This window comes from Geodermatophilus normandii (assembly GCF_003182485.1).
Taxonomy (GTDB): Bacteria; Actinomycetota; Actinomycetes; order Mycobacteriales; family Geodermatophilaceae; genus Geodermatophilus; species Geodermatophilus normandii.
The window spans coordinates 3,590,953-3,647,935 of record NZ_QGTX01000001.1; the positions used below are offsets into that span (position 1 = coordinate 3,590,953).

Annotated in this window: 58 protein-coding genes (1 of these 58 cut by a window edge); 15 read left to right on the forward strand and 43 right to left on the reverse strand. The window is 76.1% G+C overall.

The window, feature by feature from the left end:
• The first annotated feature begins 182 nt into the window (after positions 1–182).
• The gene (locus JD79_RS17345; protein ID WP_110006544.1) at positions 183–386 is read left to right on the forward strand and encodes a DUF5999 family protein; all 204 of its coding nucleotides are present in this window, start codon (positions 183–185) and stop codon (positions 384–386) included.
• Positions 387–449: 63 nt separating this feature from the next.
• Here JD79_RS17345 and JD79_RS17350 read toward each other — a convergent pair whose 3' ends face one another.
• Positions 450–1,352, reverse strand: coding sequence for a hypothetical protein (locus JD79_RS17350; protein ID WP_146220478.1), 903 nt, complete (start codon positions 1,350–1,352; stop codon positions 450–452).
• Positions 1,353–1,467: 115 nt separating this feature from the next.
• On the opposite strand from JD79_RS17350, the gene JD79_RS17355 reads away from it, so the two are divergent.
• Entirely contained in the window at positions 1,468–2,106 is a 639-nt protein-coding gene (locus tag JD79_RS17355) for a DUF5701 family protein (protein ID WP_245900177.1), read from the forward strand.
• A gap of 65 nt (positions 2,107–2,171) precedes the next feature.
• Here the strand turns inward: JD79_RS17355 and gcvP are convergent, their stop codons facing one another.
• The 14 genes from gcvP to JD79_RS17425 form a co-directional block, all read right to left on the reverse strand.
• Positions 2,172–5,192, reverse strand: a complete 3,021-nt coding sequence (gene gcvP, locus JD79_RS17360) for an aminomethyl-transferring glycine dehydrogenase (protein ID WP_342767665.1) — start codon at positions 5,190–5,192, stop codon at positions 2,172–2,174.
• Between the two features lie 115 nt (positions 5,193–5,307).
• Positions 5,308–5,883: a MerR family transcriptional regulator gene (locus JD79_RS17365; protein ID WP_093578877.1), complete on the reverse strand. Its 576-nt coding sequence runs from the start codon at positions 5,881–5,883 to the stop codon at positions 5,308–5,310.
• A gap of 246 nt (positions 5,884–6,129) precedes the next feature.
• Complete coding sequence (locus JD79_RS17370; RefSeq protein WP_110006547.1) at positions 6,130–6,615, reverse strand: bifunctional nuclease family protein; 486 nt, start codon at positions 6,613–6,615, stop codon at positions 6,130–6,132.
• Positions 6,616–6,719: 104 nt separating this feature from the next.
• A complete protein-coding gene (gene ftsR / locus JD79_RS17375) occupies positions 6,720–7,487 on the reverse strand; it encodes a transcriptional regulator FtsR (RefSeq protein WP_110006548.1) in 768 nt (255 codons plus the stop codon).
• A 17-nt stretch (positions 7,488–7,504) separates the two neighbouring features.
• Positions 7,505–8,050, reverse strand: a complete 546-nt coding sequence (gene odhI, locus JD79_RS17380) for an oxoglutarate dehydrogenase inhibitor Odhl (protein WP_110007811.1) — start codon at positions 8,048–8,050, stop codon at positions 7,505–7,507.
• A 249-nt stretch (positions 8,051–8,299) separates the two neighbouring features.
• Complete coding sequence (gene gcvH / locus JD79_RS17385; protein ID WP_110006549.1) at positions 8,300–8,704, reverse strand: glycine cleavage system protein GcvH; 405 nt, start codon at positions 8,702–8,704, stop codon at positions 8,300–8,302.
• A 48-nt stretch (positions 8,705–8,752) separates the two neighbouring features.
• The gene (locus JD79_RS17390) at positions 8,753–9,574 is read right to left on the reverse strand and encodes a DUF881 domain-containing protein (protein WP_110006550.1); all 822 of its coding nucleotides are present in this window, start codon (positions 9,572–9,574) and stop codon (positions 8,753–8,755) included.
• Complete coding sequence (locus JD79_RS17395) at positions 9,571–9,903, reverse strand: small basic family protein (protein ID WP_110006551.1); 333 nt, start codon at positions 9,901–9,903, stop codon at positions 9,571–9,573. The genes JD79_RS17390 and JD79_RS17395 overlap by 4 nt, the downstream gene beginning before the upstream one ends.
• A 3-nt stretch (positions 9,904–9,906) precedes the next feature.
• Positions 9,907–10,785: a DUF881 domain-containing protein gene (locus tag JD79_RS17400; protein ID WP_110006552.1), complete on the reverse strand. Its 879-nt coding sequence runs from the start codon at positions 10,783–10,785 to the stop codon at positions 9,907–9,909.
• A 46-nt stretch (positions 10,786–10,831) separates the two neighbouring features.
• Positions 10,832–11,533, reverse strand: coding sequence for a cardiolipin synthase ClsA (gene clsA, locus JD79_RS17405; RefSeq protein ID WP_245900179.1), 702 nt, complete (start codon positions 11,531–11,533; stop codon positions 10,832–10,834).
• A gap of 100 nt (positions 11,534–11,633) precedes the next feature.
• Positions 11,634–13,703, reverse strand: coding sequence for an elongation factor G-like protein EF-G2 (locus JD79_RS17410; RefSeq protein WP_110006553.1), 2,070 nt, complete (start codon positions 13,701–13,703; stop codon positions 11,634–11,636).
• A gap of 124 nt (positions 13,704–13,827) precedes the next feature.
• On the reverse strand, positions 13,828–14,712 hold the full coding sequence (locus JD79_RS17415; RefSeq protein WP_170149251.1) for a PP2C family protein-serine/threonine phosphatase: 885 nt from the start codon (positions 14,710–14,712) through the stop codon (positions 13,828–13,830).
• Positions 14,713–14,809: 97 nt separating this feature from the next.
• On the reverse strand, positions 14,810–15,769 hold the full coding sequence (locus JD79_RS17420) for a zinc metalloprotease (RefSeq protein WP_211308030.1): 960 nt from the start codon (positions 15,767–15,769) through the stop codon (positions 14,810–14,812).
• 116 nt (positions 15,770–15,885) lie between these two features.
• Positions 15,886–16,182 (reverse strand): hypothetical protein, encoded by a 297-nt coding sequence (locus JD79_RS17425; RefSeq protein ID WP_110006555.1) that lies wholly within the window; start codon positions 16,180–16,182, stop codon positions 15,886–15,888.
• Positions 16,183–16,264: 82 nt separating this feature from the next.
• On the opposite strand from JD79_RS17425, the gene JD79_RS17430 reads away from it, so the two are divergent.
• Positions 16,265–16,474, forward strand: a complete 210-nt coding sequence (locus JD79_RS17430) for a hypothetical protein (protein WP_110006556.1) — start codon at positions 16,265–16,267, stop codon at positions 16,472–16,474.
• A gap of 75 nt (positions 16,475–16,549) precedes the next feature.
• Here the strand turns inward: JD79_RS17430 and JD79_RS17435 are convergent, their stop codons facing one another.
• On the reverse strand, positions 16,550–18,127 hold the full coding sequence (locus JD79_RS17435; protein ID WP_110007814.1) for a sensor histidine kinase: 1,578 nt from the start codon (positions 18,125–18,127) through the stop codon (positions 16,550–16,552).
• Between the two features lie 112 nt (positions 18,128–18,239).
• Here JD79_RS17435 and JD79_RS17440 point away from each other — a divergent pair, with 112 nt between their 5' ends.
• Positions 18,240–20,801 (forward strand): HAD-IC family P-type ATPase, encoded by a 2,562-nt coding sequence (locus JD79_RS17440; RefSeq protein ID WP_211308031.1) that lies wholly within the window; start codon positions 18,240–18,242, stop codon positions 20,799–20,801.
• Here JD79_RS17440 and JD79_RS17445 read toward each other — a convergent pair.
• Together JD79_RS17445 and JD79_RS17450 are read right to left on the reverse strand one after the other, a co-directional pair.
• Positions 20,749–21,333: an AAA family ATPase gene (locus JD79_RS17445; RefSeq protein WP_110006558.1), complete on the reverse strand. Its 585-nt coding sequence runs from the start codon at positions 21,331–21,333 to the stop codon at positions 20,749–20,751. The two genes, JD79_RS17440 and JD79_RS17445, sit on opposite strands and share 53 nt — an antisense overlap.
• A 129-nt stretch (positions 21,334–21,462) precedes the next feature.
• Positions 21,463–22,089 carry a hypothetical protein gene (locus JD79_RS17450; RefSeq protein ID WP_170149252.1) on the reverse strand — a complete coding sequence of 209 codons (627 nt, stop codon included), beginning with the start codon at positions 22,087–22,089 and terminating at the stop codon, positions 21,463–21,465.
• A gap of 217 nt (positions 22,090–22,306) precedes the next feature.
• On the opposite strand from JD79_RS17450, the gene JD79_RS17455 reads away from it, so the two are divergent.
• The 3 genes from JD79_RS17455 (at position 22,307) to JD79_RS17465 (ending at position 24,695) form a co-directional block, all read left to right on the forward strand.
• On the forward strand, positions 22,307–23,287 hold the full coding sequence (locus tag JD79_RS17455) for a serine hydrolase (RefSeq protein WP_170149253.1): 981 nt from the start codon (positions 22,307–22,309) through the stop codon (positions 23,285–23,287).
• 64 nt (positions 23,288–23,351) lie between these two features.
• The gene (locus JD79_RS17460) at positions 23,352–23,822 is read left to right on the forward strand and encodes a hypothetical protein (RefSeq protein WP_110006561.1); all 471 of its coding nucleotides are present in this window, start codon (positions 23,352–23,354) and stop codon (positions 23,820–23,822) included.
• A 42-nt stretch (positions 23,823–23,864) separates the two neighbouring features.
• Positions 23,865–24,695 carry a PadR family transcriptional regulator gene (locus JD79_RS17465; RefSeq protein WP_110006562.1) on the forward strand — a complete coding sequence of 277 codons (831 nt, stop codon included), beginning with the start codon at positions 23,865–23,867 and terminating at the stop codon, positions 24,693–24,695.
• A gap of 724 nt (positions 24,696–25,419) precedes the next feature.
• Here the strand turns inward: JD79_RS17465 and JD79_RS17475 are convergent.
• Positions 25,420–25,617, reverse strand: a complete 198-nt coding sequence (locus tag JD79_RS17475; RefSeq protein WP_110006564.1) for a DUF1918 domain-containing protein — start codon at positions 25,615–25,617, stop codon at positions 25,420–25,422.
• An 82-nt stretch (positions 25,618–25,699) separates the two neighbouring features.
• Positions 25,700–26,578 carry an alpha/beta fold hydrolase gene (locus JD79_RS17480; RefSeq protein ID WP_110006565.1) on the reverse strand — a complete coding sequence of 293 codons (879 nt, stop codon included), beginning with the start codon at positions 26,576–26,578 and terminating at the stop codon, positions 25,700–25,702.
• Positions 26,579–26,697: 119 nt separating this feature from the next.
• On the opposite strand from JD79_RS17480, the gene JD79_RS17485 reads away from it, so the two are divergent.
• From JD79_RS17485 to JD79_RS17500, 4 genes are all read left to right on the forward strand, one after another.
• Entirely contained in the window at positions 26,698–27,288 is a 591-nt protein-coding gene (locus JD79_RS17485) for a sugar O-acetyltransferase (RefSeq protein ID WP_110006566.1), read from the forward strand.
• A 244-nt stretch (positions 27,289–27,532) separates the two neighbouring features.
• Positions 27,533–27,847 carry a TetR family transcriptional regulator C-terminal domain-containing protein gene (locus JD79_RS23150; RefSeq protein WP_211308032.1) on the forward strand — a complete coding sequence of 105 codons (315 nt, stop codon included), beginning with the start codon at positions 27,533–27,535 and terminating at the stop codon, positions 27,845–27,847.
• 32 nt (positions 27,848–27,879) lie between these two features.
• Entirely contained in the window at positions 27,880–29,079 is a 1,200-nt protein-coding gene (locus JD79_RS17495; RefSeq protein ID WP_110006567.1) for an MFS transporter, read from the forward strand.
• A gap of 243 nt (positions 29,080–29,322) precedes the next feature.
• On the forward strand, positions 29,323–29,706 hold the full coding sequence (locus JD79_RS17500) for a hypothetical protein (RefSeq protein ID WP_110006568.1): 384 nt from the start codon (positions 29,323–29,325) through the stop codon (positions 29,704–29,706).
• Between the two features lie 41 nt (positions 29,707–29,747).
• Here JD79_RS17500 and JD79_RS17505 read toward each other — a convergent pair whose 3' ends face one another.
• Together JD79_RS17505 and JD79_RS17510 are read right to left on the reverse strand one after the other, a co-directional pair.
• On the reverse strand, positions 29,748–30,704 hold the full coding sequence (locus JD79_RS17505) for an anti-sigma factor RsbA family regulatory protein (RefSeq protein ID WP_110006569.1): 957 nt from the start codon (positions 30,702–30,704) through the stop codon (positions 29,748–29,750).
• On the reverse strand, positions 30,701–31,615 hold the full coding sequence (locus JD79_RS17510) for an MEDS domain-containing protein (RefSeq protein ID WP_110007815.1): 915 nt from the start codon (positions 31,613–31,615) through the stop codon (positions 30,701–30,703). Before JD79_RS17510 ends, JD79_RS17505 begins: the two co-directional genes overlap by 4 nt.
• A 378-nt stretch (positions 31,616–31,993) precedes the next feature.
• Between JD79_RS17510 and JD79_RS17515 the strand changes: the two genes are divergently transcribed.
• Entirely contained in the window at positions 31,994–33,652 is a 1,659-nt protein-coding gene (locus tag JD79_RS17515; RefSeq protein ID WP_211308033.1) for a CocE/NonD family hydrolase, read from the forward strand.
• Positions 33,653–33,731: 79 nt separating this feature from the next.
• Here the strand turns inward: JD79_RS17515 and JD79_RS17520 are convergent, their stop codons facing one another.
• From JD79_RS17520 to JD79_RS17555, 8 genes are all read right to left on the reverse strand, one after another.
• Positions 33,732–34,979 carry an ABC transporter substrate-binding protein gene (locus tag JD79_RS17520; protein ID WP_110006570.1) on the reverse strand — a complete coding sequence of 416 codons (1,248 nt, stop codon included), beginning with the start codon at positions 34,977–34,979 and terminating at the stop codon, positions 33,732–33,734.
• Positions 34,976–36,214: a branched-chain amino acid ABC transporter permease gene (locus JD79_RS17525; RefSeq protein ID WP_110006571.1), complete on the reverse strand. Its 1,239-nt coding sequence runs from the start codon at positions 36,212–36,214 to the stop codon at positions 34,976–34,978. Before JD79_RS17525 ends, JD79_RS17520 begins: the two co-directional genes overlap by 4 nt.
• The gene (locus JD79_RS17530) at positions 36,207–37,097 is read right to left on the reverse strand and encodes a branched-chain amino acid ABC transporter permease (protein WP_110006572.1); all 891 of its coding nucleotides are present in this window, start codon (positions 37,095–37,097) and stop codon (positions 36,207–36,209) included. The genes JD79_RS17525 and JD79_RS17530 overlap by 8 nt, the downstream gene beginning before the upstream one ends.
• Positions 37,094–37,999, reverse strand: coding sequence for an ABC transporter ATP-binding protein (locus JD79_RS17535; protein ID WP_245900181.1), 906 nt, complete (start codon positions 37,997–37,999; stop codon positions 37,094–37,096). Before JD79_RS17535 ends, JD79_RS17530 begins: the two co-directional genes overlap by 4 nt.
• Positions 37,987–38,811, reverse strand: a complete 825-nt coding sequence (locus JD79_RS17540; RefSeq protein WP_245900182.1) for an ABC transporter ATP-binding protein — start codon at positions 38,809–38,811, stop codon at positions 37,987–37,989. Before JD79_RS17540 ends, JD79_RS17535 begins: the two co-directional genes overlap by 13 nt.
• 235 nt (positions 38,812–39,046) lie before the next feature.
• Complete coding sequence (locus tag JD79_RS17545) at positions 39,047–40,015, reverse strand: NADPH:quinone oxidoreductase family protein (RefSeq protein WP_110006573.1); 969 nt, start codon at positions 40,013–40,015, stop codon at positions 39,047–39,049.
• Between the two features lie 81 nt (positions 40,016–40,096).
• Entirely contained in the window at positions 40,097–41,992 is a 1,896-nt protein-coding gene (locus JD79_RS17550; RefSeq protein WP_211308034.1) for a potassium transporter Kup, read from the reverse strand.
• Positions 41,993–42,315: 323 nt separating this feature from the next.
• Complete coding sequence (locus JD79_RS17555) at positions 42,316–42,567, reverse strand: hypothetical protein (RefSeq protein WP_110006574.1); 252 nt, start codon at positions 42,565–42,567, stop codon at positions 42,316–42,318.
• Positions 42,568–42,670: 103 nt separating this feature from the next.
• Between JD79_RS17555 and JD79_RS17560 the strand changes: the two genes are divergently transcribed.
• The 3 genes from JD79_RS17560 to JD79_RS17570 all read left to right on the forward strand — a co-directional run bounded on the left by JD79_RS17560 (position 42,671) and on the right by JD79_RS17570 (position 44,807).
• Complete coding sequence (locus JD79_RS17560; protein WP_170149255.1) at positions 42,671–43,243, forward strand: GNAT family N-acetyltransferase; 573 nt, start codon at positions 42,671–42,673, stop codon at positions 43,241–43,243.
• A 136-nt stretch (positions 43,244–43,379) separates the two neighbouring features.
• Positions 43,380–44,006, forward strand: a complete 627-nt coding sequence (locus tag JD79_RS17565) for an antibiotic biosynthesis monooxygenase (RefSeq protein WP_110006576.1) — start codon at positions 43,380–43,382, stop codon at positions 44,004–44,006.
• Between the two features lie 81 nt (positions 44,007–44,087).
• Positions 44,088–44,807, forward strand: coding sequence for an alpha/beta fold hydrolase (locus tag JD79_RS17570; RefSeq protein WP_110006577.1), 720 nt, complete (start codon positions 44,088–44,090; stop codon positions 44,805–44,807).
• Between the two features lie 40 nt (positions 44,808–44,847).
• On the opposite strand, the gene JD79_RS17575 is transcribed toward JD79_RS17570, so the two are convergent.
• The 13 genes from JD79_RS17575 to JD79_RS17630 all read right to left on the reverse strand — a co-directional run.
• The gene (locus JD79_RS17575; protein ID WP_110006578.1) at positions 44,848–45,258 is read right to left on the reverse strand and encodes a nuclear transport factor 2 family protein; all 411 of its coding nucleotides are present in this window, start codon (positions 45,256–45,258) and stop codon (positions 44,848–44,850) included.
• Positions 45,255–46,466 (reverse strand): MFS transporter, encoded by a 1,212-nt coding sequence (locus JD79_RS17580; RefSeq protein ID WP_170149256.1) that lies wholly within the window; start codon positions 46,464–46,466, stop codon positions 45,255–45,257. Before JD79_RS17580 ends, JD79_RS17575 begins: the two co-directional genes overlap by 4 nt.
• 102 nt (positions 46,467–46,568) lie before the next feature.
• The gene (locus tag JD79_RS17585) at positions 46,569–47,693 is read right to left on the reverse strand and encodes an FAD-dependent monooxygenase (protein WP_170149257.1); all 1,125 of its coding nucleotides are present in this window, start codon (positions 47,691–47,693) and stop codon (positions 46,569–46,571) included.
• On the reverse strand, positions 47,690–48,955 hold the full coding sequence (locus JD79_RS22290; protein WP_211308035.1) for an ROK family protein: 1,266 nt from the start codon (positions 48,953–48,955) through the stop codon (positions 47,690–47,692). The genes JD79_RS17585 and JD79_RS22290 overlap by 4 nt, the downstream gene beginning before the upstream one ends.
• A gap of 53 nt (positions 48,956–49,008) precedes the next feature.
• On the reverse strand, positions 49,009–49,926 hold the full coding sequence (locus JD79_RS17590; protein WP_110006581.1) for a ThuA domain-containing protein: 918 nt from the start codon (positions 49,924–49,926) through the stop codon (positions 49,009–49,011).
• Positions 49,923–50,699, reverse strand: coding sequence for a TIM barrel protein (locus JD79_RS17595; RefSeq protein WP_110006582.1), 777 nt, complete (start codon positions 50,697–50,699; stop codon positions 49,923–49,925). Before JD79_RS17595 ends, JD79_RS17590 begins: the two co-directional genes overlap by 4 nt.
• A gap of 14 nt (positions 50,700–50,713) precedes the next feature.
• A complete protein-coding gene (locus JD79_RS17600) occupies positions 50,714–51,772 on the reverse strand; it encodes a sugar phosphate isomerase/epimerase family protein (RefSeq protein WP_110006583.1) in 1,059 nt (352 codons plus the stop codon).
• A complete protein-coding gene (locus JD79_RS17605; RefSeq protein ID WP_110006584.1) occupies positions 51,769–52,179 on the reverse strand; it encodes a C-glycoside deglycosidase beta subunit domain-containing protein in 411 nt (136 codons plus the stop codon). The genes JD79_RS17600 and JD79_RS17605 overlap by 4 nt, the downstream gene beginning before the upstream one ends.
• Positions 52,179–53,156 carry a sugar phosphate isomerase/epimerase family protein gene (locus JD79_RS17610; RefSeq protein WP_110006585.1) on the reverse strand — a complete coding sequence of 326 codons (978 nt, stop codon included), beginning with the start codon at positions 53,154–53,156 and terminating at the stop codon, positions 52,179–52,181. Before JD79_RS17610 ends, JD79_RS17605 begins: the two co-directional genes overlap by 1 nt.
• Positions 53,153–54,106, reverse strand: coding sequence for a sugar phosphate isomerase/epimerase family protein (locus JD79_RS17615; RefSeq protein WP_110006586.1), 954 nt, complete (start codon positions 54,104–54,106; stop codon positions 53,153–53,155). Before JD79_RS17615 ends, JD79_RS17610 begins: the two co-directional genes overlap by 4 nt.
• The gene (locus JD79_RS17620) at positions 54,103–55,077 is read right to left on the reverse strand and encodes a sugar phosphate isomerase/epimerase family protein (RefSeq protein ID WP_110006587.1); all 975 of its coding nucleotides are present in this window, start codon (positions 55,075–55,077) and stop codon (positions 54,103–54,105) included. Before JD79_RS17620 ends, JD79_RS17615 begins: the two co-directional genes overlap by 4 nt.
• Positions 55,074–56,039, reverse strand: a complete 966-nt coding sequence (locus JD79_RS17625) for a sugar phosphate isomerase/epimerase family protein (RefSeq protein WP_110006588.1) — start codon at positions 56,037–56,039, stop codon at positions 55,074–55,076. Before JD79_RS17625 ends, JD79_RS17620 begins: the two co-directional genes overlap by 4 nt.
• Before the next feature lie 98 nt (positions 56,040–56,137).
• Positions 56,138–56,983, reverse strand: the 3' portion of a protein-coding gene (locus JD79_RS17630; RefSeq protein ID WP_110006589.1) for an MFS transporter. Its footprint extends 561 nt past the window's final position; 846 of the gene's 1,407 nt are visible here — the last part of the coding sequence; its start codon lies beyond the right edge, outside the window; its stop codon occupies positions 56,138–56,140.

A 56,983-nucleotide genomic window follows, 5' to 3' on the forward strand; every position in this document is an offset into this window, starting at 1 on the left:
TGGTCCGCCCGCCGCGACACCGGCCGCCATGGCGAGGACTGACGACCCGAAGGGGTCAGCTGGTGAGTTTCGTCACCTGACAGGTCCCGGTCGTGCGCGCACACTCGCAGACGTCCGGTCACCGGACGTTCACCGCCAGTGACATCTCGGCGTCCCCGCCGACTCGATCGGGAGTCCTCCTGATGTGCGTACACACCACCCCCTGCCCCGACGCCACCAGCGACGCGCGTGACCTCGCGGCCGTCGTGAGCAGCCACCCCGAGCAGGGCTGGAACCTGCTGTGCAACGGCGTCGTCCTGTTCGACGACGACGGCGAGCTGCTCCCCGACGGCAGCGCCGTCGCCGACCACCACGAGTGGCGCGCTCCCGGCCTCGTCCCGGCCTGAGCGCCGACACGGCGCGGCGCCCGTCCCCCGCTGAGGGGACGGGCGCCGCGCCGTGTCCGGGCCTCACCCGAAGGCGGCCGCCCCGGCCTGCTCGAAGAGGCCGGCGAACGCCGCGGCGTCGGGCGCCGGGTCGCCGGGTGCGGCGGTCTGGCTCAGCATCATCGCGCGCGGCCCGTCGACGGCGATCCCGACCAGCGCGGTCATCTCCCCGCCCCCGGCCTCGACCGTCACCTGCAGCGCGCCGCTGTCGGCCCCGACGGCCGGCACCTGCACCTGTGCGAGGGTGACGGTGGCGTCCCACCCGCCCGGGCCGTCCACGGTGACCGAGGAGCACGCGGCGACGAGCTCCTCGACCGGGAGCGCCAGCCCCTCGAGCTCGGGTGCCTCGGCGACCACCTGGTAGCTGTGCACGGCGTCGGTGTGCGCGGCCTGCGCGGCGACCGCCGGATCGGCGGCGTCCTCCGAGGGCACGGGCAGCGACTGCACGTAGTCCAGGCACGTCGAGGGCGTCACGGTGACCTCGTCGAGCCAGCCGTCGTGGACGCCGTCCCCGTCGTCGTCGTGGTCGTGCCAGCCACCCCAGCCCCAACCCCAGCCGCCGCTCCAACCCCAGCCGCCGTGCCAGCCGTCGTGCCAGCCGTCGTGCCAGCCGTCGTGCCAGCCGTCGTGGTCGCCGTCGAGACGGACGACCTCGGCGTCGGCGCCGAACGCCTCGGCGGGCAGCAGCCGGCCGGCCAGGTCGCCGGACGCGGCGGTGCCGCCCGGCTCCTCGGTCGGGGTCGGCGCCGGGGTGGGCTCGGGGGCCTCCTCGGTCGCGGCCGCGGGGCTCACCGCACCCGGCCCGGCCGCCTGGTCGTCCCCGCTCCCGCTCGTGCCGCCGCACGCGGCGAGCAGCACCGCGCCGCTCGCCAGCACCGCCGCGCACGCGCCCCGCCGCACCCGATCCCGCGTTCCCCTCAGCGCCATGGCGTGATCGTCCTCCCCCCGCCGCGGCGCCGTCGACGGGCCAGAGGTCGGAACCGGACCACGACCCCGGGCGTTGGTCCCCGGTCCGCCCGCCGCCGTCGCCGGAGGTCTCGACGTGCCCACCGCCCTGCTCACCCTGCCCTCTCCCACCGCCCAGGCCGAGCGGCTCGTCGCCGCCGGCGCCGCCGAGCGGGCGGGGCTGTCCGCCGCCGACCTGCGCGGTCTGGCGGCCGGCGCGCCCGACGACGGTCTGCTGGTCCTGGCGCCCTCGCTGCTGCCGGCCTCGGCGCTCGCGGGCCTGCTGACCTGGCGGGACCGGCCGGTGTTCGTCGTCGTGGACCTGACCGACCTCGACGACTTCGCGCCGCTCGCCGACGCCGTGCCGCCCGCGCCGGTCTACGCCCTGTCCGCCCCCGAGCGCGGCGACGAGTACCGCAACTGCACGCCCGACGAGTCGCTGCCGCGGATCCGCGCGGCCGGCCGGACGCCGCTGACGGTCACCGAGGGCCTGACCTGGCTGCTGCAGTGCCCGGACGTGCTCGAGCGCAACGCCTGCACGATGACCGTCGGCTCGCGGCTGCGGCGGGCCGACGGCTCCCTGGACGCGCGGACGCCGGCGCTGTGGATCAGCAACGGCACCGGCCGGGACGGCCGCGAGCGCCGGGGCACGGCGAAGGTCGGCTGGTGCTGGGCGGGCAACCGGCACACCTGGCTGGGCATGGCCTCCGCGGCCGGGCGCACCCCGGTGACGTGAGGGAACGGCCCCGCTGCAGGGTCCCGCGCCGAGCGTGCGAGGCGTGGGGGCAGCGGGGCCCTTCCTCAGGCGGAGGCGCCCACCACGTCGGCGGCGGTGCCGAGGTCGTCGGGTGCGCCCTCGCCCCGGTCGGGCACGTGCGTCTGCGGCGCGTGCGCGGGCTCCGGCTCGGCGAAGGCCTCCGGCGGCGGGCAGGAGCAGACCAGGTTGCGGTCGCCGAAGGCCTGGTCGATGCGGCGCACCGGGGACAGGTAGCCCCGGGTGGTCAGCCGGGACACCGGGAAGACGGCGGTCGACCGCGGATAGGGCCGCTCCCACTCCCCGGCGAGCATCTTCAGCGTGTGGGGGGCGTTGCGCAGCGGGTTGTCCTCGCGCCCGTACTCGCCGTTCGCCACCTTCTCGATCTCGCCGCGGATGCTCACCATGGCCTCGACGAACCGGTCGAGCTCGGCCCGGTCCTCGCTCTCGGTGGGCTCGACCATCAGCGTGCCGGCCACCGGGAAGCTCATCGTCGGGGCGTGGAAGCCGAAGTCGACCAGCCGCTTGGCGACGTCGTCGTTGGTGATGCCGGTGGCCTTCGTCAGCGGCCGGAGGTCGAGGATGCACTCGTGGGCGACCAGGCCGCCCGCGCCGGTGTAGAGCACCGGGAAGTGCTCGCGCAGCCGCGCGGCGAGGTAGTTGGCGCCCAGCACCGCGTGCTCGGTGGCGCGGGTCAGCCCGTCGGGCCCCATGAGCCGCAGGTAGGCCCACGAGATCGGCAGGATCCCGGCCGAGCCGAACGGGGCCCCCGACACCGCCGGCCCCTGCCCCCCGGTCTCGACCAGCGGGTGACCGGGCAGGAAGGGCACCAGGTGCTCGCGGACGCCGATCGGGCCGACGCCGGGGCCGCCGCCGCCGTGCGGGATGCAGAACGTCTTGTGCAGGTTGAGGTGGCTGACGTCGGAGCCGAACCGGCCCGGGCGGGCCAGGCCGACCATCGCGTTGAGGTTGGCGCCGTCGACGTAGACCTGCCCGCCGGCGTCGTGCACCGCGGCGCAGATGTCGCGGATGTCGGTCTCGAACACCCCGTGCGTCGACGGGTAGGTGATCATGATCGCGGCCAGCCGCTCGGCGTGCTGGTCGACCTTGGCGCGCAGGTCGGCGAGGTCGACGTTGCCGGCCTCGTCGCAGGCCACCACGACCACGCGCATGCCGGCCATGACCGCGCTGGCGGCGTTGGTGCCGTGCGCCGAGCTCGGGATGAGGCAGACGTCGCGGTGGGTCTCGCCGCGGGAGGCGTGGTAGCCGCGGATGGCCAGCAGCCCGGCGAACTCGCCCTGCGAGCCGGCGTTGGGCTGCACGCTCACCGCCGCGTAGCCGGTGATCTCGGCCAGCCACGTGCACAGCTCGTCGATCAGCTGCCGGTAGCCGCGGGCCCGCTCCGCCGGGGCGAAGGGGTGCAGCCCGGCGAACTCCGGCCAGGTGATCGCGGCCATCTCCACGGCGGAGTTGAGCTTCATCGTGCACGAGCCCAGCGGGATCATCGTGCGGTCCAGCGCCAGGTCCTTGTCCGACAGCGCGCGCAGGTACCGCATCATCGCCGTCTCCGAGCGGTGCGCGGAGAAGACCGGGTGGGTCAGGTACGGCGTGCGCCGGCGCAGGTCCGCCGGCAGCGCGTCGGGGCCGTCGTCGTCGAGGGCCGACGCGTCGGCGGCCACCCCGAACGCCTCGGCCACCCGCGTGAGGACCTCGGGCGTCGTCGTCTCGTCGCAGGCGACCGCGACGGTGTCGGCGTCCACCCGGCGCAGGTCGATCCGCCGCTGCGCGGCCGCGGCGACCACCTCGTCGGCCCGCCCGGGCACGCGCGCGGTCACCGTGTCGAAGAACGACCCGTGGACGACGTCGACCCCGCCGGCGCGCAGCCACCCGGCCAGCGCCAGGGCGCTGCGGTGCACGCGGGCGGCGATCGCGGCCAGGCCCTCCGGCCCGTGGTAGACGGCGTAGGCGCCGGCCATGACGGCGAGCAGCACCTGGGCGGTGCAGATGTTGCTGGTCGCCTTCTCCCGGCGGATGTGCTGCTCGCGGGTCTGCAGCGCCAGCCGGTAGGCGACGTCGCCGTCGGCGTCGACCGACACCCCCACCAGCCGGCCGGGCAGCTGCCGGGCGAGGCCCTCGCGCACCGACAGGTAGCCGGCGTGCGGCCCGCCGTAGCCCAGGGGGACGCCGAAGCGCTGGGTGCTGCCGCAGGCGACGTCGGCGCCCCACTCCCCCGGCGCCTCGAGCAGCGTCAGCGCGAGGACGTCGGCGGCGACGACCACCGACGCGCCGGCGGCGTGCGCGGCCTCGGCCAGCGCCCGGTGGTCGCGCACCGCGCCGCTGGCCCCCGGGTAGGACACCAGGACGCCGAACGCGCCGGCCGCGGGCAGGTCGGTCGGCCAGCCGCCGGACAGGTCGGTGACGTGCAGGCGGATGCCCAGCGGCTCGGCGCGGGTCTCGAGCACCGCGAGGGTCTGCGGCAGCGTGTCGGCGTCGACGACGAAGACGGCGTCGGGCTTGGCCCGGCCGGCACGGCGGACCAGGGTCATGGCCTCGGCGGCGGCGGTGGCCTCGTCGAGCATCGAGGCGCCGGCGACGGGCAGGCCGGTGAGGTCGGCGACCATCGTCTGGAAGTTGATCAGCGCCTCGAGCCGGCCCTGGCTGATCTCGGGCTGGTAGGGCGTGTAGGCGGTGTACCAGGCGGGGTTCTCCAGGATGTTCCGCTGGATGACCGCCGGGGTGACCGTGCCGGAGTAGCCCAGCCCGATCATCGGGACGCTCACCTCGTTGGCGGCGGCCCGCTCGCGCAGCTCGGCGAGCACGGTGGCCTCGTCGGCGGCCGGGGGCAGCGAGAGCCCGTCGCGGTCACGCACCGCCTCGGGCACGGTCGCGTCGACCAGTGACTGCAGCGAGTCGTACCCGACGACCTCGAGCATCGCGGCGACCTCGTCGCCGCGTGGGCCGATGTGACGGCCCGCGAAGGAGCCTGCGGGGCTCAGGGAGCGCAACGACGGGAGGGGGCCAGCAGCGTCCGGCATTGCTGCGACGCTACCAGCGGCGGAGCGGGCCATCCCGCACGGTGGGACGACACCGGCGGCGTGGGAGTGCTCAGCGGTGCCGGCCCCGCACGCGCCGAGGGGGCGCCCCGCGGTGCGGGACGCCCCCTCGGGACGGGTCCGGTACGCGTCAGGCGGGCTGGGCGCGGCGCCGCCGGCGCATGGCCAGCTCGTCGTCGGCGGTGTGCAGCGGTGCGCCGTCCAGCCGCTCGGCGGGCAGCTCGGCCAGCTCACCGGACAGCTCCCGCAGCGCGCCCGACACGGCGATCCCGAAGACGCCCTGGCCGCCGGCCAGCAGGTCGACGACCTCCTCGGCCGAGGTGCACTCGTAGACCGTCGCCCCGTCACTGAACAGCGTGACGTTGGCGAGGTCCTTGATCCCGCGGTTGCGCAGGTGGTCGACGGCCTTGCGGATGTTCTGCAGCGACACCCCGGTGTCGAGCAGCCGCTTGACCACCTTCAGCACCAGGATGTCGCGGAACGAGTACAGCCGCTGTGTCCCCGAGCCGGTGGCGCTGCGCACCGAGGGGGCCACCAGTCCGGTACGGGCCCAGTAGTCCAACTGCCGGTAGGTGATCCCGGCGGCGGCACACGCCGTCGGGCCGCGGTACCCGACGAGGTCGCTGTCGACCTCGTCGTAGTCCGTCACCCCCACGGCGGCGTCGCTGAAGAGCTGACCCTGGGAGCCCTCGCTCTGGTCGCTCACGTCAGCGTCCTCCTTCGAGTCCCGCCACGGGCGCGGCGGAGCGTCCCGGAGTGCTCCCGCTTCCCCACGGGTCACACCGGTGTTGTCCGCGACCGTAAGCCGGGCCCTCAGGGCGGTCAACTGACGCGGGCGGCGTGTCGCCCCATCCACCCCGAGAGGGTGGTATCGGCACGTCCGCGACCGATCTCGCCGATCCGGGACGCGTGTGACGACTGTGACGCCAGTGGTCCCACGCGCCCCGCGCGTTCAGGCGCCGCCGGAGCCCGAGCCGGCGCCGAAGTCCTCCGGTGAGATCTGGTCGAGGAACTCGCGGAACTTCTCGACCTCGTCCTCCTGCTCGTCGGGGATCTCGATCCCCACCTCGTCGAGCAGTTCCTCGGCGCCGTAGATCGGCGCGCCGGTGCGCACGGCCAGGGCGACGGCGTCGGAGGGACGGGCGCTGACGACGCGGTCGTCGCCGAACACGAGCTCGGCGATGTAGATGCCGTCGCGCATCTCGGTGATGTTGACCGCCTCGAGGGTGGCGCCCAGGGCGCGCACGACCTCGCGCAGCAGGTCGTGGGTCATCGGGCGCGCCGGGCGGACGCCCTGCTGCTCGAAGGCGATGGCCGCGGCCTCGACCGCCCCGATCCAGATCGGCAGGTACCGCTCCCCCTGCGTCTCCTTGAGCAGCAGGATCGGCTGGTTGCCGGGCAGCTCGACCCGGACCCCGACGACTCTGAGTTCCTGCACGGTGTTGCTCCCTCAGCTGCGGCGGTACGGGTGGGCGCCGGTGCGCGGCGGTGTGTTCCTCGGCTGTGGACCGGTCCGGCGGCAGGGTCCACCGTACGCCGGAGTCACGGGCGCAACAGGTCCCGGAGGCGTGCCTCGAGCAGTGCCCGGTGCAGTCGTGCCGACAGCGCGGCGAGCTCGGCCAGCTGCTCACCGGCCCGGGTGCGGGCGTCCTCCGAGCGCGACCGCAGGACCGGCGCCAGCAGGGACTCGACCAGGGCGGCCTCGCGCTCGGCGCCGTTGCGGAACACCCGCAGGTGCCGCGGCTCGATGCCGTGGCGCGCCAGTCCGGCGGCCGCCTGGGCGATCGGCAGGTCACCCGCGGGGTGCCGGCCCTCGCCGTCGGGGGCGAGCAGCCCGAACTGGACGCAGTCGGCGAGCTGGGCCGGCGTCAGCCCCGCCGCGCGGGCGAACTCCCCGGCCTCGACCGGCCGCGCCGCGGCCGCCGCCGCCTCCTCCGGGGCGGTGCCGCCCGGAGCCGTGTCCTCCTGCGCCGTGTCGAGCAGGCCCGGGACCACCGGACCGCCGGGCACCGGCTGCCCGCGGTCGAGGGCGTCCAGGTGCTCCTTGATGACCCGCAGCGGCAGGTAGTGGTCCCGCTGGGCGGTGAGCACGTAGCGCAGCCGGTCGACGTCGGCCCGGGAGAACTTCCGGTACCCCGACGGCGTCCGCTGCGGAGCGACCAGGCCCTCGCCCTCGAGGAACCGGATCTTGCTGATGGTCACGTCCGGGAAGTCGCCGCGCAGCGCCGCCAGCACCGCCCCGATCGTCAGCCGGGGGGTGCGGGCGTCGGCGGCGCCGTCCCCGGGCGCGCCGGCGGGCGCAGCACGCACGGGACCAGCGCCCCCGGTCAGCGGGCGGCGGGCTCGCCGGTGCGCGGGCCGGTGAGGTAGACGAGGCGGAACTTGCCGATCTGCACCTCGTCACCCCCGGCCAGGGTCGCGACGTCGACCGGCTCGCGGTTGACGTAGGTGCCGTTGAGGCTGCCGACGTCGTGCACGGAGAACCCGCCGCCCTCGCGGTGGAACTCCACGTGCCGGCGGCTGACGGTCACGTCGTCGAGGAAGATGTCGCTGTCGGGGTGCCGGCCGGCGGTGGTGACGTCCTGGTCGAGCAGGAACCGGCTGCCGGCGTTCGGGCCGCGCTTGACCACGAGGAGGGCCGACCCGGCGGGCAGGGACTCCACCGCGCCGGCGTGCGCGTCGGCGGAGGGCTCGGCCGCCTCGGGGACGTCACCGGTGTCCTCGCCGCCGACCTTCGGGATGACGCTGGTCGACTCACCCACGCGCTCCTGGGAGAGGGCGGCGCCGCACTGCGCGCAGAAGCGACTGCCCTCGGGGTTGTCGTGGCCACAACGAGTGCAGTGCACGTCTGTCTCCTCCGGTGCAGGGGGCACCGCCGCGGGCGAGGGGGTCTGCCGCGGGCGGCCGGCGGACGACGGAACCGGACGGTGCCGTCGCGGGTCGGCCGCCGTGCCGGGCACGGCGGGCCGTTGGTCATGGAACCAGCGGTGGTCCCGAGGGTCAACCGGACGCCCGGGTGGCGTCCCAGCAGTCCCACGGGGCCGCTCGGGGGCCGGTCGGTGCCGGTCCCGAGGCGAGCATAGTGATCGCCCCGGGGTCCCCGACCGGCCCGGGGGCCGCGGTCAGGACGCGTCGACGAGCGCCTCGTACGCGGCGGCGTCGAGCAGGTCGGCGGTGGGGTCGCCGCCGTCGCCGGCCACGGTGATCTCCACCAGCCAGCCCTCGCCGTAGGGGTCGGCGTTGATGGTCTCGGGGGCGTCGGAGAGCGCCTCGTTCACCGCCGAGACGGTGCCGGCCACGGGCGAGTAGACGTCGGACACCGACTTGGTCGACTCGACCTCGCCGATCGGGTTGCCGGGGCCGACCTCCTCGCCGACCGCGGGCAGCTGCACGAACACGATGTCGCCGAGCGCGTCCTGCGCGTGGTCGGTGATGCCGACCCGCACGACCGTGCCCGACCCCCCGCTCCCCTGCACGAGCGCCCACTCGTGCTGGTCGGTGTAGCGGCGGTCGTCCGGGGTGGTCATGCGGTGTCGTCTCCAGGGGCTCGGGTGGTCCGGCGCCGCCCTGCGCGGTCAGTCGCCGGTGTCGGGTCGAGCGTATTGAGGCTCGTCGAGCGGCCGCAACGCGTCCACCACGACGCGGTCGCGCTGCTCGATGTCGACGGTGCCGCCCTGGCGCCCCACCCGGTCGACGACGCCGCCGGGGATGCTCATCGCCGTCTGCAGGTCCTGCGGGGAGCCGATGACGACGACCTCGTAGGGCGCCGACACCGCCCGGCCGTCGACCGCCAGGTCGCCCGGGGTGCCGGTCACGGCGGTGGACACGCCGATCCGCACGCCGTCGATCTGCATGGTCTCCGCGCCGGCGCCGCGCAGCTCCTGGATCGCGTCGAGCAGGTCGGCCACCCGCACCTGCCCGTCGGGGTCGCGGATGGTCATGACCAGGCCGGGGCCCTCGGCGGCGACGGTGCCGTTGAGGATGGCCAGCGCGTCGGCGCGCTCGCCGGCGTCCTCGAGGGCGGCGGCCGAGCGGCTGTCGGTGTCGGACAGCTCGCGCAGCGCGCTGCGCTGGTCGGCGATCTGGGCGCGCAGCCGCTCCTCCTCGAGGTCGAGGTCGTCGAGGATGGCGACGAGCTCCTCCTCGCGGGCGCCCTCGAGGGCCTGGCCGGTGTCGGTGCTGCGCACCTGCACCGCGATGGCGAAGCCGAGCAGCGCGGTGAGGACGGCGATCAGCGAGGCGGCCACGAGCCCCTGGCGGCGGCGCCGGGCGGGCGCCTGCGCCGGCGTCCCGGCCGCCTCCTCCGCGGGCGGGTCGGCAGGCGCCGAGGCCGGCGCCACGGCGTCGTCGGGGCGCGGCTGCTCGTCGCCGGCGGCGGGGCGCGGGGTGCCGCTCATGCCCGGAACAGGTGCCGGCGGATGGCCGCGGCGTTGCCGAAGATGCGGATGCCGAGGACGACGACGACCGCCGTGGACAGCTGCGCGCCGACGCCGAGCTGGTCGCCGAGGAACACGATCAGCGCGGCGACGACCACGTTGGACACGAACGAGATGACGAACACCTTCGCGTCGAAGATCCCGTCGAGGCGGGCGCGGGCGCCGCCGAACACCGCGTCGAGCGCGGCGACCACGGCGATCGGCAGGTAGGGCTGCAGCCACAGCGGCACGGTGGGGTCGAGGAACAGGCCGAGGGCGATGCCCACCGCCAGGCCGATGACGGGGATCACCGTTCAGCCCCCCGCGCCGCCGGCGGCGGCCTCGGCCGGCTGGCCGGTGAAGGGGGCGGCGGAACGCAGCTCGGGGACTCCCCCGGCGGGAACGGACAGCTCGTCCTCCTGGGCGAACTCGAATCGCAGGCCGTAGGACTCCGAGATGACGGCCAGGGCGTTGACCTCGGGGCTGGCCAGGAACCGCGCCCGGAGCTCCTCCGGGTCGCCGATGGCGCTGATCCGGTACGGGTTGGTGACCGGGCGGAAGTCGACGAGGACCGCCTCCCCGGCGAAGCGGATGGCGGTGGTGGGGCCCAGCCGCTGGTCGTTGATCGACACCGCCTCCGCGCCGGCGGCCCACAGCGCGTTGACCACCAGCTGCAGGTCGCCGTCGCGGACGTCGCCACTGCCGTCGTCGCCGCTGCCGCCGACCGGGTCGGCGTCGGCGTCGGGCTCGGCGTCGGCCAGGGTGACCAGCAGGCCGGGGCCGGTGACCGTGTCCAGGCCGGCGGCGAGCTCCGCGGCCCGGAGGTCGTCGATGGCCCGCTGGCCGACGGCGCTGGCGGCCAGGGCGTCGTCGCGGGCGTCGGCGACCCGCCCGCGCAGGTCCTCCAGCTCGGCGGCGAGGTCGTCGGTGGTGGCCGACTGCGCGCCGATGTCCTCGACCAGCGCGGCGCGGACCTCCTCGCGGCCGGCCTCGCCGGAGGCGGCCTGGTCGTAGGTGACGGCGGAGAGCAGCCCGGCGAGGGCCATGGTCAGCGCGACCACCAGCGCCCCCGGGCGCCGGCGGGCGCCGTCGGGCGGGTCCCCGGCGGCGCGGGCGGCCTTCGCCTCGGCGGCGCGGGCGTAGGCGGGGTCGAGGGTCTCGGCGAGCACCTGGTCGAGCAGGGAGGCACCCATGGAGCGCACCCCGCCGCCGCGCGGGGGCGGGCCGGCCGGGTCGCCGTCACGGTGCCGGGCGGGCCGCCGCGCCCGCCCCGGGCCGGGTCCCTCCCGGCGTCCCGGCCCGCTCGGCGCGCACGATCCCGGCGACCTGGACGACGTAGAAGACCCCGGACAGCACGTAGAGCGCGCCGCCCCAGATGGTGAACGCGTAGGCCGCCGGCTGCACCCACGCCAGCCAGGCACCGGTCGCGTCGTCGGCCAGGAGGAGCAGCGGGAAGGCGTAGAGCAGGTTGAACGTGGCCGCCTTGCCCAGGTAGTGCACCTGCAGCGGCTCGTAGCCGTACCGGCGCAGGACCAGCAGCATCCCGCCGAGCACGACCTCGCGGCCGACGAGCACGACCACCACCCACAGCGGCACGACGTCGCGCAGCACGAAGGCGACCAGCGTCGCGATGATGTAGAGCCGGTCGGCGGCGGGGTCCAGCAGCGCGCCGAGCCGGCTGGACTGGCCGAGGACCCGGGCGAGCTTGCCGTCGGCCCAGTCGGTGACGCCGGAGACCATGAGCACGGCGACGGCCCAGCCGTCCTCGTGCGGCCCGAGCAGCAGCCACAGGAACAGCGGCACGCCGAGCAGCCGCAGCACCGACAGCGCGTTGGGCACCGTCCAGACCCGGTCGGGCAGCTCGTTGCGGTCCGACACCCGCGGCTCCCGCGCCACCGGGGACACCGGAACCGCGGCCGACGGCCCCTGCGACGACGTCACTGCTCCTCCACCCCGCTGCACACCGTGCCCGAGGCTAGTCGACGGACCCCCGTCGCCCTCCCCGCTCGCGGGCTCGCGGCGAGCCCCCGGACGGCGGCTCCTAGGCGGGGACGGCGACCAGGGAGGCCGGGGCCGGCTCGTGGCCGAGCGGCCGCCGGCTGAACGACCCGGTGCCGTGGCTGACCGAGCGCAGCGCCCCGGCGTAGCCCAGCAGCTCGATCTCGGGGACCTCGGCGCGCACGGTGGTGCGGTCGGAGTCGGCCGCGGCGTCGCTGCCGGTGACCCGGGCGCGGCGGGAGGACAGGTCGCTCATGACCGCCCCCACGTGCTCGGCGGGGACGACCACCTCCACCTCGCACCAGGGCTCGAGCACGCGGGTGCCGGCGGCCGACGCCAGCTCGCGGACCGCCAGCGCCCCGGCGGACTGGAAGGCGGCGTCGGAGGAGTCCACCGAGTGCGCCTTGCCGTCGACGAGGACGAAGGCGACGTCGACCAGCGGCCGGTCGTCGTGCACGCCCTTGGCGCACTGCGCGCGGATGCCCTTCTCCACGCTGCCGTGGTAGTTCGACGGCACCGCTCCGCCCACGACGCGCTGGGCGAAGGTGATGCCCGACCCGGGCGGCCCGGGCTCGGCCTCGACCACCACGACGGCGTACTGCCCGTGGCCGCCGGACTGCTTGACCAGCCGCCCGGTGGCGCGCGCCGGACCGGCCAGCGTCTCCACCATGGGCACCCGCACCGGCACCGTCGTCACCGCGACGCCGTGCCGGGTGCGCAGCCGCTCGAGCAGCACCTCGCCGTGGGCCTCCCCCACGCACCACAGCAGCAGCTGCCCGGTGTCGCGGGAGCGCTCGACGCGGACCGTCGGGTCCTCGGCGGCCAGCCGGGCCAGCGCCGGGCCGAGCCGGTCCTCGTCCGCGCGGGAGGCGGCCTCGACCGCGACCGGGTGCTGCGGCACCGGCAGGTCCCAGGGCGGCACCAGCCGGGGGTCGCCGGGCGAGGAGAGCGTGTCGCCGGTCTCGGCGGTGGTCAGCCGGGCCACCGCGCAGACGTCGCCGGCCGGGCAGGCGGCGACCGGGCGCAGCGCCGACCCCAGCGGGGAGGAGACCGCGCCGATGCGCTCGTCGGCGTCGTGGTCGGGATGGCCGCGGTCGGCGCCGCCGTGGCCGGAGACGTGCACCGGCGTGTCCGGGCGCAGGGTGCCGGAGAACACCCGCAGCAGGGAGACCCGCCCCAGGTAGGGGTCGGTCGTCGTCTTGACCACCTCGGCGACCAGCGGGCCGCCGGGGTCGCACGACAGCGGCGGCGCCGGGGTGCCGTCGGGCCGGGTGACCGGCGGGCAGCCGTGCTCCTGCGGGGACGGGAAGCCGTGGACGAGGAGGTAGAGCAGCGACTCCAGGCCGACGCCCTGCAGCGGGGCGGCGCAGAGGACGGGGTGGAAGTGCCCGCGGGCGACGGCGGTCCCGAGGTCGCTCATGAGGTCGCCCTGCACGAGCTCGTCGCCGGCGAGGTAGCGCTCCATCAGCGCCTCGTCCTCGCTCTCGCCGATGATCCCCTCGATCAGCTCGCTGCGGAGGCGGTCGGCGTCCTCGGCCGCCGCTCCCGGCTCCAGGAGGTTGACCACGCCCCGCACGGTGCCGTCGGGAGCGCGGTCGACGAGGTGCACCGGGTAGACGCCCGCGCCCAGCGCCGTCCGGCACAGCCGGACGGTCTCCTCGACGTCGGCCCGGGCCCGGTCGAGCTGGGTGACGACGACGGCGCGCGGCATGCCGACCGCGGCGCACTCCTCCCACAGCTGCACGGTGGACGCGTCGACGCCGCCGACGGCGGACACGACGAACAGCGCGGCGTCGGCGGCGCGCAGCCCGGCACGCAGCTCGCCCACGAAGTCGGGGCTGCCGGGGGTGTCCAGCAGCGTGATCCGGGTGCCCTCGTGCTCGACGGTGGCCACGCCGAGGGTCACCGACCGCTGCTGGCGCGCCTCGACGTCGTCGCTGTCCAGGCACGTGGTGCCGTCCTCGACCCGCCCGGCGCGCGGGAGGGCGCCGGTGGCCACCAGCAGCGCCTCGGCGAGGGTCGTCTTGCCGGCGCCGGCGTGGCCCACCAGCGCCACGTTGCGGACCCTCGCCGGCTCCCGCGGCTCCGGTGCCGGGACGACGTCCCTACCCACGGCGGCCGCCGGGCCGGTCGCTGTCCTGGCTGGGGATGCGCACGGGGACCTCCCGGGCCGAACGGGATGTGGTGTGCCTCACACCCTGCCCCCGGACGCGCGCGGCGGGCAAGCCCCTCGGGACTCAGTCGTCCGGGACGTCGGCGGCCGCTCCCACGAGGACCTCCGCCGGGCTGCCGGACCACCCCGCCGGGGCGACGTCGGCGACGACCGCGGTGACGTCGTCGCGGGTGCCGGCGGCCAGCGCGGCCATGACCAGCCGGGAGGCCGCGGCCCCGGGACGGCGCTCGGCACCCAGGACCCGCAGCAGCGTCGCGGCCGGCACCACCCCGGACAGTCCGTCGGAGCACAGCAGCAGGCGGTCGCCCGGCTCGGCGGCCACGGCGATCAGGTCGGCCGGGCCGGGGTCCGCCGAGCCGCCGAGGGCCCGCAGCAGCACCGAGCGCATGGGCGAGACGGCGGCCTCCTCGGGGGTGAGGTCCCCGGAGGCGACGAGGGCCTGCACCAGCGAGTGGTCGGTGGTCAGCCGCGTGAGGACGCCGGCGCGCAGCAGCAGCGCGCGGCTGTCCCCGACGTGGGCGACGACGACCCGCCCGTCGCGGGCCAGCACGGCGGCGGTGCAGGTGGTGGCCATGCCGGCCAGCGCCGGGTCCGCGGCGGCCGCGCGCACGGCGGCGTCGGCGGCGGCGAGCGCCGCGGCGAGACCGGCGTCGGGTGCGGCCTCGGTGCCGTCGGCGCGGGCCGCGGCCGCGTGGCGGACGACCTCGGCGACGGCGAGGCGGGCCGCGGTGGCCCCGCCCCGGTTGCCGCCGACGCCGTCGGCGACGACCAGCAGCCCGGGGCCGGCGTACCCCGCGTCCTGGTCGTGCCCGCGCGGGCCGGCGAGGGAGACCGCGGCGGGGTCGAGGACCAGCCGGTCGAGCCCGCCCCCGGCGCGTGCCCGCACGGGCCTCCCGCCGGGCGCCTCGGCCGCGGGGAACCACGGCAGCGGCGTCGACGGGGCGGTCACGGCCGCCATCCTGGCCCGCGCCGGCCCGGTCGGGAACGCGACGGCGCGCCCCTGGGGACGGGAAGCTCCGCAGGGGCGCGGTCGTGCGGGGACCGGCTCAGACGACCGGTGCCCGGAAGGCCTCCCACGCGTTGCTCATCCGGGCCACCTGACCGGCGGAGAAGCGGTCCATGCAGAAGTCCTCGGCGTAGTCCATGAAGTTGTGGACCGGGTCGAGGCCGGGGTCGCGCGGGCAGCTGTCGCGGCCCTCGTCGGTGCAGGAGAAGGCCGGCAGCGCCTCGGCCGGGGTGTCGGTCACGTAGTCACCGGGGCCGTTGCAGCCGCCCTGGAAGGTGTGGAACAGGCCCAGCCAGTGGCCGACCTCGTGGGTGGCGGTGTCACCCTCGCCGTAGACGCCGTCGCCGGCGGTGCCGCCGGGCATCGACTCGTCGAGGATGACGACGCCGTCCCGGTAGAGCTGACCGCCCTTGGCCGACTGCGGGAAGATCGCCCAGCCGAGCAGGCCCGCACCGATGTCGGCGACGTAGACGTTCAGCGTCTCGGCACCGCCGACGTGCAGGGCGCTCTTGGCCGCCCGCTCCTCCTTGCTGCCGGGGACCATCGTCGCCCAGGCCGGATCGACGGTCCACGTCGTCTCGGCGGGGTCGTAGGCAAAGCGGAACGGCGTGTCCGGCGAGATCCCCGCCTGACCGTCGAAGGCGTCGTTGAGCACGTCGATCTGGTCGGCGATCTGCTGCTCCCGACGCGCCCGCTCGGCGTCGGTCAGCTCGGTCGCGGTGATGACGTGGAAGACCGTCCAGATCGTCACCGAGCCGGCCGCCAGGACCGGGCGGCTCTGGGGGTTGCCCAGCGCGGCGGCGTGGTAGGCGGAGAGGGCGTTCGGCTCGCTGCGGGTGGCGCCGGGGCGCACCCGGGCGGCGACGTCCCCGCTGCCGGCGGGATCCGCGCACGCGGCGGCACCGACGGGCTCGGCCGGGGCGCCGGCGGCCGGCGCGGTGGTCAGGGTCAGCGCCATGGCGGCGCCGAGGGTGCAGACGGTCCGGCGCAGTCGGGTCACGGGGGCCTCCGGAGCTCGGGGCGGATCGGCTCCCCACCTCCGCCGGGACGGGCTGTGGGGTGCGCGGGAGCCAACCACATCCCGGATCCGTGTGGTCCGTCGGGCTGTGCCACAGGTCACACTCCCAGCGACCTCAGCCGACGGCGTCCCGCGTCCGCAGCGCCCGTCGAGCACCGCGACGGCGTCGGCGGCGAGGTCGCGGACCGCGTACGGCACGCGGTCGGACACGGCGCTGCTGCGGCCGGTGTCGGGTGGTCGTGGCGGACCACCCGGTGCTGGGCGGCGAGCAGGTCGGCGAGCTCCCCGGGCCGGCCCAGCCCGCCGGCGTCGGCGCCGATGGCCAGCAGCAGCGGCGGTGCGGCGGGGTCGCCGTGCTCCTCCGCCCACAGGTCGATCCCCTCGGCACTGCTCACCCGGTGCTCCGTCGTCCTCACGCGGCGCAGCCTGCCCGCCTCCGCCGCGGGCCGTCGAGCGAGATGCGGGGAGACTGGCGCGGTGACGAGCACAGGGGGCGGGCACGCGGCCGGCCGCGACCAGGAGAGCAGCCGGGCGCACGCCGTCCCCCGCGAGGCCGCCGACGGGCCGCCGCCGTGGGTGGCGGCCTGCGGCACGCCGGTCGCCGTCGTCCAGGGGGCCTGGAACGGCCGCCGCGGGCTCGGCGCCGACGACGTCTGCCCCGAGTGCCGCCGGCTCGTGCCGGCGTGAGACCGCCCCGTCCTGGCTCACCCCGGTGCGTCCTGGCTCGCCGTCGGCACCGAGCCAGGACGCGGCACGACCAGGTCAGCTGATCGTGCTGGGGACCACCGCGGGGTCCTCGGCGTCGTCCTCGAGCTCGGCCACCGTCGCGCCGGGCAGCCGCACGGTGAGGACCGTCCGCCCGGGCCGGCTGTCCACGCCCACGGTCCCGCCGTGCCCCTCGACGACGGCGGCCACGATGGCCAGGCCCAGGCCGGTGCTGCCGCTGGCCCGCGAGCGGGAGGCGTCGCCGCGGGCGAACCGCTCGAACACCCCGGGCTGCAGGTCGGCGGGGATGCCCGGGCCGTCGTCGGCGACCTCGAGGACCGCGGTGCCGTCCTCGGCGCGCAGCCGGGTGGTCGCGGTGGTGCCCGGCGGGGTGTGCGTGCGGACGTTGGCCAGCAGGTTGGCCAGCACCTGGTGCAGCCGGGCGGCGTCGCCGGGGGCCAGGACGGCGGCGGCGGGCAGGTCCACCCGCCAGTGGTGGGCCGGCCCGGCGGCGTGGGCGTCGCTGACGGCGTCCATGACCAGGCCGGTGAGGTCCACGGTGCCCACCGCCAGCTCCCGGCCGGCGTCGAGGCGGGCGAGCAGCAGCAGGTCGTCGACCAGGCCGGACATGCGCACCGCCTCGGCCTCCACCCGGCGCAGCGAGGCGTCGGCGTCCTCGGGCAGCCCGCCGCGCCGGCGCACCAGCTCGGTGTAGCCGCGGATGGAGGTGACCGGGGTGCGCAGCTCGTGGCTGGCGTCGGCGACGAAGCGGCGGAGCCGGGTCTCCGAGGCCTGGCGGGCGGCGATGCCGGACTCCACCGAGTCCAGCAGCCGGTTGAGCGCCGCGCCGACCCGGCCGACCTCGGTCCGCGGGTCGGTGTGCGCGGCCGGCACCCGCTCGGCCAGGCGCACCTCGCCGCTGGAGAGCGGCAGCTCGGCGACCCGCCCGGCCGTGGCCGCCACCCGGTGCAGCGGCCGCAGCGTGCGGCCCACGACCACCGCCCCGACGGCGCCGGCGGCCAGCAGCCCGAGCAGGCCCGCGACCACCTCGACGGCGACCAGCCGCGCGAGGGCGGCCTCGGCGGAGGCCAGCGGCAGGCCGGTGACGATCGTCCCGCCGCCGGTCGCGGTCGCGACCACCCGGTAGTCGCCGAGCGACCCGAGGTCGACGGTCCGTGCGGCGCCGTCGGGGGGGACGCCGGCCAGGACCGCGACCCGCTGCTCGGGGAGCGCCTCGCCGTCGCCCTCGGCCCCGATCACGGCGGACTCCACCACGGCGCCGTCCACGACCCGGGCGCCCAGGGTGCCGTCCCCCTGGCCGGGGACGAGCAGGAAGTCCGGGCCGTCCCCGTCGCCCGCCTCGCCGTCGCCCGCCTCGCCGTCGCCCGCCTCGCCGTCGCCCGCCTCGCCGTCGCGGGGGCCGCCGTCGGCGTGCGCCGACCGGTCCACGGCGGCGGCCAGCCGGTCGTCGACCTGGCCGAGCAGCTCCCCGCGGACGGCGGCGGTGGCGGCGGTCCCCACCACGGCGAGGACGACCGCCAGCGGCACCAGGAAGGCCCACAGCAGCCGCGCCCGCAGCGAGCGGGGCCGGGCCCGCCGCGTCAGGAGCCGCGCCGGGAGCTCACGCGGGGTCATGCCGTCACGGTGCGCGGCGAGGCTGCGGGTTGCCTGGACGCCGGGCGGGAGCCGGCTGGGGAACACGCGCCGCGCCCTGCTGGCTGCCGCCGGGCCTGTCATCGTCGTCCCGGTGAAGACGCAGTCGCCTCCTCCCGCGCCCCGCACGGCGGAGGCCGGCGGCCTGACCGCGGCCGAGGCGCGGGAGCGGCACCGGCGCGGGGAGGGCAACGTCGCGGTGAGCGCGAGCTCGCGCAGCTACGGCGTCATCCTGCGCACGAACGTCTTCTCCTTCTTCAACGTCATCCTGTTCACCATCGGCGCCGCGCTGCTGGCGCTGGGGCGCTACAGCGACGCCTTCACCAGCGTGGGCCTGGGCCTGGTCAACGCCGCGATCAGCGCCGTGCAGGAGATCCGCGCCAAGCGCAAGCTCGACCGGCTGCAGCTGCTGGCGCGGGGCACGGTGACGGTGGTCCGCGACGGCGCCGACGCCGAGGTGCCGCCCGAGCAGGTCGTGCGCGGCGACGTGCTGCGGCTGGCGCCCGGAGGGCAGGTCGTCGTCGACGGGCCGGTGCTCGACGGGCGGGTGGAGGTCGACGAGTCGCTGCTCACCGGCGAGTCCGAGGCACTGCCCAAGGCGGCCGGCGCCGAACTGCTGTCGGGCTCCTTCGTCGTGGGCGGCCGGGGCACGCAGCTGGCCCGCGACGTCGGGGCGGCGTCCTACGCGGGGCGGCTGACCGCCGAGGCGCGGCGGGTCTCCACCGACAGGACCCCGCTGCAGCGGCGGATCGACTTCGTCGTCCGGCTGGTCATGCTGCTGGTCCTGCTGATGAGCGTGACGATCCTGGCGCAGGCCGCGCTCGAGGGGTTCACGCTGGTGCGGACGGTGCAGACCACCGCGGTGCTCTCGGGCCTGGTGCCCTACGGGCTGTTCTTCCTCGTCGCCGTCGCCTACACCGTGGGCGCGGCGAAGAGCGCCGGGCGCGGGGCGCTGGTGCAGCAGGTGAACGCGGTGGAGTCGGTGAGCAACGTCGACGTCGTCTGCACCGACAAGACCGGCACCCTGACCACCGGGCGGCTGTCGCTGGCGGGGGTGCGCCCGGTCGGCGACCTGCCCGCCGGGGAGGTCGAGCGGCTGCTCGGGTCGATGGCCCGCAGCACCGCCGCGGGCAACCTGACCACGGCGGCGCTGGCGCAGGCCCTGCCCGGGGAGCCGGTGCCGGTCACCGAGGAGGTGCCGTTCTCCTCCGCGCTGCGCTGGAGCGCGCAGCGCACCCCCGACGCCGTGCTGGTCCTCGGCGCCCCCGACACCCTCGCGCCGCGGCTGACCGGCCCGCCGCTGGACGCGCCGGTGCGCGAGCTCACCGCGCGGGGCCTGCGGGTGCTCGTCCTGGCCCGCGCCGGCCGGGACGCCCCGCTGCGCGACGACGCCGGCCGCGCCCGGCTGCCGGCGCTGGAGCCGCTCGCGGTCGTCGCGCTGGCCGACGAGCTGCGCCCCGACGTCGTCGAGACCCTCGCCCGGCTCACCGCCGACGGGATCGCGGTCAAGGTCGTGTCCGGCGACGACCCGTCCACGGTGGCCGCGCTGGCCCGGCAGGCCGGTCTCGAGCCCGGGGAGCCGGTGGCCGGCCCGGCGCTGGAGGGGGCGTCGGAGCCGGAGCTGGACGCCGTCGTGGGGCGGACGACGGTGTTCGGGCGGATCGCGCCGGAGCAGAAGGAGCGCCTGGTCGACGCGCTGCGCCGGCAGGGGGCCTACGTGGCCATGGTCGGCGACGGCGTCAACGACGCCCGCGCGCTCAAGCGGGCGCACGTGGGCGTGGCGATGGCCAGCGGCAGCGCGGTCACCCGCGACGTCGCCGACATCGTGCTGACCGAGGACTCGCTGGGCGCGCTGCTGCCGGCCGCGCACGAGGGCCGCCGGATCATCACCGGCATCAGCACCTCGATGCAGGTGTTCCTGGCGCGGGTGGGCACGCAGGGGCTGGTCATCCTCGCCGTCACCATGCTGGGGCTGGGCTTCCCCTACTCGCCCGCGAACGTCGGGCTGACGCTGCTGACCGTCGGTGTCCCCACGCTGTTCCTCACGGCCTGGGCCCGCCCGCAGGCGCCCGACCCGCACCTGCTCACCACGCTGTGGCGGTTCGTCGTCCCGGCGATGCTGGTCACCGCGGCGGGGGGCGTGGCGGTCTACGCCCGGCACTACACGCAGCTGCTCGAGGGGCTGGACCCGGCCCGCACGCCGGCCTCCGTCGTCGCGGCGTTCGAGGACTACACCGGCCTGTCCTCCGACGACGTCGGGTTCGCCGAGGCCGCGGCCACCATCGGTGCCCAGACGGCGCTGTCGACGTTCGTCTCCTACGCCGCCTTCCTGCTCGTGCTGTTCCTCAAGCCGCCCAACCGGTGGTTCGCCGCGTGGACCCGGCCCGACGGCGACCGGCGGCCGGCGCTGCTCGTGGTCGCGCTGGTCGTGGTGTTCTCCGCCGGGCTGTTCTGGCCGGCGTTCACCGACTACTTCGGCCTCACCCAGGCCGCCGAGCCGGTCTTCCAGACCGTGGTGCCGGCGCTGGTGCTCTGGTTCGCGGTGCTGACGGCGGCCTACCGGCTGCGCCTGCTGGAGCGGGCGCTCGGCCTGACCGGGGTGGTCAGCCCGCTGCAGCCGCCGGGGACGCGGGACCCAGGAGCCCGGCGAGGCTGAGCCGGGCGGCTCCCGGGCGGTCGAGGACGAGCACGGCGCCGGGCGGCGGCCCGGCCGCGAGGTAGCGGGCCCAGCGGGCGTCGTGGCGGCGCATGCGGCCCTCGGGGATGCGGCGGCCGCGGATCCGCTGGCCCTCGGCGGCGTCGCCGGCGCTGACGTCGAGGAGCACGAGGCGGACGGCGCGGCCCGCCCGACGGGCGGTGGCCAGCACCACCGGGCGCCACCAGCGGCTGGTCCACGGATCGGCGAGCACGACGACCGGAGCCGGCCCGGCGGTCGCCCGCAGCACGCGGACGCGGTGCCGGGCGTGCACGAACGGGCGCACGAACCGGTAGGGCACGCGGGCGGAGGTGCGCCAGCGGGCGGCGACGTCCTCGGAGTCGACGGCGGTCACGCCCGGGACGCCGTCGCCGAGCAGCCGGCGCACCATCGTGGTCTTGCCGCTGCCGGGCAGCCCGCCGACGACGACCAGCGTGCGGGCCGCATCGGCGCCCCGCCCCTCGGGCGCGGTCGTCGGCAACGTGCTGGTCACGGGGTCCTCCTGTCCGGCGGAGCGGGGGACGCTACCGGCGACGGGCGCCGCGTGGCCGGTCCGCGGGCGCGGGTGCGGAGCGGCGCCGCCCTCCCCAACGGAGGACGGCGCCGCGGAGTGCCGGGACGGTCAGTTGCCGTCGTCGGTGCTGCCGTCGTCGGTGCTGCCGTCGTCGGGGTCGTCCTGGCCGCCGCGTCCGCCGCGGGGGCGGTCGAGGTCGACGCCGGTGCCGGTGACCAGGTCGGTCATCCGGGTCTCCAGGTCGGCGGCGCGCTCGTCGGCCTCCTCCTGGGTCAGCCGGCCGTCGGCGACGGCGTCGTCGAGGCGGTCCTGGGCGGCCTGCACCAGCGCGGCGACGAGGTCGTCGACGGCCACGCCCCGGTCCCCGGCCACCGAGGCCAGGCTGGCGTCGTCGGCCTCGAGCGCGGTGCGCAGGTCGTCCTCGGACAGGCCGAGGGTGTCGGCGGCGACGGAGAGGTCCAGGCCCCTGCCGCCGCCGTGCCCGTGGCCGCCGCCGAGGCCGTGGCCGCCGCCGAGGCCCGCGTCGCCGAGCGTGGTGGCCACCTCGTCGGCCTGGTCGGAGGTGATGGAGCCGTCGTCGACCAGCCCGGAGAGGGCGTCGCGGATGCGGTCCTCGGCCGAGGTGGCCGAGACCTCGGTGGTCGTGTCGTCGTCGGCCATGGCCGGGACGGCGGAGGCGAGGCCGCCGACGGCCAGGACGCCGGCCGTGGTGGCGAGCACGATCTTCTTGCGCACGGGGTTCTCCTCGTTCGGGCGGCCGGCGGGTCCGGCCGTCCTCCCGACCATCGGAGGGGTTCCTGGGACGGTCCTGTCAGGGGGCCGTGGCGGGACTGTGGACCTCCCCCGGCGGCGGCGTCCCCCATGTCCGCCCTGGTGGGGGCCGCGCGGCCGGGAGGCGAGCGGACACACGATCGTCACCTCCCCGCCGAGGAAGAGGTCCAAGGTGGGGGGCGTGAGCGTCGTCCGACCGCGGTCGCGGCGTCCGCGCCGGGGTCCGCTGGCCCGGGTGGTGGCCGCTGCGCTGACGGTCGTGCTCGCGTCGGTGCTCGTGGTCACCGCGACCGGCCTGCTGGCCGTCCTCGTGGTCCGGGGGGACGGGTCCGGCGGAACCCGGGGTGGGACCGCCGACGCCGTGGCGGTGACCGGGCTGCGGCCGTTCGGCACCCCCCGGGAGTCCTCGCCCGCGGTCCCCGCGCCCAGCGCTCCGGCGCCGCCGGTGGACGCCACCGCGCTGCTCGCCGCCGTGGCCGCGGCCGCGGCCGCGGCGCGCGGCACGATCGACGTCGCCGTCCTGGACGCCGCCGGGCGGCCGCTGGTGACCGGCGCCTCCGCCGGCGCGGCGCGCTACACCGCCTCGCTGGTCAAGCTCCTGGTCGTCGGCCGGCTGCTGGCCCTCGACGCCGCCGGCGCGCTCGACCTGGGCGACCGCGACCTCGCCCTCATGGAACGGGCGATCGTGCGGTCCGACGACGGCGCGACGAGCATCCTGTGGGACCGCTACGACGGGGCGACGCTGGTCGCCGGCGCCGCGGCGGAGGCCGGGCTGACCGCCACCGCCCCTCCGGCCGTCGCCGGCCGGTGGGGCGAGGCGACCACCAGCGCGTCCGACGTCGCCGTGGTGCTGGCCGGGCTGGCCGCGGCCTCCGGTGAGCCGCCGGCCGCGACGCTCCTCGGCTGGCTGCGGGCCACCACGGCCACCGCGGCCGACGGCTTCGACCAGACCTTCGGCCTGCTCCGGGGCACCGCCGGCGTGGCGGCCAAGCAGGGCTGGATGTGCTGCGTGGACGGCCGCCGGCAGGTGCACTCGGCCGGCGTGCTGCCCGACGGGCGGGTGGTCGTGCTGCTCGGGGACTTCCCCACCGCGACGTCGTGGGGACGCGCGCGCGGCGCCCTCGACGACGCCGCCGCCGCGGTGCTCGCCGTCCTGTCCTGAGGCTGCCAGGTCCCTGCCAGGTGCCGCCCAGGTCGAGGGGAGGCGGAGGAGGCAGCGTGCCGCCATGGACGGCGATCGTGCCCCGTGGTTGTTCGACCCCTCCGCCACCCGCGCCCTCGTGCTCGCGCACCGCTCCCCCGGCGGCCGGCCGGTGGAGGACGTCGTCTCCGACGTCGTCTGGGGCGACGTGGTCCGGCTCCTGCGCTGGGCGTCCGCGGCCGCCTCGGCGCCGCCGGGACTGCGCGCCGGCACCTGGTGGCGGCTGGCCGCCGGCTGCGCCGCCCTCCTGCGGCGGATGCCGGCCCTGAGCGCGGAGATCGACCAGCCCTGGTCGGTCCTGCCGCCGGAACCGGCGGCGGCCGGCGTCCACCCGGCGCAGCGCATCGAGGAGGTCGCCGCCCGCCTCACCGCCCTGCTCCGCTCGGGGCGCCCGGTCGCCCTCCGCGTCCTGGCCCCGGAGGTGGACGCGCTCGGCGAGGCTGCCGTCCAGGCGATCGCCGCGTCCTCCCTCGGCTCCTTGCATCCCGACATGTAACGACATATCGTTACTGTCATCCGATACGTCAGGAGGACGACCATGGAGTTCGATCCGCGCTTCGAGGGGTGGCGGCCCGGCCGTCGTCCCCCGTTCGGTTCCTGGGGCCAGCCGGGCCCGCACGGTCAGCACGGCGGTCACGGGCACGGCGGTCACGGGCACGGCGGTCACGGGCACGGCGGTCACGGGCACGGCGGTCACGGGCGACGCCCGCACGGCTTCGGCTTCGGGGGTCCCGGCGGGCCCGGGGACCCCGGCGTCGCGCCGTTCGGCCCCGGCTGGCGCGGCCGCGAGGGCGGTCCCGGCTTCGGCCCCGGCTTCGGCCCGGGGTTCGGCCCGGGGTTCGACCCCGCGGCCGGTCCGCGCCGGCGGGGCCGCGGGCGGGCACCGCGCGGCGACGTCCGCGCCGCCGTCCTGCTGCTGCTCGCCGAGCAGCCCATGCACGGCTACCAGCTCATGCAGGCGATCGCCGAGCGCAGCGGCGGCCGCTGGACGCCCAGCCCGGGGGCCATCTACCCGACGCTGAGCCAGCTCGAGGACGAGGGCCTGGTCACGGTCACCGCCGACGCCGGCCGCAAGCTCGCCACGCTCACCGACACCGGCCGCAGCGCCGCCGACGCCCTGCGCGGCACCGGGAGCGACCCGTTCGCCGGCGCCGCCGACGGCGCTCCGCCCGCCGACCTGCGCGGCCTGCTCGAGCAGCTGCACGGCGCGGTGCGCCAGGTGGCCCGCACCGGCACCGAGGCGCAGTTCGCCGCCGCGGTCGGGGTCCTCGCCGAGGCCCGGCGCGCGCTGTACCTGCTGCTCGCCGAGGGGCCCGAGGGCGCCCAGGGCCCGGCCGGGCAGGACGCGCCGGAGGACCCGCAGGCCTGAGCCGACACCGGCGCCCCCGCCGCGGTCCCGCGGCGGGGGCGCCGTGCCCAGGGGGGCCTCTGTAGCGCTGTCGGCTCACCCGGCCCGCGTCGGCTCGTCGGTGGCCGCGGCGTCCAGGACGACGAGTTGTTGGTGATAACGGTCGGAGGAGCCGAGGGTGACCGGCGACGTCCGCGGCCGCCACGAGCAGCGCCGTCAGGGACACGGCGATCAGCAGGCCGCCGGACATCCCGGGCCCGCGCCCGTGCCCGCCCCGCTGCTCTCGAGCGCGGCGGACTCGGCGAGCACGCCGGCGTCGGCGCCTCCGCGGCCGTCCGCGGCGGAACCGGCACCCTCGGCGCGGTGTCCGCGGTCGACGGCGACCACCACGGCTCCATCGACACCGGCACCGCGATCCGCGACGGCGTCGTCCACCGTGTCGGGGACTCGCGAGGGGCCGGCCTCCCACCGGGACGGGGCGATCGAGGTCCTCGACGAGACGCGGACGCCCGCCGACGAGCTGGGCGCCGTCGGCGTCCGGGAGACACGGTCCTTCGGCCCGGCGGTCGTCCCCGAGGACCGCCGGGAGCCGTCGGCTACGCGGCGCAGTGCCCGCCGGTGGTCCGCCGCGCCGCCGCAGGGGCGTGTGCACGCGGCGCGGCGGGAGCCGTCCGCCGCGCGGGGGTGCCCACGACGCCGTCAGCCCGCGCCGCAGGGACGGGGCCGTTCCGGAGGACGGCCCCGGTCACGTCCCGGCCGGCTCCGGCACGACCGCGCAGGTGCCCGCCGGGTAGAAGACGCCGGTGTGCCCGTCGGCGTCCCACCGGACGACGTAGGGCGGCCCGCCGGACTCCCCGCGGACCTCCATCACCCGTCCCGTGCGGTCCGGCTCCCCCTGGTGGGTCGAGCGGACGACGATCCTGTCCCCCACGCGTGCTTCCACGGCGACCTCCCGGACTCCGCTGTCCTGTTCCCGTTGTCGTGGCGGGACCAGCGTCCCGCCGCACCGGGGACCGGGCAAGGGTTCAGTCGGCGGTGCCGTCGAGCACCTCGCGCAGCCGGGCGGCGAAGGCCTCCGGCTTCCCGGCCTGGCCGAACTCGCCGCCCAGGAAGCCGCCGTGGTCACCGGGGAAGAGCACCGGCGCCGTCCCGAGCGCCGCGGCGACGCCCTCGCCGCCGCGGCGGGCCAGCTGCCCCTCCGACCCCTCGCCCACGGCGACGACGACCCGGGTGGACGCCGCCTGCAGCGCCGCGAGGTCGAACTCCGCGTGCGTGGAGAGGAGCATGTTCTGGGCGAGCAGCGGGTCGTCGCGCGAGCCGTCGTCCTCGGTGGGCAGGCCGAACACCGCCGGGTCGGGCGCGGGGCCGGCGAGGTCGGCGGTCACCGGGCCGCGGTGGCCGACCAGCCGGATGAAGGCAGCCATGCCCGGGCCACGGCCGCCCTGCCGGTAGGCCTCGGCGACGGCGTGCGTGGCGGCCGAGGCCTCCTCGGCGTCGGGCAGGTAGCGCACCGACGGGGGCTCGTGCGCGACGAGCGTGCGCACCTGCTCGGGTCGGCGGGCCACGAGCGTCAGGGCGTTGACGGCCCCACCGCTGGTGGCGAAGAGGTCCACCGGGCCGCCGACCGCGTCGATGAGGGCGGACAGGTCACCGGCGTGCTCCTCGGGTGTGTTCGTGGGCGCGCCGTCGGTGCGGCGACTGCGCCCGGCGCCGCGCACGTCGTAGGTCACCACCGTGCGGTCGGTGAAGTACCCGGCCAGCGTGCCGAAGCCCTCCGCGCCCATCGGCGAGCCGACCAGCAGCAGCACCGGCGCGCCGTCCGGTCCGGGGCGGACGTCGTAGGTCAGGACGGCGCCGGGCACCTCGAGGGTGCGGGTGTCGAGCTCGGTCGGCGTGCTGGTCATCGCGGGCCTCCGGGGATGGGTGGTCTGCCGGAGTAGACACCGCCGGCGCGCGGGACTCATCGGTCCCTGCACCGCGCCGTTGCGTACGGATGTCCGCATGCATGTGTACGCTCGTCCGCATGACCGCACCGTCCGCCGCCGACGACCCCCGCACCATGCGCGAGCGGATGCTCGCCGGTGACCCCTACATCGCCGACGACCCGGAGATCGGCGAGGCCAGCGCCGCGGCGCTCGACCTGGCGGCGGTCTACAACGCCACCTCGGCGCGCCAGCGCGCCCTGCGCCGTCAGCTCCTCGAGCAGTTGCTCGGCGCCGTCGGTGAGGACACCGAGATCCGCCCGCCGCTGTACGTGGACTACGGCAGCAACCTGCGCATCGGCGCCCGCTCCTTCGCCAACGTCGGCCTGGTCGCCCTCGACGTCGCGGCCATCACCATCGGCGACGACGTGCAGATCGGGCCGAACGTCCAGCTGCTGACGCCGACCCACCCGGTGGAGCCCGGGCCCCGGCGGCAGAAGTGGGAGGCCGCGGAGCCGATCACCATCGGCGACAACGTGTGGCTCGGCGGCGGCGTCGTCGTGCTGCCCGGCGTGACCATCGGGGCGGACACCGTCGTCGGTGCCGGGTCGGTGGTGACCCGGGACCTGCCGGCCGGCGTGGTCGCCGTCGGCAATCCCGCCCGGGTGGTCCGCACCCTGGAGCGCGGGTGAACACCCCCCTCGTGCCGGCCCGGAGGCCGCGCCGGCACGACCCCGGGCGCCGCGACCGCCTGGTGGCCACCGCCCTCGACGTCATCGCCGAGGTCGGGGTCGGCGGCGCCACCCACCGGGCGATCGCCCGCGCCGCCGACGTCCCCTGGGGTCGACGACCTACCACTTCGCCTCCCTCGACGAGCTGCACGCCGCGGCGTTCACCCTCCTCGTCGAGGACGTCGCCGGCCGCTTCGACGAGCGCATGCGCACCGCGCCGGACCGGGCGGCGGCGCTGGCGTCGCTGGTCGAGCACCTCACCGGCGACCTGCTCGTCTCCGGCCGCGACCTGGTGCTCACCGTCGAGCTCTACGCGGCCGCCGCCCGCCGGCCGGCGCTGCGCGCGGTCACCCAGGACTGGATGCAGCGCAGCCGGCGCAGCCTGGAGCGCCACCTCGACCCGGTCACCGCCGGCGAGCTGGACGCGCTGGTCACGGGCCTGGTGCTGCACAGCGCCCTGTCGACCGACCCGATGGACCCCGACCGGATCCGCGCGGCCGTCCTCCGCCTCGCCGCCTGACCCCTCCCCTCCCCAGACCCCGAAGGACCCCCGTGTCGGACACCCTCCCGGCTGCCGCCCCGCCGCGGCTGCGCGCCGCCCGCGTCTCCGTCGCCGCGTGCTTCTTCATCAACGCGGTCCTCTACGCCGACCTCGTGCCACGGCTTCCGGAGATCAAGGACCGCCTCGACCTCACCAACGCCTCCCTCGGTGCGGCACTGGCCGCCCTGCCGCTCGGCGCGCTGGTCTCCGCGCTGGCCTCCGCCGCGCTCATGCGCCGCTTCGGATCGGCGCGGGTGGCCTCCTTCGGCCTGGTGGCGCTCGCCGCGGCCGTCTGGGGCGCGGCGGTCGCGCCGTCGTGGTGGCTGCTGGCCGGCGCGCTGTTCGTGGCCGGTGCGCTCGACGCCGTCGTCGACGTCGCGCAGAACGCCCACGGCCTGCGCGTCCAGCGGGCCTACGACCGCTCGATCCTCAACGGCTTCCACGGCATCTGGAGCATCGGCGCGGTGGCGGGCGGGCTGATCGGCTCCGCCGCGGCCGGGCTGGGCGTCCCGCTGGGCGTGCACCTCGGGGTGGTCGCGGCCGTGTTCGCCGTCCTCGCCCTGGTCGCCCACCGCTCGATGCTGCCGGGCACGGACCAGGAGGAGGCCGCCGAGGACGCGGTGCCGGCGGGCGGCGGCGGCGCGCTGCGCGCCGTCCTGCCCGCGCTGGCCGCCCTCGGCGTGCTCGCCGCCTGCGGGGCGTTCGTCGAGGACGCCGGCTCGTCGTGGAGCGCCCTGTACCTGCGCACCGACGTCGGCACCGGAGCCGCGACCGCCGGCCTGGGCTTCGTGGCGCTGTCGGTGGCGATGACCGTCGGGCGGCTGACCGGCGACCGCGTCGTGGACCGGTTCGGCCAGCGCCGGGTCGCCCGCGTGGGCGGCGCCGTCATCGCCGTGGGCATGGGGCTGGCGCTGGCCGTCCCCTCGCTGGCGACGACGCTCGTCGGGTTCGCGCTCGCGGGCCTCGGCGTGGCCACCCTCGTCCCCGCCGTCTACGCCGCGGCCGACGACCTGCCGGGCCTGCGGCACGGCGTCGGGCTGACGCTGGTCAACTGGCTGCTGAGGATCGGCTTCCTCGCCTCGCCGCCGCTGGTCGGCGCGATCGCCGACGCCTCGAGCCTGCGGGTGGGCCTGCTGCTCGTCGTCGTGGCCGGGGTGGCGACACTGCTGTGCGGGCGGGTGCTGCGGGCGACGGTCAGCCGGGACGGCTGAGGTGGGCACCCCGGGCCCCCCGATGCTCGCGCGGGACCCTGCCCGGGGGCCGGGGGTACGGCATCCCGTCGTGCACGACCGGCATCTGCGGAGCCGGGCCAGGGAGCGGTGCTCGGAACCTGGCCCGGTGCGCCGGCGAGGAGTTCCCCCTCTACTCGACCGGAGCGGAGCGCGCCCCCAGGGTGCACGCCCGTGGTCCGGTCCGCATCCCGGGGTGTCGGTGGCGGAGGAGAGGATCGGCGCGTGGCTGCCTTCTTCCTCCCGCGCGCGAGCGACGACGACCAGGCCGAGCGGCTCTACGAGGCCCTGGCCGAGTTCGCCGGCTGCGAGCCCGCGCCCCCCGGCCGGCGGGTGCAGGCCATCGCCTTCCGCCAGGACGGCGCCGCGTGGGTGGCCGAGGTGGGCCGCGAGCTGCACGGGCGGCGGACGACGACCACGCTGCGCCGCGGCGAGCTCCTCGAGCACACCGAGGAGCTCACCTCGACCGCCCGCGTGCTCGCCGTCTACCCCGGCACGCCCTTCCTGGTGGTCACCGACGCCCAGCCGATCACCGGCACGCCCTCGGAGTGGGCGAACCCCCTCTCGGTCGCCGAGCCCGACCGGGTGACCCTCTTCGACGCCCGCTGAGGCCGGCCGCTCCCCCTCACCGGCGGCGGCCCGGGGCGGGCTCAGCGCAGGGCACCCGGCGGGTGACGGCGGAAGTGCAGCCGGACGGCGGTGCCCGCGGGGCCGCTGCGGACGGCGGCGTCGTCGGCCAGGCTCCACGCCAGCCACATCCCCCGCGGGCCGGTCGCGGGGTCCGGCGGCACGTAGCCGAGCGTCTCGTCCGGCAGGCCGGGACCGCCGTCGGAGACCTCGACCACGAACGTGTCCCCCTCGGTCCAGGTGGCGAGCTCGGCGAACGCCGCGACGCGCAGCGCGTTGACCAGCAGCTCGTGGGCGGCCAGGACGACGTCGCCGAGCCGGGCCCGCCGGTCGCCGGGGACCGCGGCGCTGAGGGCGCGGCGTCCCTGCACCGGTGCGGTCACCGTGCCGACGACCGCGTCCGCCGGGCGCTCGGTCCAGGCGGGCTGGACCGAGCGCAGGAAGCCCGCCGGGTCCTCGTACGCCGGCCCGGGTGCCGGTGCGGTGCCGCCCCAGGTGAGCGGGTGGGACCGGTCGACGGCCGCGAGGACCTCGGCCGGCAGCCGGCGGGCGTCGTGCAGGCACAGGCTGTAGTAGGGCATCGCGTCGTAGCAGCGGTTGGCGACCGCCTCGTACCGGCTCCACACCCGGCCGTCCTCCCGGGCGAGCCAGGTCGGCTCGGCGGCCAGCCGCCAGCTGGGGGCGGTGGCGCGGAGGGCGCGCAGGTCGCGGTCGTAGGCCTGCAGCGTGCCGTGGCCGCCGCGCCACCACGTCTCCGCCGCGGCGAAGACGGTCAGCCGCCCGAGGTCGCTCCCGAGGTTCCCGGCCAGCAGGCCGCGGACCCGTTCCCCGGCGACGACGAGCACCGGCTCGTCCCGGCGGAACCCCTCGAGCACGAAGGGCACGACCCGCTCGACGAGCTCGTCGTCGGCGGAGAAGACGAACCCCTCGTGCGCGAGGCGGGTGCCGTCCCAGTCGCCCGTCGGACGCAGCCGGGTCACGCCGGCTCCGGGCCGGAGGGGCCGGGGGCGGGGACGCCGAGGCCGAAGAGGTCGAGGCAGCGGCGCACGCCCCGGTGGGTGCCGGTCAGCCGCAGCGCGGTCCCCCGGCCGGCCAGCTCGCGCGTGGCGCCGTGCAGGGCACGCGCACCCGCGACGTCGAGGAAGGCGAGGTCGGACAGGTCGAGGACGACCTCGCGGGCGGGCCCCCCGGGGACACCGTGCCCCCCGGGGACACCGTGCTCCCCCGGGACACCGTGCACGCCCGCGACGTCGACGAGGGCGGTCGCCACGGACGCGGCCTCGCTGAGGTCCACCTCGCCGTGCAGGGACAGCACGGGTCCCCGCGCGGACAGGTGCGCCTGCGGCGGCCGGTCCCCGAGGGCCTGCACCGGGTGGAGGACGGCGACGGGCCCGAGGACGTCCGGCCCCACCGAGGCGTCGTAGAGGCACATCGCGGTCATGGGGACGGTGCCCATGAGCGCGTCGGCGAGCTGCTCGTAGGCGTGCAGCAGACGACGGCCGGACCGCCCGCCGTGCAGCAGCGCGGTGACGTCCGCGGCCACCCGCAGGCCGGTGCGCCCGGCGACGAGCGCGGCGTCCGTGGCGCCGCGGTAGCGCCGCACCTGCTCGACGGGGTCGAGCGCGGCGCCGGCCGAGTAGCAGTCGGCGGTGGCCTGGAGCTCCAGCCGGCCGTCGGCGAGCATCGCGTCGCGGTGCGGGAGTGCCGACACGGCCGCGAGGAGGGCGGGCCGCGAGGGACCGACGAGCAGCAGGTGCTCGCCGCGGCGGCGCCCCTCGTCGAGGAAGGGCACGACCGCTGCGGCGAGGTCGGCGCCACCGGTGAAGGACCGGCAGACGTGGTCCCCGGGTCGGAGGGCGGGGACCGCGTCCAGGCCCCGCGGGAGGGTCACACCCGTGAAACTACCCACCGCGGGAGCCGGCGTCAGGAACCCGGAGCGACGGATCCTCCGCACCCGCCGCGCGGGCGCGGCCTCCCGGGCCGTCGCCAGGCCCAGCCCGGCGTCCCCGACCGTGCCGGTGACCGGGCTCCCGTCCGGCCGGACCGGCCCGGCGCCGGAGAGCCACGGCAGGTCCCCCGCGGTCACGTGGTTCCCGGCTGGGCTCCTCGGCTCCGGCAGCTCGATGCCCGGGCCGGCCGGTCGCGCGTCGAGGTCCGTCCGCCGATGGTGGCCCTCCACCGCGTGCGCGGGGACTCCCGCCCCACCACGATGACCCCCGGCCGCGGGCGAGGGGCGCCGCAGCGGAGTCGGGAGGACGAGGACGTGCCGGTGCTGACCAGACTGGGCGGGCTGCTCGCGGACGCGGCGCTGGGGCTGCCGCTGCGGGCGGTGCCGTACACCGTCGAGCGGGACGTCGCCGTCCCGATGCCCGACGGCGTGACGCTGCTCGGCGACCACTACCGCCCGGCGGGCGGGGGCGGCCCGCAGCCGGTCGTGCTCATCCGCCTCCCCTACGGCCGGGCCGGGGTGTTCGCGCACGCCTTCGCCGCCCCCTACGCCCGCCGCGGCTTCCAGGTGTTCGTCCAGTCCACCCGCGGCACCTTCGGCTCCGGCGGGCACTTCCGGCCGTTCACCACCGAGCACGAGGACGGCCTGGCCACCCTCGCCTGGGTGCGCGCGCAGCCGTGGTGCGACGGCCGGGTGGCGATGAGCGGCGGCAGCTACTTCGGGCACACCCAGTGGGCGATCGCCCCCTACGCCGACCCGCCGCTGGTCGCGGTCTCGCCGCACGTCACCGGCGCCCGCATCACCACCGCCTTCTACGACCACGGCGCCCCGGGGCTGGAGAACGCGCTGCGCTGGTCGGTGTCCATCGGCCGCCAGGAGGCCGGCGGACTCCCGGCGCCGCTGCAGCCGCCGGGCCTGCGGGCGCGGGTCGACCGCGCGCTGCGGATGCTGCCGCTGCAGGCGGCCGACACCGTCGCCGTCGGTGCGCCGGTCCCCTTCTGGCGCGACTTCACCGGCCACGCCGGGCCCGGCGACCCGTTCTGGAACGCCACCGACCACGACGACGCCGACCTGGGCCGCTTCCCGCCGGCCAGCATGGTCACCGGCTGGTGGGACCTGTTCGCCGCCGCCCAGCTCACCGACTACGCGCGCCTGCGCGCCGCCGGGGTCCCCGCCCGGATCACCGTCGGCCCGTGGCTGCACGGCGACCCGGGGGAGCTCAGGGAGATCGTCCGCAGCGACGTGCGCTGGCTGCGCCACCACCTGCACGGCGGCCCGGCGCCCACCGGCGCGCCGGTGCGGCTGTACCTGCAGCAGGCCGGCACGTGGCTGGAGTCGGAGACGTGGCCGCCGCCGGGCAGCTCCCCCGTGGCGCACCACCTGCGGGCCGGCGGCGCCCTCACCGAGCAGCCGGAGACCGGGAACGCCGCCCCCAGCCGGTTCACCTACGACCCCGCCGACCCCACGCCCTCCATCGGCGGTCCCCTGCTGGAGCGGCCCGGCAAGCAGGCCGACAACGCCGCGGTCGAGGCCCGCGACGACGTCCTCGTCTTCACCGGCCCCGCGCTCCCCCGCGACGTCGACGTCGTCGGGCACGTCCGCGCCCGCGTGCACGTCCGCACCGAGCTCGAGCACGCCGACCTGTTCGTCCGGCTCTGCGACGTCGACCCCGCGGGGGTGTCGCGCAACGTCGTCGACGGCGTCCGGCGGCTGGACCCGCGCACCGTCCCGGCCGACGACGTCACCGTGGGCGGGGACGGCGTCCTGGCCGTCGACGTCGAGCTGTTCCCCACCGCCTACCGCTTCCGGGCCGGGCACCGGCTGCGCGTGCAGGTGTCCGGCGGGGCCTTCCCGCGCTTCGCCCGCAACCTGGGCACCGGCGAGCCGTTCGCGACGGGCGGCGCCGGCCGCCCGTGCCGGTTCCAGGTGCTCCACGACGCCGCGCACCCGTCCCGCCTGGAGCTGCCGGTGCTGCGCTGAGCACGCGACCGGCGCCCCCTCCGGGAGGAGGGGGCGCCGGCCGGGGTGGTGCCGCAACGGCGACCCTGCGGGGAGGTCCTTACCCGGCGAGGTCGGCGGCGAGCTCGCCCTCGAAGGCCTCCTGGACGACCTCGGCGCCACCGGGCGCGTCGGCCGGCCGGAGGATGATGCTCTCCGTGCTCGGCGAGACCCCGGTCTCGAAGCCCGTGAGCGGCACGAGCAGGCCGCCGGTGTCGACGTCGGACAGCTCGCCGAACGCGGCGAGGACGCCCTCGCGGGTCAGGTCACCGCTCTCGCAGGCCGCGTCGAGCACCTGGTTCATGACGTCGCCCATGGCGTACCCGAAGATCGCGCCGAAGCTCGGCGTGGTGTTCGGGTAGGCCGCCTGGTACTGCTCGAGCAGCTCGGGCTGGGAGGCCCACGCCGTGACCGGCGAGGACACGTACAGGTGGTCCTTGAGCCACTGCGCCGAGGGGCCCTGCAGCAGGCCCGGCGCGAAGACGGGGTTGCTGCCGAGGATCGGCACGTCGAGACCGGCCGACTGGGCCACCGCGGCCACCGAGGCGGTCTGCCCCGGCGCGACGGTCAGCACGATGGCGTCCACGCCCTCCGCGGCGAACTGGGTGACCTGCGCGGACATGTCCTGGTCGGTGGACTTGATCTGCGTCTCGATCAGGTTCAGGCCCCGGGCCTCGGCGACGGCGCGGGAGCCGGCCAGGCCGTTCTCGCCGTACTCGCCCTCGAAGTAGATGTGCCCGACGGTGGCCCCGTCCTGCAGCAGGCCCTGGTCGAACAGGTACTGGTAGCCGTTGGCGATCTCCACGTCGTAGGTGGCGCCGAGGACGCCGGTGCCGGGGATCTCGGTGAGGGTCCGGGCCCAGGCCGACGGGAAGTTGACGATCGAGTCGCTCTCGTAGTCGCCGGCCAGCGCGGTGTTGATCGGCGAGCCGATCGTCTGCTGCATCGCCAGGATGTTGGGCTCCATGCCGCTGTAGAGCTGCACACCCGTCTGCGGCACGTAGCCGGTGTCCTGGACCTCGAGCTCGACGTCGTAGGTGTCGCAGACCTGGTTGTCCTCCCAGTACAGCGTGTTGCCGTTGGTGATGTCGGTGCCCAGGGAGGCGAAGACGCCGGTGAAGTCGGTGAGCACTCCCAGCCGGATCGTGGTGCCCTCGACGCCGACGTCGGTGGTGACGTCACCGCCCTCGCTCCCCCCGCCGCCACCGCCGCCGCTGCTCTCCGGCGCCTTCGTGCTGCAGCCGCTCACCGCCACGACGGCGGCGGCGGCCAGGACGGTGGCCCCCCGTAGACGCGTTCCAGCTCTCATCTGCTGCTGCTCCCTCGTGACGGTGGATCGGACGGTGCGGGGACGGTCGTGCCGGACGCCGAGTCCGTGGGGGCCCTCGGGGATCCGCGGCCGGAGGGGCGGCCCCGGCGGCGGAAGCGGGTGGCGAGCCCGGCCAGGCCGCCGGGCTCGAAGAGGACGACGAGGATGATCGCCAGGCCGAAGAGGTAGCGGGCGGCGATGCCGGCCGCGACGCCGCCCTCGCCGGGCGCGCTGACCAGCGGCAGCACGTCGGCGAACTGCTGGAACACCAGCGGCAGCGCGGTGACGAACGCCGCGCCCAGCGCCGCGCCGGCCACCGAGCCGAGACCGCCCAGCACGATCATCGCCAGGTAGAGGATCGACACGGTCAGGCCGAAGGACTCCGGCGCGATGCTGCCGATCGACAGCCCGTACATCACCCCGGACAGCCCCGCGTACATCGAGCTGACCAGGAAGACCCGCGCCTTGTAGGCCTGCACGTTGACGCCCATGACCGAGGCGGCGACCTCGCTGTCGCGCAGCGTCTGCAGCGCCCGGCCGGGCCGGCTGCGCAGCAGGTTGCGGGCGAACAGGTAGGCGGCCAGCGCCAGGACGATGCCCAGGTACCAGAGCCGCTCGGCCTCCCGGAAGGGGACGCCGAGGACGAACAGCTGCGGGTCGTCGTTGCCGAAGGAGAAGCCGAACAGGGAGAACTCCGGCACCGAGCGGCCGTTGAACCCGCCGGTCACCGGCGTCCAGGTGTTGAGCACGTGGACGCCGATGAACACCAGGCCGAGCGAGGCGACGCCCAGGTAGATGCCCCGCAGCCGGGCGGCGATCGGGCTGAACAGCAGCCCGGCCAGACCCGCGAGCAGGACGCCGACGACCATGCCCACGATCGGCGGGAGCTCCAGGCCCCGCAGCGCCGCCCGGGTGCCCAGGCCCCCGGACTCCCCGGAGACGAACGTGTAGCTGACCGCGCCGACGGCGAGGAAGAACGCGTGCGCCAGCGACAGCTGCCCGGTGGTGCCGACGAGGAGGTTCAGGCCGATGGCGCCGACGATCGCGCCGGCGACGGCGAAGCCGGTGCGCAGCCAGAACTCCTCCACGTACAGCGGGAGGACGAGCAGCACGACGAGCAGGGCGAGCAGCAGCAGCGGCTTGAGGAAGCGGGCCGGGGAGCGCCGGGCCGCCGACCCGGACGCCGCCGGGCTGCGGCGGGAGGCGCCGGCCGGCGCGGACAGGGTGTCAGACACGTGTCAGCTCCTTGGTCCCGAACAGGCCGGAGGGCCGGACCAGCAGCACGACGATCATCACGACGTAGGGCGCGACCTCGCCGAAGCCGCGGCCCAGGAAGGACAGCTGCTCCTGGTAGCCGGCGGCGAGCGCCTCGGTGATCCCGATGAGCAGCCCGCCGACCAGAGCGCCGCCGGTGGAGTCCAGGCCGCCGAGGATCGCCGCCGGGAAGGCGCGCAGCGCGACGGTGTAGGCGGCCGCGCTGACGCCCGGCGTGGGAGCGCCGACGAGGAACAGCGCCGCCACCGCGGCCAGCACGCCCGCGACGATCCAGGCCAGCGCCGACACCCGGCCCTGCCGGATGCCCATGAGCGCCGCGGCCTCCCCGTCCTCGGCCGAGGCGCGCATCGCCACGCCCCAGCTGGAGTACTTGAACGCGACGAAGAAGGCGACGATGAGCACCCCGGCCACGCCCATGGCGATCAGCCGGTTCTCGCTGATGCCGACCCCGCCGATGCGGACGGAGTCCCCGCCCCAGGGGTGCGGGATGTTGAGGATGTCCGGGCCGATCTGCCGGATCAGCTCGGTGAGCAGGATGATGTCGACGCCGATGGTCACGATCGCCAGGCTGATCACCGGGGCCCCGCGCAGCCGGTTGATGATCAGCCGCTCGACGAGGAACGCCGCCAGCGCGGTGAGCAGGACCCCGACCAGCACGGCGGGCAGGAAGCCGAGCGGGTCGGCCAGCCGGGCGATCGCGTAGGCGCCGAGCAGCAGCAGCGACCCATGGGTGAAGCTGACGACCTCGCTGGCCTTGAAGATGATCACGAAGCCCAGGGCGATGAGCGCGTAGATCGCGCCCAGCGAGATCCCGTTGAGCAGCAGGGACAGGAACTGGGTCACGAGCGGTTCCCCGGGGTCTCGGTGGGATGGGCCGTGCCGTCCGGGCCGGGAGCACCCGAGGCGGCGGCCACGGCGTCGGCGGGGTTGTCCTCGGTGCCCGAGCCCAGGTAGGCGCGGATGACCTCGGGATCGGACTGCACCTGGGCAGGGGTGCCGTCGGCGATGCGGCGGCCGAAGTCGAGGACGGTCACCCGGTCGGCCAGCGACATGACCATCCCCATGTCGTGCTCGACGAGGACGACGGTGATCCCCAGTGCCGAGCGGATCTCCCGGATGGCGTCGGCCATGCGGGCGGTCTCCTGGGCGTTCATGCCGGCCACCGGCTCGTCGAGCAGCAGCAGCCGCGGCTCGATGCACAGCGCCCGGGCCACCTCGACCCGCTTCTGGTCGCCGTAGGACAGCACGCCCACCGGGGTGTGCAGCTTGTCCCCGAGGTCGAGGAACTCGGCGATCTCCCGGATCCGCTCGCCGTGGACCTTCCCCTCGCGGGTGGCCCGCGGCAGGCGCAGCCCGGAGGAGAGGAACCCGGCCTTCGTCAGGTGGTGGCGGCCGAGCATCAGGTTCTCGGCGACGGTCTGCGCGCCCGACAGCGCGATGTTCTGGAAGGCGCGCGCCACGCCGACGCCGGCGATCTGGAACGGCCGCATGGCGCTGAGCACCGCGTCGCCGAAGCGGACCTCGCCCTCGGTGGCCCGGTAGACGCCGGAGAGGACGTTGAACAGCGTCGACTTGCCGGCGCCGTTGGGCCCGATGACCGCGTGGATCGAGCCCGGCGCGACGGTGAAGGACACGTCGTTGAGCGCCTTGATCGCGCCGAAGGCGACGCTCACGGACTCGACCTCGACCGGCGGGACGTCGTCCCGGGTGGTCGAGGCGGTCGCCGGGGCGGTCACGCCGTCCACCGCGACAGGGTGCGCCGGGGCGCCCGCTCGGTGCGCTGCTCCTCGGGGGTCGCGCCGGTGTGGCCGAGGTAGAGCCGCTGGACCTCGTCGGACTGCGCCAGCTCGCGGGCGTCGCCGGACAGGGACACCCGGCCGACGTCGAGCACGTAGGCGGAGCTGGCCACGCCGAGCGCCATCGTCGCGTTCTGCTCGACCAGCAGCACGGAGGTGCCCTGGCGGTTGATCTCGGCGACCACCTCGCCGATCTGGCCGATGACCCGCGGCGCGAGACCGAGGGAGGGCTCGTCGAGGAGCAGCAGCCTCGGGCTGGCCATCAGGGCGCGGCCGATCGCCAGCATCTGCTGCTCGCCGCCGGACAGCAGCCCCGCCCGCTGGCCGCTGCGCTCCCGCAGGACCGGGAACAGGTCGTGCACGCGGGCGACGGCGGCGGCCTTGGCGGCGCGGTCGCGGTTGCCCATGCCGCCGGCACGCAGGTTCTCCTCGACGGTGAGCCGGCCGAAGATCCGCCGCCCCTCCGGCACCTGGACGACGCCGGCGCGGACGATCTGGCCGGGGTCGCGGCGGGTCAGGTCCAGGTCGCCGAAGCGCACCGTGCCGGCGTCGACCCGGCCGCGGTGCAGCCGCAGCGTGCCGGAGATGGTGCGCAGCAGCGTGCTCTTGCCCGCGCCGTTGCTGCCGAGGACGGCCACCACGGCACCGTCGGGCACCTCCATCGAGACGCCGCGGACGGCCTCGACGGCGCCGCCGTAGGTCACCTGCAGCGAGTCGACGCTCAGCACGGCGCCGCCGCCACGGACGGTGAGATGGACCACATGCGGCGGAACGATAGGGGCGCCGTCAAGGAAAGCCGTGCAGGTCGGGCAAGCCGTGACCTGGCAGTGATACGGCTCCGCGCGGTCTCGTCACAGGGGTGTCGCGGAGCTGTGGCACGCGCACACCTGGTGCGCCGGGCCGACATCTGCTAGGCGGCGCGCGGCTCCGCCGTCCCGGGAACCCCCGCCACACCCCGCCGGCCGGCGGGGTGTGGCGCCGCCCCGTCGGATCCGGTCAGTCGCGCACGCGCAGGAGGACCTTGCCGGTGGCCCGGCGCTCGTCGAGCTCGGTGACCGCGGCGGCGGCGTCGGCCAGGTCGTGCACCGTGCCGAGCACCGGCCGCAGGCGGCCCTGCTCGAGCAGCGGCAGCAGGTCGGTCCACTGCTCCTGCACGAAGGAGGGCTCGCCCGACCAGAAGGCGCCCCAGCCGACGCCCACCACCGAGACGTTATTGAGCAGCAGCCGGTTGACCTTCACGGTGGGGATCTCCCCGCCGGTGAAGCCGAGGACGAGCAGCCGGCCCTCGCGGCCGAGACTGCGCAGCGAGTCGGTGAAGCGGTCCCCGCCGACCGGGTCGGCGACGACGTCGACCCCGCGGCCGCCGGTGAGCTCCCGGACGCGCTCGCGGAACCCGTCGGCGAGGACGACCTCGTCGGCACCGGCGGCGCGCGCGGCCTCGCCCTTGGCCTCGCTGGAGACGACGGCGAACACCCGCGCGCCGTAGGCCTTCGCCAGCTGGACGCCCGCCGTCCCGAGCCCGCCGGCGGCGCCGTGCACGAGCACCGTCTCGCCCTCGCGCAGCTGCCCGCGCCGGCGCAGCGCGAAGTGCATGGTCAGGTAGTTCATCGGCAGCGCCGCGCCCTGCTCGAAGGACACCGCGTCGGGCAGCGGGAAGACGAAGCCCGGGTCGGCCACGGCCACCTCCGCGAAGCCGCCGAAGCCGGGGAACGCCGCCACCCGCTGGCCGGCGGTGAGCCCGCTGCCCTCCGGGGCGCTGCGCACGACGCCGGCCACCTCGCTGCCGGGCACGAACGGCGGCTGCGGCTTGAGCTGGTACTCGCCGCGGCTGAGCAGCACCTCCGGGAAGGTCACGCCGGCGACGTGCACGTCGACGACGACCCTGCCGGTGCCGTCGGGCTCGGGGACGTCGACGACGGAGATGGCCGAGGGGCCGTCGAGGGTGGCGATCTGGGCGGCGCGCACGGGTCCTCCTGGAGGCTGGGAGACGGTGCGGCGAGTCTCCCAGTGCCCCCGCCCGGCACCGCACCCAGAGGTCGATCCTCCTCAGAGGTCGATGACCGCCCCCATCCCGACCGTGCGGGAGGCGGGGAGGTCGAGGTACTCGGCGTGCCCCACCGCGGCGCGGGTGAGCGCGACGAACAGCCGGGTGCGCCCGGCGCTCATCCCGGACCGCCGGGTCGGGCGCAGGACCGGCCGGGTGACGAACCAGGTGACGGCGTCGGCACCGCCCGGGGTCTGCGGCAGCGCGCGGCGCAGCACGGCCGCGAGGTCGGGCGGGTCCCGGAAGCCGAACTCCGCGGCCACGTGGACGAACCCGTCGCCGGGCCGGCCGAGGGGCTCCACCGTGATCCCGGCGCCCCCCGGGAGGTGCGGCACGTCCGCCGTCCGGGCGGAGACGACGACGACCCGCTCGTGCAGGACGCCGAGGCGGTCGACGGTGGCCCGCAGCGCCATCGGCGCGGTCGCCTCCGCCAGGTGCGGGTAGACCCCGGTGCCGGGCACCCGGGGGACGCCGGCGGCCCGGACCTCGGCGAGGGCGGCGGCCAGCGGTCCCTCCCGCTCGGCCCGCCGGGCCGCCAGCGCCTCGTGCCCGCGGTGCCACGTCGTCATGACCGTGAACACGGTGGCCGCGACCAGCAGGGTCAGCCACCCGCCGTCGAGCACCTTCGGGAGGGTCGCGGCCGAGTAGGTCAGCTCCACCGCGCCGAGGACGCCGCCGAGGAGCACCAGCCGGCGCCGGGACCACCGCCACCGCACCCGGGCGACGACGAGCAGGAGCACGGTCGTGATGAGGAACGTGGCGGTCACCGCGACGCCGTAGGCGGTGGCCAGGCGGGCGGCGGAGCCGAAGCCGAGCACCACCGCCAGCACGACGACGAACAGCGCCCGGTTCACCGCGGGCACGTAGACCTGGCCGGCCTCGCGCGCCGAGGTGTGCCGGATGCGCAGCCGCGGCAGGAAGCCCATCTGCACCGCCTGGCGGGACACCGAGAACGCGCCGGCGAGGACGGCCTGGGAGGCGATCACCGTGGCGGCGGTGGCCAGCACCACCATCGGCAGCTGCGCCCAGGACGGGAACAGGAGGAAGAACGGGTCCTCCCGGGCCCGCGGGTCCCCGGTGACGAGGGCCGCCTGGCCCAGGTAGTTCAGCGTCAGCGCCGGGAACACCAGGCCGAACCAGGCGAGCCGGATCGGCCGGCGGCCGAAGTGCCCCATGTCGGCGTAGAGCGCCTCGGCGCCGGTGATCGCCAGCACCACCGCGCCCATGACCGCGAGCGTCAGGACCGGCCGGTCGACGGCGAGGAGCACGGCGTAGGAGGGCGACAGGCCCCGGAGGACCTCCGGCCGGGCCCAGACCTGCGCCAGCCCGGCGGCGCCGAGGGCAGCGAACCACAGCAGCATCACCGGGCCGAACACCCGCCCGACCCGGCTGGTCCCCCACCGCTGCGCCGCGAAGAGCGCGGTGAGCACTCCTCCCGCCAGGGGCAGGACGGCGGCCGACAGGTCCGGCGACACGACCTCCAGGCCCTCGACGGCCGAGAGCACCGAGATCGCCGGCGTGATGACGCTGTCGCCGTAGAACAGCGAGGCACCGAGGACCCCCAGCAGCACCGCCGCGCCGGCGCGCCGCCGCCCGCCGCCGAGGGACCGGGAGACGAGCGCGGCCAGGGCCAGGACGCCGCCCTCGCCGTCGTTGTCCGCCCGCAGGACGACGACGACGTACTTGACCGTCACCGTGACGGTCAGCGCCCAGAAGACCAGTGACGCGATGCCCAGCACGTCGTCGGTCGCGCTGCCGACCGCACCGCCGTCGACGGCGAACACCGTCTCCACCGCGTACAGCGGGCTGGTGCCGATGTCGCCGTAGACGACGCCGAGCGCGCCGAGGACCAGCGCGGGCTCCCCGCGGCCCCGGCTCCCCGCCGGCGGCGCCGGCACGCGCGCCCCGGGCACCGTCCCCGGGGCCTCGATCCCCCGTGCGTCGATCCCCGGGGCCCCGACCCCCGGGGCCCCGACCCCCGGGGCCCCGACTCCACCACGGCCGCGGCCTCCCTCGCCGGTCCCGGAGGCCCTACGCCCCCGTCCCGGGCGGCACGGCGACCGTGCCGCCCCGCCGGCGGCCGGCTCCCGCCGGACGGCGCTCCCGGACCGCGGTCCTCGCTGCCATGGGTCCTCCCGGGGACGCCGCACGGACGGTGGACGTGCCGGTCATCGTGCTCCCCGGGGTCGGGGGAGCACAGACCGTCGCGCGTCCCGCCCGGTCAGGCCCCCGGGGTCGCCTGCAGGTCCTCCCGCCGCTGCACGCGCACGGCCCGGAACGGCAGGCCGTGCGCCGGCTCCTCGGTCCACTCGACGGCGACCACCTGCCCGGCGCGCAGCGTGCCGTCGGCGGTCTCCACGACGGCGGCGTCGGCCCAGCAGTCCCCGGGCAGCCCGGGCACCTCGAGGACGGCGCCGCGCGCCTGCCCGTCCCAGCGCACGACCGTGCCGACCGACGTCCCGCTGCGGCTCATGCGCCCAGGCTGCGCGCCGCGGGGCCCAGGGGCAACGAGCGGGCGCACGGTGTGTTCGCGCACATCCCGGAGGCTTCCGCCGGTCGCGGGCGTTGTACCGGACGTGACCGCCACCAGCACGAGTGCCGCGCGCGTGCCCGCGACGGCCGGGCCGCTGACGGAGGTCGTCCTCGCCGACGGCACGCCGGCCATGATCTGGCCGCTGCTCGACACCGACGGCGAGGCGCTGCGGCGGGCCTACGCCGAGCTCTCGCCGGCGTCGCGGCGCTTCCGCTTCCTGACCGAGCTCCCGGAGCTGTCCGACGGCCTGCTGCGGATCCTGGTCGACGCGGTCGACGGCGTGGACCACGTCGCCGTCGTCCTCACCGCGTTCCCGGACGACGGCGAGGCCCGCCAGGTCGGCGTCGCGCGCCTGGTGCGCTACCCCGACGACCCCGAGGTGGCCGACGTCGCGGTCACCGTCATGGACGCCTGGCAGGGCCGCGGCGTCGGCCGCGTGCTGATGGACGACCTGCTCGCCCGCCGGCCGCGCGGCGTCGTCCGGCTGCGCACCGCCGTGGCCGCGGAGAACCGCGCCTCGCTGCGGATGCTGGGCCGGGTGGGCCGGATGACCACGCGCCACGAGGGCGGCGGCGAGCTCACCGTCGAGGTCACCGACCTCCCGCCGCACCCCTGACGCCCCGCCACCCGGGCCGGTGCCCGGGACGGCGACCGGGAGGCCGAAGGACCGTGGTCCGGCACGGCGCGGGGGAGGACCCTCGGCGCTGCGGCGGTGCCGCAGGGGCGTCGCCGCCGGTCCGAGAGGAGGCGTCATGTACGCCCGATCCACCACCATCCGCGGCAACCCCGGCTCCCTCGACGACGCCATCGCCCACATGCGGGACGAGGTCTGGCCGGCCATGCGGGACATGGACGGCTGCATCGGCCTGTCGATGATGTGCGACCGCGAGAGCGGCCGGTGCATCGCGACGTCGGCCTGGGAGGACCGGCAGGCCATGCAGGCCAGCGCCGAGCGCGTCGCCCCGATGCGCCGGTCCCTCGTGGACCGCTTCGGAGCCGGCGACGACCTCGAGGTGCGGGAGTGGGAGATCGCCGTCCTCCACCGCGAGCACGCGGCCGGGGACGGCGCCTGCGCGCGGGTCACCTGGACCCGCCGCGACCCCGGCGAGGTCGACCGGGTGCTCGACATGTACCGCACGAGCCTGATGCCGCGGATCCAGCATATGCCCGGCTTCTGCAGCCTCAGCATGCTCGTCGACCGGGACCGCGGACACGCCGTCGGCACGGTCGTGTTCGACGGCCGGGCCCACCTCGAGGAGTCGCGGGAACAGGCGCGCATGCTGCGCGAGGAGGCCGTGTCCATCATGGGCATCGACGTCCTCGACGTCGCCGAGATGGACCTCGTCCTCGCCCACCTCCGGGTACCCGAGACCGTCTGACCTCCCGGGAGGACCGCGGGCCGCTCCGGCTCCTCCGGGGGCCGGGCGGCGGGCGCGGGGGCGCCCGCCATCCTGGACGGGATGACCCCTCCCCTCGCCGTCCTCGTGCACGGCCTCTGGCACGGCGCGTGGTGCTGGGACGACGTCCGGTCCGCGCTGTCGGCCCGCGGCGTCGACAGCGTCGCCGTCGACCTGCCGCTCACCGACCTGGCCACCGACACCGCGGCCGTGCGCGCCGCGCTGGACGCCGCGGGCCGGCCTGCGGTGCTCGTCGGGCACTCCTACGGCGGCGCCGTCGTCACGGCGGCCGGCGTGCACCCCCTGGTCCGGGAACTGGTGTACCTCGCGGCGTTCCAGCTCGACGACGGCGAGTCGGTGAGCCGTACCCGCCTCGGCGACCTGCCCGACACCCGCCTGGGCGAGGCGATGGTGGTGTCCGGCGACGAGGTCGGCCTCGATGCGGTGCTGGGCCCGCGGCTGCTCTACGGCGACGCCCCGGCGGAGGTGACCGCGGCGGCCACCGCGCGCCTGCGCCCCGTCGGCCGGCAGGTGTTCCGCGGCGTCCCGGAGGCGGTCGCCTGGCGGACGGTGCCCTCGACCTACGTCGTGTGCACCGCCGACGAGGTGGTGCACCCCGAGCGCCAGCGGGCGATGGCCGGTCGGGCGACCCGCAGCGTCGAGTGGGCCTGCGGACACAGCCCTCTGGCGACGCGCCCGGACGCCGTCGCCGAGCTGGTCGCCGAGCGCGTCGCCGCGGTGGACGCGGAGCCCGGTCAGCCGGGGGCGGCACCCAGCGGGTAGCGCACCGCCGTCTCGCCCGGGTGCGACGGACCGCCGGTCCTCACGCGCCCGCGGCCAGGCGCCTGCCCATCTGCTCGTGGACGGCCTGGATCGCCTGCAGCGGACGCACCATCACCCGGAACTCCACGATCCTCCCGGCGTCGTCGCAGCGGACGATGTCCACCCCGTTGACGTAACGGCCCGCCACGCTCGTCTCGAACTCCAGGACCGCGGTGTCCCCGGCGAGGACCTGCTTCGTGTAGCGGAACGCCCCGTCGGGACCGTCGGTGGCGTCGCCGGCCAGGGCGACGGCCGCGGCCTCGAGGTACCGCCTCGTGACCTCCTTGCCGCGCTGCGGGGTGAAGACCACGGGCGAGTAGAAGACGACGTCGTCGGCGAGCAGGTCGTCGAGGCCGCCCGGGGACCCGCCCTCCACGAACCGGTGCCAGCGGGCGATGACGTCGTCGATCACGGGGTTCCCCTCCGTCGGCGGTGCGTACCCCGATCCTGCACCCCGGCGGCCGTCGCGCGGAGGACGTCGACGCTGAGCACCGCGCCGAGCGCCGCCACGAGCCCGGCGAGGAGGAAGGGGACGAGGAAGCCGCCGGACGTCTCGGCGAGCCAGCCCCCCAGCGGAGGTCCACACAGCTGGGCCAGGCCGAAGGCGAGCGTGCAGCGCCCGAAGGCCCCGGCGAACTCCCGCGGGGTCAGGGTGTCCGAGAGGTGGGCGGCGATGACGGCCGGCAGCCCGGACATCATCAGGCCGAACCCCAGGGCCGACACCGTCGCCAGGGGTTCCACGCCCAGGGGCACCAGCAGGATGGCGCCCGCCATCGCCAGGTAGCCGGCGACCAGCGTGGGACCGCGACCCCACCGGTCCGACAGCGGGCCGAGCACGATCCCGCCGGCGACGAGGCCGACGCCGACCAGCGTGTAGACCGCCGAGGCGTGGCCGGCGGAGAAGCCGGCGTCGTCCTCGAGCGCGGTCACCAGGTAGCTGGTGTAGACGGAGTAGGCAAGTCCGTAGGCGGCGTAACCGCCGGTCAGGCCGATCCAGCCGGGGACCCGGCGCAGGGCGGCGGCGCGCACCGGGGCGTCGTCGTCCCGGTGCCGTGCCGGCCGGAGCAGGACCAGGCACAGGACGAGCGTGACGACGGCGATCGCCGTCTCCACCAGGTAGACCGTGCGCCAGGAGGCGTCCCCGCCCCAGGAACGCAGGGTCCAGGTCAGGGCGCTGGCGAGCACGATCCCGCCGCCGATGCCCGAGCCCGCGACGCCGATCGCCGCGCCGCGGCGCGAGGGACGGACGACGGAGCCGGCCAGCCCGGGCGCCGGCACCCAGATGAACGCGCCCCCCACGCCGGTCAGCGTCAGTCCCACCGCCAGGCCCCCGGCGCTCCCGGCACGGGTGAGCAGCCCCAGGCCCAGCGCGCTGCACGCCAGGCCGGCCTGGATGAGCGTGGCCGGGCGGGCGCGGCGCGACAGCGCGCTGACCGCGACGGTCCCGCCGAGGTAGGCGGTGACGTTGGCCGTGGCCACCAGCCCCGCGACGGCGTAGGAGCCCAGCAGGTCCCGGTCGATCGCCGGCAGCAGCAGCGCGTAGGAGAAGCGGCCGAAGGCCTGGGCGACGGCAGAGGCGAGCGCCACGAGCAGGACGAGTGCGCGGGGCCGCACCTGCACGCCGCCACCTCCGACCCCACCGACCGGCCCCACCGGGCGTTCCCGCGCCGAGTCCACCACCTCCGCGTCCCCGGCGCCCCGCACGACCTGCGCCGGCACGGGTCAGACGGGGCGGGCGAGCTCGGCCAGGACCTCCCCGGTGAGCCGGCCGGGGAGGGAGGGGTCCGCGGGCGGGTGCCGCTCCCACTCCCCCAGCCGCACCGACGTCTCGACCACCAGCCGGCAGCGGTCGAACCGCCGCTCGCCGAAGCGGAGCAGCACGGCCGGCACGTCGTCATCGGCGGCCGGCACCCCGGCCAGCATCCCGGCGAGGACGACGGAGTCCTCGATCGCCATGCCGACGCCGTAGGCCAGCTGCGGCGTGGTGGTGTGCACGGCGTCCCCGACCAGCACCGTCCGGCCGCGGGACCACGGCAGCGGGACGAGCAGCGACTGCAGGGAGCGCACGTCGACGTCGCCGTCCAGCGCGTCCGCGACGAGCGGCACCGGGCCGCCGAACGGCCGCAGCCGCTCCCGGAACGCCTCCGTGAGCTCCTCCGGCGGCGGGCGCTCGGCGCCGCGGTCGGGCTCGAGCAGCCAGACGTAGAGGCCGGCGCCGGAGACCGGGACGACGCCGACCTTCCCCAGCTCCGGGCCGCCGTCGAGCATCGAGTACCGCGTGACGTCCGGCGGCCGCGGTGCCGGCGCCCGCCAGATCACCTGGCCGGTCGGGCGCGGCCGCGGCGCCCCGGGCAGGACCGTCAACCGGGTGTGCGAGTGCAGCCCGTCCGCGCCGACGACCACGTCGACGGTCTCGGTGGCGCCGTCGGAGAGCCGGACCTCCACCCGGTCCCCCGCATCGGTCAGGCCGGCCACCGTCGTCCCCGTCCGCAGCTCGGCGCCGGAGGCGGTCACGGCGCCGGTGAGGACCTCGGACAGCGCCGCCCGGGAGATCGCGAGCGACGCCGGCCGGCCGGCGAGCAGCGACGGCGGGGTCAGCGTCCTCCGGACGGTGCCGTCGGCGTCGCAGAGGTCGATCCCGTCGTGCGGGTGGCCGCGCTCGAGGCAGGGCCCGAGCAGCCCGAGGGAGTCCAGCGCCCGCATCGGTGCGCTCTGCAGGACCAGCCCGGGGCCGGACGGACGGACCTCGGGCTGCGCCTCGACCAGGACCACCTCGGCGCCCCGCCCGGCCAGGGCGGCCGCCGCCGTGCACCCGGCCGGGCCGGCGCCGACGACCAGCACCCTCACGGCGCCACCTGCAGCTGCGGCGCCGCGGTGCGCGGCGAGCCGCTGGCCAGCCACAGCGGCATGGCCGACGGCCGGAACAGCGCGTCGGTGACGAGCAGCGCGCCACCGGTCGTCCCCTCCCGCGGATCGAGCGAGGAGGTGCGCACCGACAGCCGGCGGGCGGCCAGCTCGATGAGGCCCCCGGACAGGGCGCGCTCGAACTCCTCGACGAACAGCGGCCCGGACCGCAGGACGCCGCCACCCAGGACCAGCGTGCCCGGGTTGGCGAAGTTCACGATGCCGGCGATCGCGGTGCCGGTGACCCGCCCGGCCCGTGCCACCGCGGCCCGGGCCGCCTCGTCCCCGGCCGCGGTGGCCGCACCGATGTCCTCCCCGGTGATCCGGCCGGTGCGGGCGAGGCACTCGGCCAGCGCCGGGCTGCGGCCGGCCCGCGCGTCCTCGGTCAGCCGCCGGACGAGCGCCCAGCCGCCCGCGACGGCCTCCAGGCAGCCGGTCTTCCCGCACCGGCAGACCGCGGCCGGGTCGTCGGTGACGCGGACGTGCCCGATGTCGCCGGCGGCACCGCTGTCGCCGCGGTGCAGCCGGCCGCCGGTCACCAGCGCGCTGCCGATCCCGGTGGCCACCTTGACGAAGAGCAGGTCGCGGCGTTCACGGGGGGTGCCGCGCTCCCACTCCCCCAGGGCCATGAGGTTCACCTCGTTGTCGACCCAGACCGGCGCGTCGTACCGGGCGGAGAACCGGGCCCGGACGTCGACCCCGTCCCACCCCGGCATGATCGGCGGCGCGATGACGCGGCCGGTCGCGACGTCGACCGGGCCGGGCAGCCCGAGGGCGATCCCCCACACCGGCCGCCCGGGAACGGTGGCCAGCAGTTGCCCGAACAGCACCTCGACCCGCCCGAGCACCACCTCGGGGCCGTCCTGGACGTCGATCCGCTCGAACCGCGAGCCCAGCTCGGTACCGCCGAGGTCGCTGACCGCGGCGTGCAGGGAGACCGCCCCGAGCGACGCCGACAGCACCACCCCCGCCTCGGTCCGCAGCCGTACGGCGCGCGACGGGCGGCCGCGGGTCCCCGTGGCGAGCGGATCGCTCTCGGCGAGCACCCCGAGCGCGATCCCCTCGCGGAGCCGGTCGTTGACCACCGTCCGGCCCAGCCCGCTCACCGACTCCAGCTCCGGCCGGGTGACGGCGACGCCGGTGCGGACGAGGTCGACGATCTGCGCCAGCACGAGGACGTCGCGCGCCGACGGCGGCCGGGTCACGGGTCCTCCTGCGGGCGGCGGGGTCGGGGTCGGGGTCGGGGTCAGTGCCGGGGTCAGTGCCGGGCGGCGGCCGCCGCCGCCGGGACGGCTCGGTCGAAGCGCGACGGGTCGCCGTCGTAGTACGGCCAGACCCGCCACCGCGCCGCCCCGGTCCGCTCGGGCGGCCCCAGTGTGACCTCCCCGGTGGCCGCCCACTCGACGCCGCGCACGAGCAGCGTCATGAACGGGATCTTGCGGAACGTGTCCCAGTCGTGCCCGAGGGTCACGCAGAACGACCGGCCGGCGCCCCACTCGTTCACCCAGGCCAGCGGCTGCTCGGTGTCCATGCCCGGGAGTGCCTCCAGCCCGCCGGGCGGGATGACGACCGGCGTGTGCGCGTTCGGCCATCCGGCGCGGCGGTAGCTGTCGACGTCGTCGAAGACGGTCAGCAGCACCCGCGCAGACGGGTCCATCCGCGCGCCGGTCAGGACGTCGTCGTTGACGACCGCCCACCGCGCGTCGAGCCCCTCGGTGATCGCGTGCCGGGGCTCCGTCGTCCGGACCACGACCTCGCCCTGCGGCCGGGGCCGCAGGCCGGTCTCCCGGCTGAGCGTGGCCCCGCGCATCCGGTCGAACTCCTCGGGCCACCCCCAGTCCGGCTCCTGCACGGACGACCCGTGGAACCAGACCACACCGCGGCCCCGGTCGCGGACGAACCGCAGCAGGGCCTGTTCCGTCGCCGTCCCGAAGCCCTCCGCGACCGAGTGGTAGTCGTCGCGCCCCTCGTACATCACCAGGACGACGTCGAAGCGGTCGAGCAGCTCGTCGCCGATGCCGCGGAACTCCTCGAGCACCCGGACGCGGAACCGGCCGGTCGACTCCAGCAGCGCCGTCAGCATGCCGGTGTGGTGGCGGAAGCTGCGGTGCTCGTTGTCGTGCTCGACGGTGACCCGGCCGGTGGCGAGCAGGACGTCGATCTTGTCGGGTGTCACGCGTCCGCCGCGACCGACCGGATGTACTCGACCGACTTCGTGGTCTCGACGGCCGGGAAGTACTCCAGGCCGATCGGCCCGTCGTAGCCGGAGGCGCGGAGGACGGCCAGCTGGGCGGGCCAGTCGACGGCGCCGCTGCCGGGCTCGTGCCGGCCCGGCACGTCGGCGAGCTGGACGTACTTCACGTAGCCGGCCGCGTTGGCCAGCTCGGTCGCCGGGTCCTCGCCCTGGGCGATCGAGTGGTAGAGGTCGTAGAGGATGCCGAAGCGGTCGGAGCCGATGGCGCGGGCGACGTCCACGGCGTCCTCGGTGCGGTCGGTGAGCGCGCCCGGGTGGTCGACGCGGGAGTTGACCGGCTCGAGGACGAAGTCGACGTCCGCCCCGCGGTGCCGCTCGACGGCCTCGCCGTACATGTCGATGACCACCTGGTGGTTGCGCTGCCGGTTCATGCCGGGGAAGCCCACGCCCGAGGCGAGCACGATCCGGGGGCAGCCGAGGAGCTCGGCGTGCTGGACGGCGGTGTCCAGCCCCTCGTGGGCGGGGGTCAGGTCGGTGCCGGGGAAGGTGAAGCCCATCCGCGGCCCGGCGAGCAGCGAGGTGAGCTGGACGCCGGTGTCGGCGAGCGCCTTGCCGAGGGAGTCGAGGTCCTTGTCGGTGGAGAACCACATCTCTACGGCGTCGAAGCCGGCGGCGGCCGCTGCCCGTACCCGGTCGCCGGCGTCGGGTCCCGCCTCGGTGAAGAGCAGTTCGATGTTGGCGGAGAGCTGGTACACGTCAGGAGTCCTTGTCAGTGGGGAGGGTCGCTCAGGGCGGCCGTGATCGACCGGCGGATGAGGTCGTGCTGCTTGCGGACGAGGTCGACCGGGTCGGCCTCGTCGAGGTCGGCGAAGGCGTGGCCCTCCCACTCGCTGGAGAAGAAGCCGGAGTAGCCGCCGCGGACGAACTCCCGGACGATCGCCGGGTAGTCGATGGCCGGCTCGTCGCCGTGCTCGTCGATGTCGTAGAACTTCGCGTGGACGTGCCTGATCTGCGGCATGATGTCGGCCCACTCGGCCGGGTCGACGTGCCCGTGCATGTTGAACGCCAGCCGCGCGAAGGAGCCGAGCGACTCCGGGGCGATGCCCCGGGTGTGCAGGTACTGCACGAACTCACCGTGCCGGGCGTTGATGTCGGCGTCGGTCGCCCAGATCCGCTGCAGCTCCTCGAGGTCCTGCTGCTCGAGGCCCATCCTCGCGAGCTTGCGCAGGATCGTCGGTGACATGGCGTGCATGGTGGAGCTGAAGTCAGCGACGAAGCCCAGCCGCGGCGAGTCGATCTCCGCGTACGTCTCCCGGATCTCCAGCACCTTGGGCGAGTTCGGGCCGAGCGGGGCGTGCAGCTCCCAGCCCATGGTGAGGTCGAGCTCCTCGGCCACCGGCAGCAGCCGGCGGATCAGCTCCGGCTTGGCGCTCTGGATGCGCACCAGCGGGAAGCCGAGCGCGTGCGCGCTGCGGAACTGGGTGACGGTGAACTCGTACTCCTCGTCGGGCGTCATGTCCCGGTCGCGGCGTCGGCCCATGTCCAGGTTGCAGCCGAACGAGCTGGGCACGAAGCCGTGCCGGTCGAACGCGTCGCGCCAGGCCCGCACGAACTCGGGGGTCACCTCCGGGTAGGTGCGGATCGTCTGCGACGCGACGATCTCGATGCCCGGGCCGATGCCCGCGGCGTCGACGACGTCGAGCAGGCCGGCCAGGTCGTAGCGGCCGGCGGCCCACTCGCTGGTCAGGGAGTAGAGCGTCAACCCCAGCCGGATGCCGCTCCCCTCGACCGCCGGGGCGGCGACGCGGGCGGGCAGGGTCGTGGTCATCGGGATCCTCCGTGCGCGACGAGCGACCGGCGGTCGCTCGCGTGGTTGGTGACGTAGACCTGCGGGGCGATCTGCATGTAGGGCAGCCGCAGGTCGACGGTCACCTCGACGTCGACCTCCTGGCCCTCGGCCGGCGGCTCGGCGAGCGGGACGACCACGACGAGCCGGTCCTGGATGAACCAGAGGACGTCCCACTGGTCGGCCAGCTCCGCGACCCGGTAGGTCCGCCCTCCCAGCTCGACCCGCAGGTCGTCCTCCGGGATCTCACGGCCCTCGACCGAGACCCGGACGTCGCTGACGCTGGACAGCCAGAGGCTCCGGTACCAGGGGACGGTCAGGGCGATGCCGAGCCCCTCGGGGCGCCGGATCAGGCTGTCGTGGGACAGGACGGTGTCACCGGTGGCCATCAGGCGGCCTCCTCCTCGACGAGGGGTCGCAGCTCGCGCTGCACGAGGTAGCCGGCCAGCAGCGCGCTGGCGGCGGGGTGCGGGCTCTGGTCGCTCTCGACGACGATCCAGCCGTCGTAGCCGGCGTCGAGCAGGGCGCGGGTGACGGCCGGGAAGTCGACGAGTCCGCCGTCGGCGCCCGGCTCGGCGAACCAGCGCGGGACCTCCCGGGCACCGCCGCGCACGCGGACGGTCCAGTGCGCGTGCGGCTGCAGGTACTCCTCGGCGTCGTCGACGGCGAGGGCGTCCTTGAACTGCACGTGCCAGATCCGGTCGCCCGTCTGCGCGATGACCGCCAGCGGGTCGATCCCTCCCACGGTGAGCTCGCCGGTGTCGAGGGCGAGGCCGACGAGCGCCGGGTCCGTCCGGTCGAGCAGCCGGGGCACGTGGTCCCGGCGCAGGGCCGAGAGGAAGTCCACGTGCAGCGCCGTCCGCACGCCGTGCTCCGCCGTCGCGCGGCCGACCGCGTCCCAGCACGCCGCGACACGGTCGATCGCCTCGTCGTCCAGCGGCTCGACGTCCCCGGCGCCGGGCACCGGCCGCACGAGCAGCACCGAACCACCGAGCTCGGCGAGGGCCCCGGCGAGCCAGCCCGCCCGCGCCACGATCGCGGGCAGGTCGGCCTCCACCAGCGGCGACAGCGGCCCGGTCAGGTGCTCCATCGAGCGCTCCGCCGGGTCCCAGTACCAGCTGCTGACCGCGTCGAGCGCGCAGCTGCGCAGGAACTCCCGGAAGCCCGTGACCGAGCCGAAGTTGGCCGCGAGCTGCTGCGGGTTGCCCAGCGGCTCCCACCGCCCGGTGCCGTAGGTCAGCTCGACGCCCTCGAAGCCGGCGATCGACACGGTCTTGAGCGCCCGCTCGTGCTGCTCGCGGCGGACGAAGTCGTCGAACTGCGGCTTCCACTGGTTGATCGCATAGGACCAACGGATCGCGCTCACCGGTAGATCTCCTCGAGGACGTTCTTCGCGTACCAGCGGGAGATCGCGGTGCTCTCGGAGTAGTCGCCGCCCTCCTTGTTGGCCTTGTCGTGCTCGACGGAGATCCAGCCGCGGTAGTCGTTGTCGCGGACGGCGGTCATCATCGCCGCGAAGTCCACGAGGCCGTGCGGCGTGCCCATCTCGTAGAACCACTTGCCGGTGGTCGGCGCCATGATCTCGGAGTCGGGCCGGTGCCGGTGGTCGTCGCCGGTCGCGACGTTCCGGGTGTCCTTGAAGTGGAAGCCACTGACCCGGTGCGCGTGCCGCCGGTAGAAGGCCACCGGGTCGACCGACGCGATGCAGTGCTGGGCGGTGTCCACGAACAGCGACACGTACCGGTCGTCGGTGTGGCTGTAGAACGTCTCCAGGTCCGGCTCGCTCTGGATGCCGCAGAAGAACTCGTGGTGGCAGGTGAGCCGCACGCCGTACCCGGCGGTGATCTCCCCGACCTTGTTCCAGCACTCCGCCGTGTACTTGATCTTGTCTGCGGTGATCGGCTCCATGTCGTAGTAGAGCGTCGCCGGCATCACGATGATGTTGTCGAGCCGGATCTCCGACCAGCGGCCCATCGTGACGCGGAAGTCCTCGAGGATGTTCTCGTGCGTCTCCGGCAGGTGCGGGGCGTAGGTGCGGACGTCGTAGTCGGCGGCGTGGAAGGTGTTCACGATCCGCTCCAGGCCGTGGTCCTGGACCATCTCCTGGTACTTCGCCGGGCCGCCGTAGTCGCCGTACATCTGCCAGATCCGGAAGTCGAACGTGTCGATCGCGTCGAAGCCGGTCGCCTTGACCTGCTTCAGGAAGGCCGACATGGTCCGGTGCGAGTGCCACTGGTCGACCGGTCCGGCCGGCCCGTCGCTGCGCCAGTGGTCCATGTAGGACCACTTGATCCGGCGCTCGTCCGCCCCGGTCATCGCTTGGGGATCCCCAGCTCGTGCTGCAGGTACCAGCTGTTGAGCATCGCGAGCTCGGCCGGGTTGCCGCCGTGGTCGCTCTCGACGACCACCCAGCCCCCGTAGTCCCGCTCGCGCAGCGCCGCGACGAAGCCGGGCACGTCGACCAGGCCGCCCTCGGTGCCCAGCTCGAAGAACCAGCGCTCGATCCGCCGCCCGGCGCCGCCCTTGAGCATCGTCGACTCCGCACCCGGCATCCGGTACTCCTCGCCGGTGTCGGCGTAGCGGGTGTCCTTGAGGTGGACGTGGGTGACCCGCTCGGCGTCCTCCCGGTAGAAGGCGACCGGGTCGATGCCGCCGACCGTCAGCTCCGCGGTGTCGAGGGCGAACCCGACGGTCGCGGGATCGGTGGCGGCGAGCAGCGCCCGCAGTTCGTCGGCCGTGTGCACCGCGCCGAGGCAGTCGTAGTGCAGGGCGAGGCCGACGCCGGCAGCCGAGGTCAGCTCGCCGATGCGGTTCCAGACCTCACCGACCAGCTTGATGCCGTCGGCGTCCAGCGGCGGGGACATCCACGCCGAACCGACCGGGCGGACGACGAGCTGCTCGGCACCGACACCGGCGACGAAGTCGACGAGCGGGCGGGCCCACTCGACGATCGCGTCGTGGTCGGCCGGGTCGGCCGTCGACCGGAACGCGTAGCCCTCCTCCTCCTCGGCGGGGGCCTGCGGGTCCCAGAACATGCTCGAGACGCCCTGGACGCGGGCCCGGCGCAGGAAGTCGAGGAAGCCCTGGTGGCTGCCGTGGTTGAGCAGGATGACCTCGGGCCGGGCGATGTTGTCCCAGCGGCCGGTGCCCGACGCCAGCTCGACGTGGTCGAACCCGCACGCGGAGACCGTCTTGAGGGCGCGCTGCTGGTCCTCGTGCCGGACGAAGACGTCGAGCCGGTAGTTCCACTGGTTGAGGGCGTAGGACCAGCGCAGGGTGTCCCTCATCGCGCGGCCACCTCCGCCTCGGCCTCGGCCTGCGCCTCGGCGAGCACGTTGTCGATGTACCACTTGGCGACGGCGGTGGCCTCGGCGTAGGTGCCGCCGCCGAGTTCGGCCTTGTCGTGCTCGACGGTCAGCCAGCCGTCGTACCCGGAGCGCACGATCTCCTTCATCAGGGAGGGGAAGTCGACCAGACCCCCCTCGCCCATCGGGTAGAACCAGCGGTCCACGCCCGGCGCCATCAGCTCCGGGTCCGGCGGGGTCCGGTACGCCTCGTGCTCGTCGACGGTCCGGGTGTCCTTGAAGTGGAAGCCGGTGCACCGGTCGGCGTAGTCGCGGAACACCTGGACCGGGTCGACGCCGGCGATCGTGTGCTGCGCGGTGTCGCAGAAGAAGAAGACGTACTCCGGGTCGGTGTGGCGGAAGAACGTGTCGAGCTGCTCGCGGGTGCGGATCGCGCCCCAGAACTCGAAGTGGCAGGTCGTCCTCATGCCGTGCTCGAGCGTCAGCCGGCCGACCCGGTTCCACAGGTCGGCGACGACCTTGATGGTGTCGTCGGTGACCGGCTCGGTCTGGAAGTAGGTGGACGTCGGCATGACGATGAAGTTCTCCACGCCGGTCAGGCCCTCGCACGCGCGCAGCGTGTTCGTGCAGTCGGCGACGATCCGGTCGTGCGTCTCGCGCACGTGCGGTGCGGTGTACCTCGTCGCGTTCGGGTACGCGGAGAAGATCCCGGTGATCTTGTCGAACCCGTTGTCCTGCAGGAACCGCTCGAAGCCGGGCACGGAGCCGTACATCCCGCCGAGCGCGTGCAGGTAGAAGAAGAAGGTGTCGAAGCCCGTGAACCCGAGAGCCGACAGCTGCTTGACGTACCGGTCCATGTAGGCGCGGTTGAACTGCGGGGGCTGCGGCCCCTGCGGCGTCTCCGTCACCCAGTGGTCCATGTAGGACCACTTCGTCCACCCCACGGTCGAGTCCCCTCGTCGGTTCTTTTTGCATGATCCGTGCATAAATATCGTGGCGGCTCGTGACCGCCGACACAAACGGTTCCTGCCGATGCCGGGCATCAGCGGCGGTGATGCGCCTCGCGGGGCAGGGCCAGGGCGGCGAGGCAGGCGACCAGCTGCAGTCCCGCGCCGACGAGCAGGCCGGCGCGGAACCCGTCGGTCGCCGTGTCGCCGACGACCGAGCTGGCGACCGCCACCAGCGCCGCCAGCCCGATGGCGCTGCCCACCTGGCGAGAGGTCGAGAGCAGGCCCGAGGCCAGCCCCGCCTGCCCCGGACCCAGGCCGGTGGTGGCGGTGACCGTGAGCGGGAGCCCGGCGGCACCGAACCCCGCCATGGCCAGCGTCATCGGCACCACGACGTGCCACCAGTAGGAGCCGCCGCCGTCGATCCGCGAGAGCCACACCAGGGCGCCGGCCGCGACCAGCGTGCCGAGCTGGAACAGCCGGCGCGGCCCGATCCGCTCGATCGCCCGTGAGCTCAGCCGGGCGCCCAGCGCGATCCCGACCGCGCCGGGGGCCAGGACGAGCCCGGCCGTCAGCGGGTCGAGGTCCAGCACCTGCTGCAGGTACAGCACCAGGAAGAACATCATGGCCGGGAGGACCCCACCGGTCAGCGCGGACAGCCCGTTGGCCACGGTCACCGGCCGGACGCGGAACACCGCCAGCGGGACGACGGGCTCGGCCGCCCGGCGCTCGGCGAGCACGAACAGCACGCCGAGCACCGCCGCACCCGCCAGGCAGGACAGGGCGGGGCCCGACGCCCATCCCCGCTCCTCGCCGAGGATCACCGCCGACACGAGCAGCGCGGTGGCGGCGGTGACCGACACCGATCCGGGCAGGTCGAGCCGCCCGCGCGCGTGGTCGGGCGACCGGCCGCGCAGCGCCCAGGCGGCGACGGCGGCCAG

Coding starts and splice junctions, on each gene's coding strand:
- JD79_RS17620 (WP_110006587.1), bottom strand. CDS start 55,077: ATGAGGGACACCCTGCGCTGGTCCTACGCCCTCAACCAGTGGAACTAC.
- JD79_RS17565 (WP_110006576.1), top strand. CDS start 43,380: ATGTACGCCCGATCCACCACCATCCGCGGCAACCCCGGCTCCCTCGAC.
- JD79_RS17400 (WP_110006552.1), bottom strand. CDS start 10,785: ATGGGTGCCTCCCTGCTCGACCAGGTGCTCGCCGAGACCCTCGACCCC.
- JD79_RS17615 (WP_110006586.1), bottom strand. CDS start 54,106: ATGACCGGGGCGGACGAGCGCCGGATCAAGTGGTCCTACATGGACCAC.
- gcvP (WP_342767665.1), bottom strand. CDS start 5,192: ATGGCCCGCTCCGCCGCTGGTAGCGTCGCAGCAATGCCGGACGCTGCT.
- JD79_RS17345 (WP_110006544.1), top strand. CDS start 183: ATGTGCGTACACACCACCCCCTGCCCCGACGCCACCAGCGACGCGCGT.
- JD79_RS17600 (WP_110006583.1), bottom strand. CDS start 51,772: ATGACCACGACCCTGCCCGCCCGCGTCGCCGCCCCGGCGGTCGAGGGG.
- JD79_RS17465 (WP_110006562.1), top strand. CDS start 23,865: ATGGAGTTCGATCCGCGCTTCGAGGGGTGGCGGCCCGGCCGTCGTCCC.
- JD79_RS17480 (WP_110006565.1), bottom strand. CDS start 26,578: ATGACCAGCACGCCGACCGAGCTCGACACCCGCACCCTCGAGGTGCCC.
- JD79_RS17520 (WP_110006570.1), bottom strand. CDS start 34,979: ATGAGAGCTGGAACGCGTCTACGGGGGGCCACCGTCCTGGCCGCCGCC.
- JD79_RS17435 (WP_110007814.1), bottom strand. CDS start 18,127: ATGACCCCGCGTGAGCTCCCGGCGCGGCTCCTGACGCGGCGGGCCCGG.
- JD79_RS17390 (WP_110006550.1), bottom strand. CDS start 9,574: ATGAGCGGCACCCCGCGCCCCGCCGCCGGCGACGAGCAGCCGCGCCCC.
- JD79_RS17460 (WP_110006561.1), top strand. CDS start 23,352: ATGGACGGCGATCGTGCCCCGTGGTTGTTCGACCCCTCCGCCACCCGC.
- JD79_RS17555 (WP_110006574.1), bottom strand. CDS start 42,567: ATGAGCCGCAGCGGGACGTCGGTCGGCACGGTCGTGCGCTGGGACGGG.
- JD79_RS23150 (WP_211308032.1), top strand. CDS start 27,533: ATGCGCACCGCGCCGGACCGGGCGGCGGCGCTGGCGTCGCTGGTCGAG.
- JD79_RS17605 (WP_110006584.1), bottom strand. CDS start 52,179: ATGGCCACCGGTGACACCGTCCTGTCCCACGACAGCCTGATCCGGCGC.
- JD79_RS17570 (WP_110006577.1), top strand. CDS start 44,088: ATGACCCCTCCCCTCGCCGTCCTCGTGCACGGCCTCTGGCACGGCGCG.
- gcvH (WP_110006549.1), bottom strand. CDS start 8,704: ATGACCACCCCGGACGACCGCCGCTACACCGACCAGCACGAGTGGGCG.
- JD79_RS17485 (WP_110006566.1), top strand. CDS start 26,698: ATGACCGCACCGTCCGCCGCCGACGACCCCCGCACCATGCGCGAGCGG.
- JD79_RS17350 (WP_146220478.1), bottom strand. CDS start 1,352: ATGGCGCTGAGGGGAACGCGGGATCGGGTGCGGCGGGGCGCGTGCGCG.